This is a genomic window from Anaerococcus porci (assembly GCF_034090325.1).
GTDB lineage: Bacteria > Bacillota > Clostridia > Tissierellales > Peptoniphilaceae > Anaerococcus > Anaerococcus porci.
Genome location: NZ_JAXDSU010000003.1, coordinates 1 through 48,891, shown reverse-complemented (window position 1 = coordinate 48,891; position 48,891 = coordinate 1). Strand labels below are relative to the sequence as shown.

Sequence of the window (48,891 nt, the reverse complement as noted above, 5' to 3'; positions counted from 1 at the left end):
GTAGATAAAATAAACACAATCAAAAACCGGGAAGTAGAATATTCTACCTCCCGGTTTTTGATTTCTTAAAACTAAATTCATAATTACAAAAACTCTAATCCTAAAATTGACAAAAGATCTAAAACCAAAAGCAATACGCTTAATAGTCTTAATAAAATTTTTAATTACTTCAATAGCATTATCAGAATATTCATAAATAAAAAATTCTCAATAAAATCTAAAGCATTGATAAGACACTTGCATCTTAAAAAATATTTTCTTTAAATATAAATAATTAAATATATCTTATTTTTTTCGTTAATAAATTGTATTAGTAAAATTATCATTTACTTTAACCAACACGATTTATTATAGAGCTAACAAAAAAATGGATATAGCTATCTTTTTTAATTTATATAGTTTACAAAAAAGTAACAAAAATATACAATATGCTCAAATATCTTTGAAAAATGCCGACTTTATGGCTTGACTAAATTAATAAATATATATAATTATAATAATAGTAATATAAGGAGAAGTAAATGAGACAAAATAAGAACAAAAATATTACAAAGATAACAAGTGGTGCCTTAGTATTATTATTAGCTAGTGGTGGATTAGTATTTAATTCTCAAGCGAGTGGTGAGAATGTAATCGCTGAAGGTGACAATATTATAGTTGATAATAGAGAAACGGAAAGCACAAAAGTTGAAGATATTAATAGTGTATTAGATAATACCGGAAATATAGATAAAATTAAAACAGAAGAAAAAAAAGATAATAGTAAAGTTAATGATTTATTAAAAAATTTTAATAGTAAAATTTCGGAAGTTAAAGCTATTACTGATCCAGAAGCTGGATTTAACGAAGAGTTTAAAAATAGAGCGAGAGCATTATTAAATAAATATGAAAGTTCCATTGGTACAAACTCTAGTGAAAGCGAAATAAATGCTGCAATTGATGAACTTCAACTTACTATAAGTGAAGAAGGAAGCAATTTTATAAGTATTCAAGATACTAAAGAAAAAGTAGTTGACGAGGAAGAAAATAATAGTCAAGTTGTTAATGAAAAAGATAATACTGGAACAAACGACGAAAAAACTAACGAGTCATTAACTGAAGATAAAAAGGCTGAGTTAAAAGAAGAAAAAACTGAAAAAAATGAACAAGTAGAAAGTAAGAAAGAAGAAAAGGTTGAAGATAAAAAAGAAAATACCGAAAATAAACTTCCTTACTCTAATAAAACAGAATTTATTGACTTTTTATCTAAATTAAATATTCAGATAAGGCCAAGAATAAAAATATCTTCCCTAGCGTAATGATAGGTCAAGCTATACTTGAGTCAGCAAATGGTACTTCAAAACTAGCTACTGAAGACTATAATATTTTCGGGATAAAATCCACAGATAAGACTGAAGGTAAAAGCTATAAAACAGAAGAATTTAAAGATGGAAAACTAATAAAAACTACTGATAAGTTTAAACAGTATGATTCTTTTGAAGATGCAATAAATTATTACCTAGATCTTCTAAATAGGGGAACTTATGCTAAACATAAAGTAGCTGAAGCAAAAACTGCTAAAGAACAATTGGAACGCATAAAGGTAGCAGGTTATGCTACTGATCCAAATTATGTAACAAAAGTTTTGAATAGAATTAAAGAAGAAAATCTAGAAAAATTTGATATTGGGTTTAAAGAAAATCTTGATGATAAAAAGGCTGAAACTGAAAAAACAGAAAAGCCTAATAAATTTCAAGAAATTATAGATAAAAACGATGATTTAAAAAATAATCAAACAAAGTTAGAAAAAACTGAAACTTTTAAAGAAGAACCTGAGAGAGATGATAAAAACACTAAAACAGATCAAGAAGAGAAAAACTTAGTAAATAAAGATAAATTAGCTGATGAAATTAATAAAATTAAAATTTTATTAAAAGATGGATCTTGGACAAAAGAATCAGGTCAAAATGCAGAAAAAATTATTAAAGAAGTTGAAGAAGCTTTATTAAAAGAAAATTTAACATCTAAAGAATATGATAAGCTTAAGGATGAATTAAATAATATTCAAATTAATATTTTGAAAAAAGCCAATGATGCTGATGATAGATATATGGCTAAAGACAATAAAAAAGTTAATAAGATACTTATTAAAGTAGATAATAAAGCATCTGAAAAGACAGAAATTAAAAAAGAATCTACAAATGTAAAAACTGGAGTAGGTTCATTAAGTTCGATATTATTAACTCTTATTACAACCGGAAGTGTTTTATTTGCTAGTAAAAAAAGAAAATAATTTTGATCTAGCTAATAATATAATTATATATAGTTATCTATTTTTTGATAAGGAGAATTATGAAAAAACAAAATAAATTAATATTATCTACTTTTATAGTGTTCTCTTCCGTGATTGCTTTAAATTCAACTTCTTTGGCAGATGATGACATTGAATATAAAAATCAAATTTCATCAGTAAATGAAGAATACAAGGAAAGCTTAGTAGAAAATCCTTTAAAAGAGGATAATAAGATAAATTATAATTTAGCTAATGATGATAAAACTGAAGAAATCAACAAAAAAGATAGTATTGATAATTCAAAAAAATATAACGAAGAGTTAGAAAAAACAAATACTAATTATGCTAATTGTAATATAGTTGAAAAAATACCAGGAGATAAACTTAAAGAAAAAGATTTAGACAATTTGACTAATGATAAATATAATCTAGAAAATAAGAACCATGAAGAGCTAAAAAATAATAATGATAAAGAAAATCTAACCTCAGATCATATAGAAGTAAAATCTTATAATAATAAGACTGTAGAAGATTTAAATTTAAAGGGAAAAGAAAGCCAAAATACAGATAAGTCTTCCAAATTTACTTTTTATAGTGCTAATTCAAATTCTAGATTTTTTCACTATTCTAATTCAGATAATTCTTATATAATTGAGAAAGATTTAGCTTATAGATATGATAATCGTGGTAGAAAAATTACTGTAAGTAACTCTTGGTTTAATATTGGAAAAGATAAATACTTTGCTAATTCAAAAGGTGAAATTGTCAAGGGGATTCAAAGAATTGGTTTTGATAGATTTTATTTTGCTAATAATGGTGTAGTTAAAACTAATACTAAGGTTATTACAAATATAGGTGCATATATAATTGGTGAATCAGGAATTATGAACCCTCTTGAAAATAAATGGCTTGAGGTGAATTCTAATAAATATCATACAGGATATGATGGAAAACTAGATAAAGGATTCAATCTTATAGAAAATAATCTATATTCTTTCGATGATAATGGGAAACTCGAAAAAAATAAATTGTTCTTATATAATAAGTCAATTATTGCAATAGATAATAATGGTATAGTAGATAAAAAACGCGATACAAAAATAGTTATTGATAATTTAGAGTATACTAGTGATAAAAATGGAAACGTAGTTTCTATTAAAGACTTAAGTAAGAAACCTGAAGTAGTTACCTATTATATGCAAGGAAACAAGGCTTATAAAAAATATAATAATAACAAGACAGAGCTTGCAAAAAATGAATGGTTAAAAATAGGCGGGAAAGATTATAGAGCTAATTCAAATGGAAACCTTATGTTTGGTGTTCATAAAATTGGCAACTACTATTATAACCTTACTGAAAATGGTTTAGCTAAAGATTATAAAACATTTTTTGCTCACAACGGATATGATGGAGCTGGTAGGCTGTATAGTTTCGATAAATCTGGAAAGGGTGAACTTATTTCGAATAGTTATATACCTAAAAAAGATTTAGATGTGACAATTGGCTGGATGCTACAAGGAATGAACTTTAATTATGAATATGATATGAGTTATCCTAATAGAGACAAGATTGGATATGCAGACTGTTCGTCAGCTGTTTATAGAGCTATGAAACATGGCGGCTTCATTTCGAAAAATACTCCTAACGGAAATACAGAAACTTTGTTTGAGTTAGGAAGACGCGGGCAAGTTTTAAGACAAATTTCAGAAAATCAAATAAGGTATGGTGATATATTTGTTGCGGGTGTACCAGGAAGATCACTAGGTGCTGGCGGACATACAGGATTTATCTTAGATAAGAATACAATAATTCACTGTAACTGGGCTGACAGAGGTATATCTATAACTCCTAGAAAAGGAAGAATGGGAGATAATAAGTATCCTGTTAGATACTATAGATTAGTAGGTGGAAAATCTACAAAGTATAATATATAAACTTAAACTCAACCATAATTTTGTTTGGTTGAGTTGTTTTTTTAAAAAAATAAAGGCGTATAATTAGTATGGATTAAAATATAAAATCGCTTAAAACGCAAAATAGAGCTTCGAAAATCAGCTGATTTATAAGTTGAGTAATAATAATAATTAGAAAATACAAAACAGTAAGAAAAAATAAAGTAGAATTTATAATCAAAATATAAAGATCATATATAAATAAGTTAAAAATATTTGAAAAGGGGATAGATTTATAGATGAAATTTATTGCACAAAATAATAATTTTGCGCAATAAATTGAAAAATGCTTAATTTTATGTTATAATTACTATTATAATAGAATAAAATCAAGAACGGAGTTTTAAAATGAAAATAAATTCACCCCTTATACTTACGGATTATTTAAACTATTTAAAATCAATAAGAGGTTTATCAAATAAAACTATAAGTGAATATAATTATGATCTTATCAACTTTATTTCATTTGTGATTTTAAGAAAAAGCTATTTTGGAAATAAAGAAAAATTTGAAAAAGATTTATCAAATAATAAAGTTGATTCTAATAAGATATTTACAGCGGAATTTATAAGTTCTATAACAGTTCAAGATATGTATTCTTATATTAGCTTTCTTGACAACATACTCGATGACAATGCTTCAACAAGATCGAGAAAGATTTCTGCTCTCAGGTCATTCTATAAATATTTAAGTCAAGAAATCGAAATTATTGACAATAATATAACAGAAAAACTCAGAAACCCAAAGATTCAAAAAAGGCAGCCCGTTTACCTCACTTTAAACGAAACAGAGAAGTTGCTTGAAGTTGTAGGCAAAGAAAAAAATGAATTTCTCAAAAATAGAGATTTGGCAATTGTTTTTACTTTTCTAACAACTGGTATGCGTCTATCAGAACTTGTTAGTATTAATTTAAGTGATATAAAAGATGATCATTTTAATATAGTTGGGAAAGGAAATAAAGAAAGAACAATATATTTAACAAATAATTGTATAGATTTAATAGAAAATTATATAATGATACGTAACAATTATTTGAAAAATATTAAGACTGATGCCTTGTTCATATCAACACGAAAAAAAAGAATATCCAATAGAGCTGTCCAATCTACAATAGATAAATATCTTAAAAAAGCTGGTTTTGATACTAATATTTATTCTACACATAAATTAAGGCATACTGCTGCAACCTTAATGTATAAATATGGTAATGTTGATATACGAGCTTTAAAAGACATTCTAGGACATGAAAGTGTATCAACTACACAAATATATACCCACCTTGATGATGAAGACTTAAAAAAAGCTGTTAATAAAAATCCCTTGTCGAATCTTGAGATATAAAATTCTAATACTCTTTATATATTTTACATAAAGAAGTTTTAGAGTATTAGTAAATAGAATAAATTTCTCAATTTAATCTACTTTTAATAGCTAACAATCCTATCCTAATATATAATTTTATCTAGTTTAGCATATTTTAAATTATTAATACTCTGAAATATCTTTATAAACTTATTTCTTTTTTATTTAATAAATTATTTTTAAGAAATTTATCTAGTACATTCATCAAGGCTAATTTACCATGATATTTATTAAGCCCACCTTGTAAGTAAACTATATATGGTTCTCTTAAAGGCCCATCACAAGATAGCTCTGATGTGGCTCCTTCTATAAATCCTCCTGACGACATTATTACAGGATCTTCGTATCCAGGCATATCATCTGGTATTGGAGTTAAATTAGCATCAACGCTGCATGATTCTTGAATTGCTTTTGCAAATAACTTTAGTTTATCACTATCATTGAGTATTATAGACTGAACAATATCGCTTCTCGGGTCATTTACCTTTGGTATAACTTCATAAGAAAGGTTTGTGAAAGATTTGGCAAATAATAAATTTACTTTTATTGACTCTATTGTTGTATGAGGAGAAAAGTATAAACCTTGTAATACACTTCTAGTAGTTCCAAAACTCAATCCTTCATCTTTTCCTATCCCAGGTGCTGTAAGAGTATTTGAGCAATATTCAATCAAGTTTTTTTTGCCTGATATGTATCCTCCAGTTAAAGCTATACCACCCCCTATATTCTTAATAAGAGAACCTGCAATTATATCAGCTCCTACTTCTATTGGTTCCTTAATTTCTGTAAATTCTCCATAACAGTTATCTATAAATATAATTACATTATTATTTACTTCACGTATTATACTTATAGCTTTCTTAATTTCACCTATTGTGAAAGCTCTTCTATTCGTATATCCTGTAGATCTTTGAATCATGACTATTTTTGTATCATAATCTAGCTTATCTTTTATCTTCTCATATTGAATACTTGTTCCATTTTTTAAATCTATTTTGTCATATTTAATTCCTTTAGATAAGAGATTTCCCTTTTTATTTCCCTTTATTCCAATAACTTGTTGTAAAGTATCATAAGGGTCACCAGTAATAGACAATAATTTATCATTATAGTTTAAAAGTGCATATAAAACTATAGATATAGCATGAGTGCCTGAAACTATATTTGGTCTTACCAATGAATCTTCTGCTTTAAATATTGTAGAAAAGATATCCTCACATTTCTCTCTTCCTATGTCTGCATATCCATAACCTGTAGCAGAATTAAAATCCATAGTAGATAAGTTATTTTCTTTAAAAGAATTTAAGACTTTAATTTGATTGAATTCACTAATTTTATTCAAATCATCAAACTTCCCATTGAGAGATTTATCTATATTATCTACATATTTTACTATAAAATTATCTATATTATAAAAATCACTATAAATCATATTTCTCCTTAATATATTCATATATTTTTCCAATGTTTAAATTTTCCTTATAAATCAAATCAGAAAAATCATAATTTAAATATTTTTTCATCCAAGTTATTTGCCTTTTCGCGTAATGTCTAGTATTCTTTTGTATTTCATCTATTAGCCTATTTTTATCTATTTCTTTACTTAAATAAGGAAAGAATTCCTTATATCCGATAGCTTGTAGTGATTTTGAATTCCTATTAAGGTTATAATATTTTAAAATCCTCATAAATTCATCTTCTAGACCTTCATCAAACATTTTTAAAACTCTAGCATTTATTTTTTTATAAAGAACATTTCTATCTTTATAGTTTAAAAAAATCAATAGAGGATCTATATCTTCATTTAGTTTTCTAGATCCTTTCCTAATTTGACTAGGTTTTTTTCCAGATAATTTATATGTTTCTAGAGCCCTTATTATTCTATTTTTCTCATTTGGATGATATTTTATAGATTCATTAGGATCTATTTCTTTTAATTTTTCATAAATATAATTATTTCCTTTTTCTTCAGCTAATTTGTTATAATATTTCCTTATACTTTCATCTTTTTTTGCAATTCCATAGTTCATATTAAATAATATTGAGTCAATATAAAATCCTGTTCCTCCAACAACTATGGGTATCTTATTTTCTTTATTAATTTTTCTTATTAACTTTCTTGCACTTTCTTTGAATTCATTTACGGAATATTCTTCATTAGGTTCTCTAATATCCAAAAAATAATGGTTAATACTATCCATATCATGTTTATTAATTTTATTAGTACCAATATTCATTTTCTTATATATTTGTTGACTATCTGCCGATATTATTTCGCCATTAAATTTTTTTGCAATCTTTATAGCTAAATCACTTTTCCCACTCGCTGTAGGTCCAGTAATTATGATTACCTTATCTTTCAAAATATTTCTCCATTTCACTTTCAGATATACTGATTAATATAGTCTTACCATCAAATGTTTTATAAGGATTATCAAGCTTATTTAAACCATTAATGAGTTCATTAGCCTCATCTTCATTAATCCTATCACCTTTCTTAAAACTTATATTATTTATTATTTTTGATATTTTATCATAAAATAAATCTTCATCATTAAAGTTTAAATCTAAAAGTTCATAGAAAAAGTTGATTTTTTCAGGTATATCAAAAATCAGAGGTAAAGATCTTATAATAAGCTTATCTGATGAAAATTCCTCAATATCAAAACCTAATTTTTTAAATAAATCTTTATTTTCTATATATTTACTATAATCATTTATATTTATTTTCATAATAATAGGATCTAATAACTGTTGAGAAACTATTTCTTGATTTTTAAAATCTTTTATATATTTTTCAAATTTTAGCCTTTGCTCAGCACGCCTATGATTTAATAATAAGAGTTTATCATTATATTCAAATAAAGAATATTTTCCAAATAATGAAGATTTATAGATTATTTTACTTATATCAAAAATATTTTGTTTTACTAATTTGCTTTCTTCGTGACTATTAATACTTTCTTGGATATAATTATCTTCCATATTAGTAATATTATTTTCTGATTCTACATCCTTTTTATTAAAGAAATTATAAAAATCTTGACTGTTATAATTATCTTCTTTAACTATACTAGAATCATTGATTTTATTATAAGCATTTAAGATGTCACTATAATCTTCATAGAAATTTAGTTCTTTAGATTTTTCATTTTTAATTTTTATTTCTTTACTTGATACATTTTCTATGACTTTTTTTCCTATATTTTCTTTTATTAGAGAAAGAAGCTCATCTTCGTATGAAAGTTTTATTTCTCTTTTATTAGGATGAATATTGACATCTACATTATTAGAGTTTGTATTTATAAAGATAAAAAATGCTGGATATCTTGAATTTGGTATAAGTCCACTGTAGGTATCTTCAATAGAATTGCTTATTTTTTTGTATTCAACCAATCTATTATTAATAAAGATATATTGTAATGATCTATTTCCCCTATAGTAATTAATGCTTGAAGTGTATCCACTTATCTCATATAAGTTATTTTTTATTTCTAAATGAATTAACTCATCTTTTAGATTTTCATCAATTAAATTATAGATTTTACTTATTAAATTTTGATTTTCTAATGTATGAAAGATAAATCTATCATCTTTTATAAATTTAAAAGAAATACCGTCATAACCCAAAGCAAAAGCATGGATAAGCCTACTTATCCTATTTGACTCTCTTATATCACTTGCTAAAAATTTTCTCCTTACAGGAATATTCTTAAATAAATTATATACTTCTATACTGGTGCCTATATTGGTTGCTATAGATGATTTATGAATAAGCTTATTATTTTTATAGACTACTTTTTTACCAACCTTGCTATTTTTTGTACATGATATTAAAGTAAGATCAGCACAAGCTAAAATAGAAGAAAGAGCCTCACCCCTAAATCCTAAAGTAAATATATTATATAAATCATCAAATGTATTTATTTTTGACGTAGCATGCCTTTTAAATGCAAGTTCTAATTCATATTCTTCAATACCTGTGCCATCATCGGTGACTCTGATATAAGATTTACCACCATTCTTAATTTCAACAACTATATTCTTTGCCTTGGCATCAATTGAGTTTTCAACCAATTCTTTTACAATTGATAGTGGAGATTCAATTACTTCTCCTGCTGCAATTTTTTCGATTGTATTTTTATCAAGTTGAACTATTGCCATTATAGCTCCCTAACCTTTATAATTAATTTATTTAAAATATTTATAGCCTCTAGTGGGGTTAAATCATTTATATTAATATTTTTGCAAAAAGATTTGATATCATTAATTTTCTTATTGTTTATATTACTTAAAGTTTCTTTTATATTTTCTTTTGAACTTTTACTTATGTTAGAAATAGACTTATTATCATCAATTTTTGCCATAAATATTTTAGCATTTTCTATTACTTCTTCTGGTAGACCCGACATTTTAGCCACTTCAATACCATAAGACCTATCTGACTTGCCTCTTGAAATCTTTCTTAAAAAAACTAGGGAATTATTCTCTTCAAGGATATCAATTTTAAGATTAACTACATTTCTAAGCTCGTTTTCTAGAATTGTCAATTCATGAAAATGAGTCGCAAATACTGTCTTTATTCTTTTTTTCTTACTTAAGTACTCTACAAGACTCATTGCAATTGATAAACCATCATCAGAACTTGTTCCCCTTCCTACTTCATCTAAAATAATAAATGAGCTCTCAGTTGCATTTTTTAATATATTACTTACCTCATTCATTTCTAACATAAAGGTAGATTCACCTTTAGAGATATTGTCACTTGCCCCAATTCTTGTAAATACTTTATCACATATAGATATCTCAGCTTTGTCACATGGTACAAAGGAACCTATTTGAGCAAGTATAATAATTATAGCCATCTGCCTCATATAGGTAGATTTACCTGCCATATTAGGTCCTGTTATAATTTGGATTAAGTTATCTTCTTCTCCTATATCTGTATCATTTGCAATAAATTCATTTTCTTTAAGATTTTTTTCTATGACTGGATGGCGACCATTTATAATCTTAATGATATTATCATTTCTCATTATAGGCTTAGTGTAATTATTTTCCCTTGCAAGCTTACTCAAAGAGTTTAATGCGTCTATAATTGCTATTAACTTAGACAAGTATTGGAGTTTTTTCGTATTTTCTAAAATAAAATCTCTAAGTTCATTAAAAATTTCATATTCAAGCTCATTTATCATATCGCTTGAGCCTAATATCAAATTAGATAATTCTTCTAATCTTTCAGTTGTATATCTTTCTTGATTTTTTAGGGTTTGTTTTCTTATATAGCTTTTTGGAACCATATTTATAAAAGACTTAGTTACTTCAATAGAATAACCACTATTTTTATTGTAGTTAATTTTTAATTTTTTAATACCCGTTTTTTCTCTTTCACTTACCTCATATTCAAGGAGATCTTTTTCAGCAGATTCTGATTCAAGCTTTAACTTATCTAGCTTATCATTAAAATTATCCTTTATGATGCCTCCGTCAGTTATAGATATAGGAGGATTATTAACTACAGCTTTTTCTAAAATTTCATAAATATTTCCAATATCTGGTATTATATTAGCTAAGTCCTTATATGCCTTATTATTTAGATTAGATAAATATATTTTAAATTCCGGTATATTCCTTAATGACGATTTTAATGAAATCATATCTCTAGCATTTGCTCTTTGATAGGAAATTTTTCCCACAATTCTTTCTAAATCATATATATCATCTAAAAAATAAGTGATTTTTTCTGAAACATCTCTATTTGAGAAAAGATATTCAACCATATCAAGCCTTTTTTCAATCTTTTCTTTTTCAATTAATGGTCTTTCAAGCCATTCATTTAAAAGTCTTGAACCCATTACTGTATCCGCCTTGTCAATAAGCTTTATTATAGAGTTTTCCTTGCCTTTTTTATCTATATTATTGTGAAGTTCTAAGTTACGTCTAGTATTTGCATCAAGCTCCATATATGAATCAATTTCAAGAAGCTCTATTTCATTTAAGTGAGCTAGATTTTCATTATGAAATTTGTAAATATAGCTTAAAAGATTTGAACAAGCTACAAGTGCGATTCTTAAGTTATTAATTTTACTATAATTAATATCACCAAGATGTTCTCTTACATTTTGGATAAAATCTTCAAAGTTATTATTATCATCTATTTTATTTATTAGAATACTAGGATTTAAATCCAAATATTCTCTGAATTTTTTGTTTTTAAAATTTGAATTTATAAGTATTTCTGAAGGAGAAATTTTTTCGACTTCATCTATAAGCTTGTTTCCAGTAATATCAATTTTATTTCTTATTTCAAAGCATACTAATTTTCCTGTTGATATATCAGAAAAGCATGCTCCAATACCAAATTTATTTTCATATAACGAAAGAAGATAGTTATTTTCTTTTTTATTAAGAGAGTCTAGATCAACTATAGTACCGGGACTAATAACTCTTGTTATAGCCCTTTTTACTAACCCTTTTGCTTTTTTGGGATCTTCAACTTGATCACATAAGGCCACTTTATGTCCTTTTTTTACTAATTTATTTACATAAGTATCAATTACATGATGGGGTACTCCACACATTGGTGCTCTTTTATCATGACCACATTCTTTTCCTGTTAGTGCTAATTGAAGTACTTTACTAATAGTAATGGCATCATCAAAAAAAGCTTCGTAGAAATCACCAACCCTATATAATAGGACTGAATCATTAAAGTTTTTTTTGACATCTACATAGTGTTTGAGCATAGGAGTTAGTTTTTCGTATTTAAACTCATTATTCATATTATCACATCCTTAATCAATTATATCATATTGATCTATCTTCTAAAATAAATAACCCATGACTAGTCATGAGTTATTTTATATTAATTATTTTTACATTTTTAATCCATTTATTGGCATCTTTTTGCTGTTTATCTACTACATAGAATACACCTAATTTTTTATCAAAATCTATATTAGCTTTATTAATAGTTTTATAAACAAGATAAACTCTATCAACTTCAAGTGCACTTTCTAGAGCTATACTAGTTTTGTTTCCCTTACCATCTATAAATTCAATAATATTATTTAAATTAGGATCTATATCTACTTTGTTTATTAGTCTATCAAGTGACAGCCCTTCAATATCTATAACTACATCACTATGTTGATTTATTTTTGAATTTTGACCACCCATTTTTCTTATATCTCTAAGGCTAAGTGAAGTGATTTCATTATCTTTATTTTTTATTACTATCATTTCATTGTCATATTTGGATAAGTTTTTATTAGAAATATTATCTATAATCTTTGCTAGAAGAAAAACTGCAAATATTATGGCAATTATAATTAAGATAATGTTATACTTATTTTTATTAAAATTTTTTTTGATTGAATTTTTCTTCTTTCTCATTATTTCCCTGTTGAGCCTATTCCTCTTTCTCCCCTACTTGTTTCACTTAATTGGTCAACCTTATTTATTCTAACTCTTTCATAAGGTTGAATTATTAATTGAGCAAGCCTTTCTCCCTTTTTTATAACTTGAGTTTCTTTGCCAAAGTTATAGAAAAATAACTTAATCTCTCCTCTATAATCACTATCTATTATACCAGTAGAATTTGCAAGCATTAAGTTTCTTTTTACACCAGTTGAAGATCTTGGATATATCGCTGCAAAATATCCCTCAGGTATTTCTATCTTTAGACCTGTATCTATACATTTTGTTTCACCGCTTTTAATGATTACATCCTCATCATTAAATCCATATATATCCATACCAGCTGAGGATGCTGTTTTATATTCTGGTAATTTATTTTCAGTTTTAATATTCAAATCTTTCATTTAATCAACCCCTATAATCATTATCTATAATTAATTTTACCATAAATCCCAATTTTTAAAAAATAAGAAAAATCAAGAATTTTCAAGTTATAAAGCATTTAGAAACTGCTTTTATCAAATTATAAATTAGTAGTATAATTAGTATTGAAAGGAGTTAATATGACAGATATTTGTAATAGGTTTTTAAAATATATAGCTATTGATACTAAGAGCAATCCGGAAAAAGCTTCAGAGATTAAACCTACAAGTGAGGGTCAACTTGAATTAGCAAAAGTTTTAAAAGATGAATTAAGAGATTTGGGACTTGAATCTACTATAAATGAGGAGGGGTTTCTTTTTTCGACTTTAAAAGCTAATATTGATAAAGACTTACCAAAAGTTGGATTCATTGCCCATATGGACACTTCACCAGAAATGGATGGGAAAATTGTAGATCCGCAAATTATCAAATATAAAGGTGGAGATATTAAACTAAATGATAATATTTACCTAAAGACTAGTGAATTTCCTGTATTAGATAATTTAGTAGGTAAAACCTTAATAACAACTAGAGGTAAATCGCTCCTAGGTGCTGATGATAAAGCTGGTATAGCTGCAATTATGAACGCATTAGAATTTTTAGTAAATAATCCAGAGATTAAGCATGGAGATATAAAAATTGCCTTTACACCCGATGAAGAGATTGGAACAGGTTGTGATAGCTTTGATGTATGTAGTTTTGGAGCTGATTTTGCTTATACTATAGACGGAGGTAGATTGGGTGAATTGGAATATGAATCGTTTAATGCTGCCGATGCAAAAATTTATATTAAAGGTAAGTCAGTTCATCCTGGTACTGCAAAAAACACTATGATAAATTCTATTAGCCTTGCGAAAGAATTAGATGATATGTTAGGTCAAGTACAAAGACCTGAGCATACAGAAGGATATGAAGGATTTTATCATATGGTCTCTATAAAAGGTAGTGTAGAAGATACTCAATTAAACTATATAATAAGAGATTTTAATAAAGACGAATTTCAAATTAAGAAAGCTTTTTTATCAGATTGTATAGAATTTTTAAACAAAAAATATGACAATAATATAAAACTTGATTTAAGTGATACTTATTATAATATGGGAGATATTTTAAAAGACAAACAAGAAATAATAGATTATGCAAGAAAAGCTATGGAAAATCTTGGAATGGAAGTTATTTGTCAACCTATAAGGGGTGGTACTGATGGCTCAAAATTATCTTTTATGGGTCTACCATGTCCTAATATTTTTACTGGAGGATATAATTTTCATGGTATATATGAATTTATTCCAATAGAAGATATGGAGATGGCAAGTAAAGTTATTATAGAAATTATAAAAGAAATTAGTAAAAATAATAAAGTGATATAAATCTCACCTTAATGGGTATAAATATAATATTGAAGATTCTAATTAATATTTATAAAGGAGATTTTTATGACAGATAAAAAAGTAACAAATGCCAATCAATATAAAGGTGATGAAGAACTTGATAAAAAAGTTAGAGAAGAAAATAAAGAACAAGGTGGAGAATCATTAGATAAAAAACATAATGCAGACCAAGAAAATCTTAGAACTATATCAGATGAAGCTGATGAAAACTCTAACGTTGGAGTAGAAGCTAGAAGAACAAGATCAGATTTTTCTGAAAATCCATCTAAAGACAAAGAATAAGCATTAAATAAGCAACAATTCTTTAAAAATGCCTTGTTGCAAAGACGCTAAAATTAAAGGTAATGAAAACAGAATAGATATTGAAGTGTACCCATAAAACTGGACGTAATATTTAATTAATTAGTTGTAGTGGATGCGGATCTGTAAATAGTTTTGTGTATCAACCTAAATCCTGAAATGATATGTACCCTCTTTACCGGACAAACCAGTAAGGATGGTACATATCATATTCTATTCTGTTTTCACTACTTTTTTTATTTTATTTCTCGTCTAACAATATCACCTTTTTGGAGTTCATGGTCTATTTTAATATATACTATTTGTTTTGCCTTATTTGCAGTATCAATATCATTTCCGTTAGAATCTTTCATATTATTTATTTTAAATTCTATATATTCAGAATTATTTCCGAATATTTCAACCTTGTCGCCTAATATAAATTTATTTCTTTCCTCAAGTTTTGCTATTTTTTGATTTTTATCATAATCTAGAACTACGGCAATAAAATCATAATTTCTAATATATGATGAATTTTCATAAATTTGTGCATCTTTGCCAGGTCTTCCATAGAAAAATCCCTTAGTAAAATGTCTATGACTAGCTTTTTTTATTTCATCAAAATATTTTTGTGCAATTTTTTCATTAAATGTACCCTTATAATATGCATTAATTGCTTGCCTATAGCTCCTTATTACAGTTGCTACATAAAATACCGTCTTCATTCTTCCTTCTATTTTAAAAGAATCTATTCCTGCTTCAATTAACTTATCAATTTCATCTATTAAACATAGGTCTTTAGAATTCATAATAAAAGTTCCGTGTTCATCTTCTTCTATAGGATAGTATTCACCTGGTCTTTTTTCTTCTTGAATACTATATTTCCACCTGCAAGCGTGAGCGCAATCTCCCCTATTAGAATCTCTCCCTGTCATATAATTGCTCAATAAGCAACGTCCAGAGTATGAAATACACATAGCACCATGAATAAAACATTCTATTTCTAAATCTTTAGGCACATTTTTTCTAATTTCAATAATCTCATCTAAAGACAGTTCACGTGCAAGTATTACTCTTTTTGCTCCTAAATTATACCAAAAATTAATAGTATGAGAATTCGTAACAGAAGCTTGAGTAGAAATATGTAAATCTATATTTGAGTTTTCTTTAGCTATCATGAAAATACCAGGATCTGATATTATTAATGCATCAACTCCAATTTTATCTAAAAACTTTATATAGTCAACAATACCATCTAAATCATTATCATGTGGTACAATATTCATAGTAATATGACATCTTACATTATGATTATGTGCATAGTCAACAGCTGCTTTTAATTCTTCAGAATCAAAGTTCTTTGAATTTTTTCTTAATCCAAAACTATTTCCAGCCATATAAACCGCATTTGCTCCAAATTTTATTGCTGCTTTTAATTTTTCAAAATCTCCTGCAGGTGCTAATAATTCAACTTCTTTATTCATTAAGCCTCCTTGTGCTTATACTTATTCCATCTCCTATAGGAATTATACTTGTATCAAATTCTTCTAAATTAGTTATATATGATAAAAATTTTCTTAATTTTTTTACTATGGTAATACTTCTTCTTATTATAAGATCATCATTGGATACTTCGCCTCTAAATAAAATATTATCACATACAATAATGCCATCTTTATTTAACAATTTAGAAGCCTTATCAAAATAATATTTGTATTTTGCTTTGTTTGCATCTATGAAAACAAAATCAAAGCCTTGATTTATTTCATTCAAGGCTTTTTTTGCATCCATGTTTATAATATTAATTTGTTTGTTGTATTTAGAAAAGTTTTTTTTAGCTATTTTTGCCATTTCTTCTGATTTTTCAATAGTAGTTATTCTTGCTCTACTATATTTAGAAAAAATTAAAGAAGAGTAGCCTATAGCTGTACCTATTTCAAGAATAGATTTAGGTTTTTTTATATATATTAAGCTTTTAATAAACTCTTTAGTTTCTAACTTCATAATAGGTATATTATTTTCCAAGGCATATTTTCTTTCAAAAATATAATCATCATCTAAATATATATCTTTTAAATATTCGCTTATATAATCATAATTAATATTCATTTTCACTTACTTCTGTTAGTACTGGCAAAATCATAGGATCTCTTCCAGTTTGGTTATATATATATGACTTTAGAGCTTCTCTTATTTGATATTTTATCTGACTAATAGCGTGTATATCCTTATTTTGACACTTATTCATAGTTCTTAAAACTACATCTTTTGAATTTTCAATTAAATCTTGATTTTCTTTAACATAAATAAAGCCTCTTGACACAATTTCAGGATTTGATAAAACTTTTTGAGTATGTTTCTCTATAGTTAAGGATACTACAAGTAGACCATCTTCAGATAAGTGCTTTCTGTCTTTTAATACAATATTACCTACATCCCCTATTCCAGATCCATCCACTAATACATTCCCCGCTTGAACTTTACCATTGATTCGTGCAGATTTTTTAGTAAATTCAAAAATATCTCCATTTTCACCTACTAGTATATTAGAGCTATTCATACCCATATCCATAGCAATTTCTTTATGTTTTTTTAGTTGTCTTGGCTCTCCATGGGCAGGAATAAAGTACTTTGGCGTAGTTAGTTGATGCATTAATTTTATTTCTTCTTGACAAGCATGGCCAGAAGCATGAACTTTAGCTAAAGAATCATATATAATATCACATCCTATTTTAGTCAAGTTATTAATGGTATTATTAATTGACATCTCATTACCTGGGATAGCAGAAGATGATAATATAACTGTATCAGACTCATTTAAATGTATTTGTCTATGCTCATTATTTGCCATTCTTGTCAAAGCAGATAAAGGTTCACCTTGTGTACCTGTAGATAAAATTACGATTTGATCATCTGAATATTGTTTTATATTTTTTATATCAATTAGAGTATTACTCCTAACCTTTAAATATCCTAAATTACCAGCTATTTTTACATTATTTAACATTGAACGTCCAGATAAAACCACTTTTTTATTATACTTTTCAGCAGCATATATTACTTGTTGAACTCTATGAAGATTTGAAGCAAAAGTTGCTACTATAATTCTACCCTTAGTTTGACCAAAAATATTTATAAAGGTTTGTCCAACCTCACTTTCACTCATAGAACTTCCTTCTATTTCTACATTAGTCGAATCAGAAAATAGGCATAAAATACCTTTTTTGCCAAGTTCTGCTAATTTTTGAATATCAGTTGGTTCTCCGTCTATTGGTGTGAAATCCATTTTAAAGTCACCTGTAAATAAAACTGTTCCTATTAGAGTTCTAACAGCTATAGCACATGAGTCCGGTATAGAATGACTTACTCTAATAAATTCACAACTAAGATTTCCTAATTTAACTGTATTATTAACATTAACCATCTTAATCTTATTTGGGTTAAGACCATGTTCTTTAAATTTATTTTCTAATAGACCTTTAGTTAACTTGGAGCAGTATACATTTGTATCTATATTTTTTAATAGGTAAGTTATTCCACCAATATGGTCTTCATGTCCATGAGTGATAAATATACCCTTAAGTTTTTCTTTGTTTTCTTCAATATAAGTAAAATCTGGAATAACTATATCTACTCCTAACATATCTTCATCTGGAAATGTTAATCCACAATCAATAAGAATCATTTCATTTTTATATTCTACTACAGTACAGTTTTTCCCAATTTCACCCAATCCCCCAAGGGGGATAACTTTCAATTTATTTTGCGTTCTCATTTTTACTCCTTATTTCATTTTGACAATCGGAGCAAATCCCATAAATTCTTAAGGAATAATAGTCTAAATCAAAATCATATTTATCTCTAAGTATTTCTGCTAGTTCATCATTTTCTAATATTTTTTCTTCAACTATTTTCCCGCAATTAGTGCAAATTAGATGATCATGATGCTCATCATTTTGCCCAATAAGCTCATAAGTATTAACAGAATCTGTAAATTCTTGTTTGTTTACTATACCTAATTCTTCGAAAATATTTAAAGTTCTATAAACTGTGGCTATTCCAACTTGTTTATTTTCTTGATGAACTATTGAAAAAAGTTCCTCAGGTGTCAAATGTTTTGAATTAGCATTATTTAGAGCATTGAAAATTATTTGTCTTTGCTTAGTGAATTTATGGCCATTTTTTTCAAAAATCTTTTTCAATTGTTCGTTATTCATACTAATCTTCTTTCATATCTTCATATATATTAATAATCTCGTCTAATTCCTTATCATTTTCAATAAACTTAAAACTTACGGAATCTTTTTCTTCAATAACTTCAAAAATAACAATAAAATCCTCATCTAAAGGTTCTAATGCCGCATAAGTTTTTTCATCCACTCCGAATGTGTCGATTATATTAAATTCGACTTCTTTATTATCTTTGTCTTTTAAAACAATTTTATCCATTAGATCTCCTATCTAAATAGGTTTGTAAAATAAAGGTTGCTGCAATCTGATCTATGTATTTTTTTCTATTTTCTCGTCTTACAGACATATCCATTAATACTTTGTTAGATTGCAAGCTTGTCATTCTTTCATCTTGATATTTAATTTCAATATCAGTCGTGCTTTTTAATAAGCTTACAAAAGAAATCACCTTCATAGCCTGTGGGCCTAAGGTGTCATTCATATTTTTAGGAAGTCCAATTACTATTAAATCAACTTCTTTTTCTTCTATTATTTCTAATAGTTTTTCTATATCCAAGCTAGCTTTTTGTCTTTTTATTGTAATATAAGCTTGTGCAGTAATAAATAAAGGATCGCTAAGTGCGACCCCTATAGTTTTATCGCCCAAGTCTAGTCCCATTATCCTACTCATTTATATAATAATTAATAATTTCTTCCAATATTGTATCTCTATCAACTTGCCTTATAAGCTTTCTAGCATTATTATGGCCTGTTATATAAGTAGGATCTCCACTCATTAGATAACCTATTATTTGATTTGTTGGTTTATAACCCTTATCTTCTAAAGCCTTATAAACTTCAGTAAGAATTTCCCTTATATTTACTTCTTTTTCTTCTTGTGGTTTAAAACGCATAGTTTCATTGAAATTATTATCTGACATTTTTACTCCTTATATTAATTGATAAACTGCATTTAAAGCCTCATCTAGCTTTGAAATATCTTTACCACCAGCTTGAGCAAAGTTTCTTTTGCCGCCCCCATTTCCACCTGTTATTTTACTTATAATTCTAACAATTTGTCCTGCATTGTATCTATCCACTAAAGAGTCAGAAATTGAAGCAGTGAAAATAATTTTCCCATTATTTACAGTTGCAAAAACAATAATCAAATCTTTATAATTATTTTTCATCCTATCTTCAAAGTTTCTTAAAGTTTCCATATCTATGTTGTCAAACTTATGAACTAAAAGATTTATTCCATTAATATTTTCTACGCGATTAGCTATATCATTAAATACATCTTCATCATTAAGTCTTTTTAATTTTTGGACTTTTTCCTTTAGCGATTTTACTTCATTTTCCAACGAATCAATTCTATCTAAAATATTTTTAGGATTAGTTTTTAATTTATTAGCTATTTTTTCAATCTTATCAATATTAGAATTAGTCAATTCATATACTTTTTTCCCAGTATAGGCTTCAATCCTTCTAATACCTGCTGCTGCAGAAGATTCTTGAATTATTTTAAATATTAAAACTTCTGATGAATTATTTACATGACATCCACCACATAGCTCTTTCGAATAATCACCAATGGAGACAACTCTTACCATGTCCTTATATTTATCTTCAAATAATCCAATAGCTCCTATTTTTTCTGACTCTTCATATGGCATTATCTGTTTTTTTACAGGTAGTTGTTCTCTTATTTTTTTATTAACTTCATCTTCTATTTTTCTTATCTCTTCCTTTGTAAGAGCTTTAGAATAAGTAAAATCAAATCTTAGCTTATCTGCATCTACTAATGAGCCTGCTTGATTGACATCTTCCTTTAATACATTTCTTAAAGCTTGATCTAGCAAGTGAGTAGCTGAGTGATTTCTTGTTATGTCTAGTCTTCTATCCTTATCAACTATAAATTTAGCTGAAGTTTTAGATAAATTCCCTTCTATAACTTCTATATAGTGAACAATTACATCTTTTTTCTTTTGTACATCATATACTCTAGCTTTTGTATCTTCTGTTACTATAAAACCTGAATCTGCAACTTGTCCACCACCTTCGGCATAAAAAGAAGTCTTATCACTTATTACTATACCCTTTTTACCCTCTTTTATAAAGTTTAAATCCTTGTTTTGATCAAATAAACCTATAATATTAGCTTCTACACTGAGCTTATCATATCCAACGAAATCTGTTTTATCGAAACTATCGATGTTTATTGATTCAAGCGACCAACCAGAATCTGACTTTCTGGCACTTCTTGCAAGTTCTTTTTGTTTTTCCATAAGCTTATTAAATTCGTTGATATCTACACTTAAATTATTTTCTTCTAAAATTTCTCTAGTTAAATCAAGTGGAAATCCATAAGTATCATATAATTTGAAAGCATCAGCACCATTTAATACGCTTTCGTTATGATCTTTTAAATTTTTTATATATGAGTTTAATATATCAAGGCCACTATCAATTGTTTTTTGGAAGTTCTCTTCTTCCTTACTTACTATTGAAAGAATTCTATCCTTGTTTTCTATTAATTCATTATATTCAATTTTATAAGTATCTATTATCTTTTCAATTACAGATTTCAAAAACTCATTCTTTATACCTAGTAATTTACCATGTCTATAGGCTCTTCTTATAAGTCTTCTTAAAACATAACCTCTCTTTTCATTAGAAGGTAATATTCCATCACTGACCATAAAGGTAATGGCTTTTGCATGATCGGCAATAACTCTAATAGAAATATCATCTTTTTCATCTTCCTTATATTTTTTATTTGAAAGATTCTCTATTTCTTTAATAATACTTTGATTTACATCAACCTCAAATATATTATCTTTACCTTGAAGGACCATGGCTATTCTTTCAAGTCCCATACCTGTATCTATATTAGGATGAGATAGGGGAATATACTCTTTGTTTGCATTTTTATTAAATTGGGTGAAAACCAAATTCCAAACTTCCATAAATCTATCAGAATCATCATTTCCAGGCTTATTATCATTTTCATCAATCGCCTTATCTATTCCTCTATCAACAAAAATTTCTGAATCAGGTCCACAAGGTCCTACTTCAAGCTCCCAAAAGTTATCTTCTTTTCCAAATTTTAATATTCTTTCGCTATCTAAACCTATTTCATCATGCCATATATCATAGGCTTCATCATCATCTTCAAATACTGACACCCAAAGGAGATTTTTATCTATTTCAAGATTCACAGTTAAGAATTCATATGCCCAATGTATAGCCTCTCTTTTAAAATAATCACCGAAGGAAAAATTTCCAAGCATTTCAAAAAAAGTTCCATGCCTTTCAGTCATTCCTACCCTATCTATATCTCCTGTTCTTATACATCTTTGAGATGAAGTGGCTCTATTATTTTTCATTTTTTTCTCACCAGTAAAATATTTTTTCAACGGTGCCATACCAGCATTTATTAATAATAAGGATTCATCATCTTCTGGGATAAGTGGAAAAGATTTTAAAACTGTATGATTTTTTTTCTTTCCAAAAAAATCTAAGTATTCTCTTCTAACTTCATTCATTCCTAATTTCTTCATCTATTGTATCTCCTAATTAATCAAATTTTTCATTCACCATATCTTGTATGGTTATTGAGTTAACAGCATTATTAATTGCTTTATCTATTTTTGTAAATACGTAATAGGCTTCACATTCTTCATTATCGCAATTTGTCCTATTAGCAACACACTGACTTGAAGTCATCTCACCTTCTAAAACTCTTAATACATCTCCAACAGTTATTTCACTAGAGTTTCTTGATAATTTGTATCCACCTCTAGCTCCTCTTGCTGAAACTACTATATTATTATTTTTTAAAATTCTTATTAATTGTTCTAAATAATTATCAGGTAATTTTAAGGCATTTGAAATATCAGAAACTGAAATATAACCTTTATCCTCGTTCTCTGCCAAGTAATGAACAGCTCTTAACCCATATCTTCCTCTTGTTGATAATTTCATAAACAACCTCAATCTACAACTATCATATCTTTCATTGCTTCAAAATATTTATCACCAATACCAGAAACATTTTTAATATCTTCTATTTTATTAAACTTATTACCTTCTCTATATTCAATTATTGCTAAGGCTCTTTTCTCACCTATATTAGGTAATGTCATTAATGTAGCTTTATCGGCAGTGTTTATATTTACCTTATGCTTATTTTTATTTGCATCAGTTACAAGAACATCAGCCTGATTTATTTGTTCTTGATCACTTTTTTTGTCATTTATATTTGGAATAATGATTCTCATTTGATCTTCTAGCCTTAAGGCTAAGTTAATCCTATTGATATCAGCATCATCAGATAAACCACCTGCATTTTTGACTAAGTTGTCTAACCTATCATTTTTATTTACCGTATATACACCAGGGTTTTTTATCTCACCACTAATATGTACTTTTATTGAAGAGTCATCATTACTTTTGCTATTCGTAGTAAAAGTATCTTTATTATCATTGCTTTTATAATTAGTTAAAGAAGAAATAGAATCCTTATTTCTATTTATGACAAGTTCTTCATTATCTTTTCTATTAACAAAATTATAAGATAAGGTTAATACTATTAAAATAGCTAAGGCAATAATTATCTTATCTTTTTTATCATTATCCATTTTTAACCTCTACATTAATTAAGACTCCCACAGATCTTCAATATTATAAAAGCTTCTTTGAGATGAAGTGAATATATGGACTACTACATCTCCACAATCAATTAATATCCAGTTTCCATCTCTAAGTCCCTCTACTGAAAGTATATCATAGTTTTCCTTTTTTAAATTCTCTTCAATATATTCTAAAAGTGCTTTATTTTGATTTATTGAATTACCAGTAGCTATAATAAAATAATCAGCTATTGATGATTTGTTCTCTAAATCAATTACTTTTATATTACTTGCTTGCTTATTTTCTAACGTTTTAATTATTATATCTAATTTACCCATTTTTCTCCTTTAATAAGTAATTCCTAGCCAAAATTGTTAATGGAAAAATAATTAATCCCCTATCAATTAAAGATTTAATATTACCATCTAGGGTTTTTAATACAGCTTTATCTAAATCTTTGAAGGCTAAATTTCTTATTTCTTCTACTCCTTGATAATTTCTTTTTTCCTCACATGCATCAGCTAAAAAAATGATTTTTTCAAGCTCCGTCATATTAACTCTTCCCGTTGTATGATATTTTATTGCATTTAGAATTTCTTCATCATTAATATTATACTCTTTCTCAGCAATAATTTTTCCTAAAAACGCATGAATAACAGCCTTGTTTTCTAAGATTTCTTTATCAAAATTACAATAATTTTTGTATTTATCTAGGTAATACTTTTCATTATACTTGGCACAGTCATGTAAAATAGCGGCAGTTTCTATTTTATAATTATCTAGTCTTTTGTTTAATTTTAAAGCAAAGTCTCTAACCCTAAGGCAATGATTAAATCTTTTTATACCAATATTATCTATAAGCTTATCTTTATATTCATCTAAATTAAACATATAAATCCTTCTTTTTTATAATAAGTTCCACATCATCTGTTACTAGGTATTTTATACTTTTTTTATTCATTACAAGTTTTCTAATAAGACTTGATGAAATATCAACGACCAAGTTGTCTATTATAAAAATATTATCTCTAAATTTACTATAATGATTGAGTTTATTTTTAATTTTTTTACCATCATCAGAATATCTCTTGAATACTATAATATTATTTTCTAAAATTCTTTTATAGTTTTTCCATGTTTCAATTTCTAAAAAAGAATCTTCACCCATAATAAAAAATATTTCATCTTCATTATAGGCATTAACAAAGTATTCTATGGTTTGAAATGTATAATGAATATTATTATCTTTATAATCATAATCATTAATTTCTATTCTAGGATTATCTTTTATAGCCTCTTTAACCATTTTTACCCTAATTTCAGTAGAACTTTTATGATTTTTAAGTTTATGAGGAGGATTAGAATTAGGTAGAATAAAAATTTTATCCAGTCCCATTAGATTTATACAATTTTCCATAACAATCAAATGGCCTACATGTATAGGATCAAATGTCCCCCCAAATAATCCGATTTTCATTATAAGCTAATTTTATTATTATTTTTACTTTTTCTATAAATAGTAAAAATATTACCTAAATGAGAAACAAATTCACAATTTAGCTTTTCAATAGCTTCATCAATTATTTCATTATTATCATCTAAGTTATTATTTAAAATTTTAATCTTTATTAGTTCTCTTTTTTCCAAAGCTTCATCTATAGCATCAATAACTTCTACGCTTAGTGAATTTTTGCCTATATTAATAATAGGCTTTAAATCATGTGCTAAGCTTTTTAGCTGTGACCTTTGTTTTCCTGTTAGCATAAATTCTCCTTACTCATAATAATCAAATACTATATCACCTATAGCAACAGAGTCTCCTTCTTCTATACCCATTTCCAAAAATTTATCGAAAACACCCATATCTCTAAGTTTTTTTTCAAAATACATTCTACTATCATAATCATCTAAATTAACTCTTTCTAAAAGCTTATCTATCCTATATCCAGTACAAACGTAAATTCCTTCTTCCTTATAGAATTCGAGATTTCCATTTTCCATATTTTTATTATAGTAGTTTTGTAAATAACTTTCATTTATTTCTTCATCTAGAGTATATTTTTCTTCATCAATTTTAGAAAGAACTTTAGTTACTTCATCAATTAGTTCTTTAATTCCTTGAGTGGTTGCTGCTGATATTTTAAATATTTTATACTTATCTTTAAATTCATTTTCAAATTTTTTATAATTTTCATTATAATCAAGATCTGACTTATTTAGAGCCACTATTTGATATTTGTCAGAAAGTTTCTCATCATAAAGTTTCAATTCTTTATTTATTAATTTAAAATCTTCAATTGGATTTCTTCCTTCTAAACCAGATATATCCACTAAATGAATTAGTATTTTACACCTTTGAATGTGTTTTAAAAAGTCATGTCCAAGCCCTTGTCCTTCATTAGCACCTTCTATTAATCCAGGTATATCCGCAACTATAAAGGATCTTTCTTTATCCACTTTTACTACACCTAAATTTGGGTCAAGTGTTGTAAAATGATAATTAGCAATTTTAGGTTTAGCTTTTGTAATTACTGAAATAAGAGTAGATTTCCCAACATTTGGTAGACCTACTAACCCAACATCGGCTAAAATTTTAAGTTCTAAACTTACTTCTATACTTTGTCCTTTTCTTCCTTTTTGGGCAAATCTTGGTGCCTGTCTGGTTGAAGTTTTGTAATGAACATTACCTTTTCCACCTCGACCACCCTTTGCTATTAGAAATTGCTCACCATTTTTCTTTAAATCTCTAATTATTGTATTACTTGATACTTCTCTAATTATTGTTCCAACTGGTACATATAAAACAAGGTCTTCACCTTTTTTTCCGAACCTCTTTTTACCCATACCATTTTCGCCATTTTCTGCCCTATATTTACTTTTATATCTATATTCTTCAAGAGTTGATAGTGAATTGGTTGCCTTTATGTAAATATTAGCCCCATCTCCTCCATCTCCCCCAGCAGGTCCTCCTGTAGGTTCATATTTTTCTCTTCTAAAAGCTACAGCTCCATCCCCACCATTTCCTGCATGAAGTTCTATTTTAGCATAATCTATCATAGCTATTTTTCCTCTTTATAAAAAAAGCTTGCCATATGGCAAGCTAGTTCTCTATTAAGCAATGTCTTGCTTTGGGTATACAGAAACTTGTTTTCTATTTTTACCTTTTCTTTCAAATTTTACAACACCTTCAATAGATGCAAAAAGAGTATCATCTCCACCAATTTTGACATTTTTACCTGGATGGATTTTTGTTCCTCTTTGTCTAACAATTATTGTTCCTGCATTTACAGTTTGACCATCTGCCCTTTTAACACCTAATCTTTTAGCATTGGAATCTCTACCATTTTTTGAAGAAGAAACCCCTTTTTTACTAGAAAATCTTTGCAAATTAATGTTTAAAAACATCCTAAACCTCCTCATAGTTTAATTTAATATATTCGCTATAATTTGTAAGCAGTGTTTTTATACCTATCTCAAAAGTTTGTAAAATAACATTACTTTGACTACTAGCTTTTTTTACAACTACACACATTATATCATTATCATCATGAAATTCTAGATTATAATTATAAAAATCAAGACTATTAATGCATGTATAAGCTAGCGTTGATACTGCTGCACAAACTATATCAAATCCATGCTCATCGAAATTTGCATGACCTTGGATTTTAAATCCAATTTTTTTTTTATTTTTTAATAATAAAGTAACATCAATCATTAGCAAGAAATTTTGTTAATTTCCACTAAAGTATATGGTTGTCTATGACCTTTTTTAGTCTTAGATGCTTTTTTAGGTCTGTATTTAAATACAACAATTTTTTTGTCTTTTGCTTGGTCTTTTACAGTAGCTTCAACCTTAGCATTTTCTAGTATTGGAGTACCAACTTTTAGGTCCCCCTCATTTTCAACTAAAAGAACTTCTTCAAAGTTGACATTTTCTCCTATTTCAGCATTAAGTTTTTCAATTCTAACTAAATCGCCTTCTGATACTTTATATTGCTTTCCACCTGTCTTAATTATAGCGTACATAGTACACCTCCTGTTTACATTCTCGCCAGTCAAGGTGATCAGAACCCATACTGAGCGGTTTACTTATATATATTACCAATATTTGTATTTTTTGTCAAATTAAATGTCAAATATTTCCATATTCTCAATAGCTTCAGACTCTAATTTCTCTATAGATAATTTTTTTTCACTATCTTTTATATAATTTAATTTAGGTTTTGTTATTGGGTTCGATGGCGCAAATATTGAACAGCAATCGTCATAAGGCTCTATGGATTTCTCATAAGATCCCATATGTATAGCTCTATTAATTATTTCTATCTTATCTAAGGCAACAAGAGGCTTAAATATCTGATAATTTGTAGCATCTCCAATTACGCTCATTGATTCTAATGTTTGACTTGCTACCTGCCCTAAGCTTTCTCCCGTAATTATGGCATCATAATTATTTTTTTGACATATTTTTTCCGATATTCTCATCATAAATCTTCTAGATAAAATAGTAGTTTGATTTCTGTTGCAATTTTTATTTATTGCTTTATATATTTCAGCCATGTTTATTGAAAATACTTTCATTTCACCAGTATACTGAGATAGGATTTTTGCAAGGTCTAGTGCCTTATTTAAAGCTCTTTTTGATGTAAATGGATATGAATGGAAATGAATACAATTGATTTTCATTCCTCTTTTAGCCATCATATACCCTGCAACAGGAGAATCTATGCCTCCTGATAAAAGTAGAAGACCATTACCACTAGAGCCTACAGGAAGACCACCATTTCCCTCTATTCTATCTGCATAAATATAAGCATATTTTTTTATATCAATGAAAACTTTAAAATCAGGATTATGAACATTGACACTAAGGTTATTTTTACTAGCATATTTCTTTAATATATAAGCACCAATTATTCTAGATAGTTCTGGAGATTGTATATCAAAAGACTTATCAACTCTGTTAGTTTCTACTTTAAATGTTTTATCTTTTAAATCCATATTATCTAAAATTTCTGATGTGGCTTCTTCTATCTTGTTTATATCCTTATCACATTTTTTTATTTTTGATATATAAATTATTCCAAATACTTTTTTTATTTCTATAATTAAGCTATCAAATTTCTCCTTATCAGCACTTATGTAAAGTTTTGAACTTTCAAGATACATATCATCATAACCTATATCTTTAATATTTCTTTTTATATTATTGATAGCAGATTTAAAAAATTTATTTCGATTCTTACCCTTTAAAAATAATTCACCAAAACTTACTGATAATAAATCATTCATTAAAATACCATCCTTATTTCTTCTACATGTTTCTTTAAACTTCTTACTACTTTATCTAAATCTTCAAAACTTATATCACTTGAAAATGAAAATCTTATAGAACCATCTTTATATTTATCATCTAATCCTATTGCATCAAGTATTCTATTATCCTTACCCTTGGAACATGCAGAGCCACTTGATATATAAATTTTATCTTCTTCTAGCATATGAAGTAAAATTTCAGATTTGATTTTTTCAAAACTAATATTTAATATATATGGGCTTGAATTCTCTATGCTGGAATTAACATGGATATTTTCAATATTATCCATAACTTTATTTCTTAGGTATAAATTAAGTTTTTTTACATAATCTATATCCTCTTTTTCTTTTGACAAACTAAGTGCTTTATAAAATGCATATATAGCAGGTGCATTAAGTGTGCCTGATGAAACAAGTTCTTGTCTTCCACCAAATAAATAAGTTTTAATTTTACCTAATTTTTTCTTATTTATATATAGCCCACCTATTCCTTTAGGGCCATGTATTTTATGAGACGAGAAGCTTAGGGCATCAACACCTAAATTTTTCACATTACAATCAATTTTACCTAAAGCTTGAGTAGCATCTAAGTGAATGAATACATTCTTATTTTTATTTCTTATCACTTCATTTATTTTTTTAACATTTTGAATTGTGCCTATCTCGTTTTGAACATATATAAGAGAAATAAGATTGGTTTTATCATCAACTAAATTTTCCAAATTTTTTATATCAATAAAACCAAAATTATCATTATCTACTAATTTAACTTCCTTAAATTGGGTATTATTAAATGTATCAATTACAGATGCATGTTCAAGTTTTGATGTTATTGCAGTATTTTCAGAAGATTTAAAGGAATTTATAATAATATTGTTAGACTCTGTAGCTCCTTTAGTAAAAAATATTTCATTCTCGTCTGAACCAATATAGTCTGCAATAAATTTTCTACTTTCCTTAACTTTTTCTTCAACTTCCATTCCAAAACTATGTAAAGCAGATGGATTAGCAAAATAATTTCTTTCAAATTCTTTTTCAATATCTATTACTTCATCATACATTCTTGTTGTTGCTGCATTATCTAAATAAATCATATTATCACTCCTTTTAACTAGTTTATTATATAATTACAAGCATATAAAATCAAATATTGGTATAATGATTTTATGCTTAATGTTAGATATAGATATAAAAAGAAGAATATAGATAAAGATGAATTGATTTTAGATATAGAAACTACTGGACTTAATGCCCAATTCGAAAATTTGGTTGTCTTAGGTCTTATATATTTTGATAATAAAAGAAATGATTTTTATATAGATCAATATTTTGCAAAAACAGATAAGGAAGAGATTAAATTATTAAAAATTTATCTTAAAAAAGTAAAAAATAAAAAAGTGATAACTTATAATGGTGATATATTTGATATTCCCTTTCTAAATATAAGGCTTGAATACCATAATTTAAATCCTATATGGCCTAATTGCTTAGATCTATATAAACTAATTAAATCAAAACGTAAATTTCTTTCCTTGGATTCAATGAAGCTTATGGATATGGAAAAAAGAATTGGAATTTTTAGAAATGATCCATCTAGGTATAAGGTTATAAGTAAATTAAATAATGATCTAAAATCAAGGAATAAACCTTGGCCTATTTTAATCCATAATAAGAATGATCTGATCGCTACAGAATCTCTAGCTAATATTGGTGAGATAATAAATAAAAAACTTTCAATTAATATAAATGATTATATTATATATATAGATAATGCTAATATTGACAATAATGTGGCTAAAATCATTTTGAGATCTAATAAAACTTTTCTCAATTCCTATTTTTCATCAAGTAATTATATTTTAAAAACCAATTATAAAAAAATAGAATTAGATTTATTGGTTTTATATGGAAATATTTCAAAAAATGCACAAGGCTTTGTAACTATAAATAATTTTAATATAGAAAATAAAAATAGCTATAAAATAGATAAAAATCTTATTACTATAATGGAAGATGGTGTATATAACATAGCTAATATCTTAAATATAGTTAAATCGCTAATTATAGAGAACCTAGAATTATAATTCTAGGTTCTCTATTTGCCAATCAATTGGTTTTAAATTGTTTTCTTCTAAAAATTTATTTGTTCTTGAAAATGGTTTTGAACCAAAAAATCCTCTGTGTGCTGAAAAAGGTGATGGGTGAGGACTTTTTATTATTAAATGCATTGGATTTGTTAAATATACTTCTTTTGATTGAGCAAATTTACCCCATAAGATAAAAACCAATGGTTCATTTTTTTCATTTAATTTTTTTATTATATTATCAGTTAGTATAGACCATCCCAAATCCTTATGTGAATTAGCAAAACCAGCCCTAACAGTTAATACTGAATTTAATAATAAAACTCCTTGATCAGCCCACTTCTCTAAGTTTCCATGATTTGGTATATAAAGAGAAAGATCATCTGCTAACTCTTTATATATATTTAAAAGAGATGGTGGTATAGCTATACCTTTCCTAACAGAAAAAGAAAAACCATGAGCTTGACCTTTTCCATGATATGGGTCTTGACCTATTATAACAACTTTGCTATCCTCATATGATACCTTTTTTAAGGCATTAAATATATCATACATATTGGGATAAATGGTATAATTTTTGTATTCTTTTATAAGATTTTTTCTCAAATTTAAATAGTAATCCTTAGTCCATTCATCTTTCAATATTTCATCCCAATCATTTCCTAATACTACTGACATTTTTTTCACCATCCATTTCTCCAAAAATAATAAATACAATTAAAAGAAATGATCCCATTGTAACTAAAATATCAGCGATGTTAAATATTGGAAAATTAATAAATGAAAATTCAATAAAATCTACTACATATGAGTGTATCAATCTATCATAAAAATTTCCTATAGCTCCTGATATTATAAGTGATAAGGCAATATTTAATAATTTTGGATTTGTTTTTACATTTTTAATAAAATAATAAAGTAGATAAGTAACTACAACTAAGGTAAGAATTATAAAAAACATCCTCTTGTTTTGTAAAATACCAAAGGCAGCACCCTTATTTTCTAAATATATTAAATTTATAAGCTTAGTATAGACAGGATTTTCTATAAAAATATTTTTAGCATATACTTTAGTAATTCTGTCTAATAAAATTCCTAGTATTATAATTATTGTGTAAATCATTTGTACTTCCTATACTTTATTCGATAATTTCCCTTTTTACTTAATCCTTTAATTTCATCAAAGATAAATCTTCCATAAGACCTAATAGATATAAGACTACCCTCTTGAACTTCCTTTGATGGATTATCTATAGTTTGATAATCAATTTTAACTAACCTTCTGCTAATTATATTCTTAGCTTTAGCTCTTGAAAGATTAATTAGTTCGGAGATTATATTATCAAGTCTAAGCGAAGAAACAAATCCCATAAATTCATTATATTCAATATCTAAGTTTTGCATAGTATTATCTTCTTTAAATTTAAGATTTATACTTTCATCTTTTATTTTACTAAGATTAAATTTAACAAAATTTTTCTCTTTATTTAAAATTACAAATTCACAAATACCATATTCTATGAATATATCTCCTATATCATTTCTTTCAAGACCTAAATTCATAAGTGATCCTAAAACATCTGGATGTCTTATATCTTTGTGAGTAAATTCTAAGACACTGAAATAGTCCTTACTATTAAGATTTGAAGAGTAAGGATTTGCTATAAATATCTTTCTTTCACTTTTTATATTAGGAGAAAGAAATACTATATCAATACTATTTAATCGTGCTATATCTTTAATAATCTTAATTTCAAATGGATTCAAAAAAAAGCTAGAAACTTCTTTGTGTGTATAGAAAGATTTTTCTAAAACTGATATAGCTTTTTTTAAATTAGATTTAATATACTTATCTTCAACAAAATCTATATTATATTTTAATTTCATAATAAAAATTAAAGACCGACTTTAGCCGATCTATAATTGATTATAATTTCCTGTAGAAATTTGATCTTCAACATAATTATCTATATCAATCCCCTTAGGACATATTACAAATATACCTTTTGATACTTTTTCTACTTTACCATCTAGTGCATATACAGCCCCAGATACAAAGTCTAATATTTGTCTTTTTTTATCAACTTCTAGCATTTCTAAGTTAAGTACTACTACTTTTTTATCTAGTATATCATCAACTATTTTAGGACCATCTTCATCATAAGAAATTGGTTCTTGAATTGAAATTCTAAACCTAGAAGATGAACTTTGACTAAAGTTTTTATTAGAATCGTTCATACTAAGTATGTTATCTCCTCCCCTAGTTTTTCTTTGTTGATTATTTGAAGAGTAATTATTTGAATAAGAAGAATATACACTACTAGTATCACTTAGATTAGTACTTGTCTTATAGTCATATGTAGAACTAGGTGTATAAGTATTATCTATATTTTCTTCTTTTTTTTCTTCTTCTCTCATTTCATTATCATCTTCATAGTCATCGTATTCTTCATTAATACCTATAAAATCCTTAAATTTTTCAAACATTATTGTACATCCTTTTACCAAAAATTTTTGACCCTATTCTTACGATATTTGAACCTTCTTCAAGGGCTATCTTATAATCGTTAGTCATTCCCATTGAAAGATATATCATATCAATATTATTATAACTTAAATTGGATAATTTATCGAATATTTTTTTAAGCTGTCTAAAACAGCTTCTAATTAGCTCTTTATTTTCTGTATCTGGAGCAATTGTCATTAAACCTTTTATATGAATAAAATCTAAATTTTTAGCCTCATTTATAAAGTTTTCAATTTCTTCTATATAAATACCAAACTTTGTCGCTTCTCTTGAAACATTTACTTGTATAAGGCAATCTTGGACTATGCCAAGATTTTTTGCTCTAGAATTAACCTTATCTAAAATTTTTAGTGAATCTATTGAGTGAATTAATTTAACCTTACCTACGATTTTATTTACTTTATTTGATTGTAGGTGACCGATTAAATGCCAATTTATATCCTTATTTAAAAGCTCTATTTTTCCAATAAGCTCTTGGACTTTATTTTCACCAAAATCTCTTAGACCACAGTCATAAGCTTCTTTGATTTTCTCTATGCCATGAGTTTTACTAACTGCTAAAAGCATAGCATCGTAATTTTTCAAATCATTTTCTATTGATTTTATATTATCCTTAATTGTCATAATACCACCTAATATTCACTTTTTTTATCCCTATTCATCAGATTTTTTACTGATATGCTAGGATCTTGACCTTCGTACAAAACTCTATAAATCTCAGTAGTTATTGGTAGATCCAAACCTTCCTTGTTTGATAGTTCATAAAGTGCCCTGGTAGTAGGTATTCCTTCTACAACCGTCTTTACTTCATTCATCGCTTCATCTAAGCTATAGCCTTTTCCGACTAAAATTCCACACCTATTATTTCTTGAATGATTACTTGTAGCAGTTACAATTAAATCACCAATACCACATAATCCATTAATAGTCTTACTAGAAGCTCCATGACTTATAGCGAATTTATTCATCTCAAAAATTCCTCTAGTCATTATAGCAGCCTTTGTATTATCGCCAAATTTTAATCCTGTTGCCATACCTATTCCAAAGGCTAAAACATTCTTAATAGCTCCACCAATTTCTACTCCTATCACATCATCCGAAGTATATACTCTTAAATAATCACAGGTAAATAAATCTTGTACATTTAAAGCGATTTTTTGATTTTTTGATGCACAAACCAAAGCTGTTGGCATTTTATCAATAACCTCTTCTGCATGAGATGGTCCACTTAATACCGCATACTGACACTTGCTATTTAATTCTTCAATAATTTCAGAAATTCTCTTATATGTTTTAATCTCTATCCCTTTAGAAAGATTTATTAATATTTTATTGCTTAGCTTTTCTTTAACCCCTTCTAAAACCTCTCTGATTGCTTGAGTTGGAATAGCATTAATTAAAATTTTATTTCTAAAAAGATCTTCAATATTATCAGTTGCCCTAATATTTTTGTTTAATAGTTTATTAGGAAAATATTTTTTATTAATATGCTTATTGTTTATATTGTTAACATCTTTTTCATTTCTAGCATACATTAAAACTTTGTTATTTTCAGCTAAAACACAAGCTATGGCACTAGCCCATGATCCTGCTCCTATTATTGAAATTTCCATATTTTTCCTCAAAACATTTTCTTTTCTTCATTATTTTTAATTCTTATTATATTACTCCTATGTTCTACTATTACAAATACTGCGACTATAAATATAACTATAGTAAAAGCGTGCATAGAATAGAAATAATAAGCTATAAAAGGTGCCAAAAATGCAGCTGTAAGAGATGCTTTTGATACTGTTCTTGTTATAAGAAAAACTACTACAAAAGCAAATAAAAGTATAAAAAATACTCTTAAATCATAAGCAAACAAAGCTCCTGCAGATGTTGCAACACCTTTTCCACCCTTAAATTTTAAAAATATTGAAAAAATATGACCAATTATAACAAATACTAGAGCAAGTAAAGCAAAACTATTCCCATAAAAGAACAAAGGAATGTACACAGCAACCAATCCCTTTGCTATATCTAAAAATAAGGTAAAGCATCCAGCCAAAGGACCAAAATTTCTAAATACATTTGTTGTTCCAGGATTTCCACTACCTAAGCTTCTTATATCTTTTTTAAAAAATATTTTTCCAATTATATATGAAAAAGGAATAGAGCCTATAAGATATGAAATTATAGCTATCAATATATATATCATTTTTCTTTCCTTTCTCTTACATCAAATATAAATGAAACTCCTTTTAGGCTATAATTTTGTCTAATTTGATTTTCCATATACCTAAGGTAAGAAAAATGCATAAGTTGCCTATCGTTAACATAAAGTAAGAATTTTGGTGGTGCCGTTTGAACTTGAGAGATGTAAAATATTTTCAACCTTTTTCCCTTATCTTGTGGTGTAGGATTCATCATAATTGCATCTTGTAATATTGTATTAAGTATTCCTGTTTTTATTCTTGTATGATAGTTATTGTCAACAATTTCAATCAAATTTAAAAGATCAGTGATCCTTTGTCCCTTTAATACCGATATAAATATTATAGGTGCATATAAAGCAAAAGATAATTTATTTCTTATATCCATTTCCATATTTTTCATGGTGTTAGTATCTTTTTTAACTATATCCCATTTATTTACAGCTATAATAATTGCCTTATTCCTATTGTGAGCATATCCCGCTATTTTAGCATCTTGTTCTGTAACACCTACTGTAGCATCTATCAAAAATAAACAAATTTCAGAACTATCAACAGCATCAAATGTTCTTTGGTTAGCATAATACTCTATATTATCGATTACCTTATTTTTCCTTCTAAGACCTGCGGTATCTATAAGGACATAATTTTTATTATTATATTGCCAATATGAATCAATAGCATCCCTAGTAGTTCCTGCAATATTTGTTACAATCATCCTGTCTTCATTAAGCAAATAGTTTACTAAAGATGATTTACCAGCATTAGGTTTACCTATAATAGCAATTCTTGTTGCGTCAAGATCTGTATCAAACTTTGAAAAATCTATAAAAGAAATTATCTTATCTAAAAGATCCCCTAAGTTTTTAGAACCTTCTGCAGAAATAGCTATAAGATCATCAAATCCAAATTTATAAAAATCATATAAGTGATCTGGAATTTTACCGCGATCTATTTTATTCGCAACAATTATTACCTTTTTATTATATTTTCTAATTTCATTTGCTATATCTGAATCATGAGGATTAATTCCTTCTCTTCCATCAACAACAAAAAGAATCAAATCTGATTCGAACAGAGCTTTTTCAACTTGTGATTTAACTTCTTGATTCATAATATCTTTATTTGATATATCAAGCCCACCTGTATCTGCAAGTATAAATTCATGACCAGTCCATTCTACTTTATCGTAGACCCTATCTCTTGTTACTCCGTTTACATCTTCAGTAATGGCCTTCCTTTTTCCAACTAATTTATTAAAAAGGGTAGATTTACCAACATTTGTTCTACCCACTAAGGTTACTATTGGTGCATTCATATTATCTCCATTTTATATCTAATTATATTTTTCTAATTTTAATTAAATTCTTATTCTTGTATCTTTTATCATAAACTCTTAAAATAATTAATGAAATTAGTAAGAATCCAACTATAAATAACAATGTTAGTAGATTTTCATCAAATCCTTTATTAGAAAATACAGTATTGGCTAAAATAGCTCCTATAGTCATCATTGAAACTGGAAACAAGTAAGTTAAATAACTTACTTTGTTTACAGTTTTTACATCACTATCAAGAAATACAAAATCTCCAGGATTTAGGTCATCATTAGTAAAAGTTGTGTAGTATGAAGGTTTAACTTCACAACCTCCACATGTCGAGCATGATCCACATCCTGAATCTCTTTGAATCATAACTTTAACATTACCATTATTATTTTCAACAACTATTCCTTTTTTACTAATAATTTCCATATAACCTCTTTCATTTTTTTATTTCTATATTTAATTCATTTAAGCTTTTATCATCTACAATACTTGGAGCATGTGTTAAAGGACATGTAGCAGACTGAGTTTTTGGAAATGCTATTATATCTTTAATATTATCTGTTTTTGCAAATAACATAACCATTCTATCAAGCCCATAAGCAAGTCCTGCATGTGGAGGTGTGCCATATTGTAGAGCTTCTATAAAAAATCCAAATTTTTCTTTAATGTCTTCATCTGACAACTTTAAAGCCTTAAATACTTTTTCTTGTAATTCTTGATTATTGATTCTAACAGAACCTCCACCCATTTCATCTCCATTAATTACTATATCATAAGCTTGGGTTCTTACTCTTTCAGGTTCTGTTAATAATAAATCTATATCTTCTTCATTAGGCATTGTAAAAGGATGATGTTGAGAAACATACCTATCTTCCTCTTCACTATATTCAAACATAGGAAAGTTTACTACCCAACAAAATGCATACTCTTTTTCGTATAAATTATTATCCTTTGCAACTTTTCTTCTTAAAGCACCGAGACCTTCAAGTACGTTTTTGTCTTTATCTGCAGCTATTAAAATTAAATCTCCATCTTTTATATCTAATTTCTCCTTCAGCTTTTTAACTATATCATTCGTTAAAAATTTCTTTATAGATGAATTAATATTATCGTCACTATTAAATTTAATATAACTTAATCCTTTTAGACCATAGTCTTTTACAAAGTCTGTTAGTTTATCTAGTTGTTTTCTAGAATAAGAATCAGATAAAGATGTAAAATTGATAGCTCTAACTGAATATCCTTCTTTTATATTATCTTTAAATACATTAAAATCGCTATCTTTAAATACTTCTGAAATATCATTAATTTTATAACCATATCTTAAATCAGGTTTATCTGAGCCATAAGAGTTCATCGCTTCACTATAATCCATTCTAGGAATAGGTAGCTGTAAGTTATAATCAGTAAATTGATCAAATAGTTTTTTGAGCAAGCCTTCATTTACACTTATTACATCATCTTGTGATGCAAAACTCATCTCTAAATCTAATTGTGTAAACTCTGGTTGCCTATTTGCTCTTAAATCTTCATCTCTAAAACATTTAACTATTTGGAAATATTTATCTAAAGAACCAATCATGAGCAATTGTTTCATTAATTGTGGAGATTGAGGCAGTGCATAAAATTTACCTTGATTAACTCTTGATGGTACTAAATAATCTCTTGCACCTTCTGGAGTAGGTTTAGTTAAAAATGGAGTTTCTACTTCTGTAAATCCCATATCATACATATATTCCCTCATACTTCTTACAATATCAGATCTTAGCTTAAGATTTCTTTGTACTGAAGGCTTTCTCATATCAAGATATCTATATTTTAATTTAAGATTCTCTGAAACATCATCATCATCTTTAATATAAATTGGAGGTGTTTTAGCCTTATCTAATATGTTTATTTTTTCTGCTACAATTTCTATATTTCCTGTTGGAATATCTGGATTTTTAGATTCTCTTTCACGAACTTTACCCTTAACTTCAAGGACATATTCTTGTGAAACATCTTTTAGAATTTGGTAATTATACTTATCTTCATCTCTAGTAACTATTTGTGTAATACCTGTCTTATCTCTAAGATCTATAAATACTAAAGAGCCAAGATTTCTTTTTTTGGCTACCCAACCCATTAAAACAACTTTTTCTCCAACATTTTCTATTCTTAATTGACCACACATATGGCTTCTTTTAAATTCCATATTACCTCCTAATTTAAAAATGGATTATTTCTTTTTTCATATCCGATTTTACTTTCTTCACCATGACCAGGATATATAATAACATCGTCATCATATATAAATAATTTATTAATAATAGATGAAATAAGATTATTGTAAGATCCACCTGGAAAATCACTTCTTCCTATTGATTGTTTAAAAAGAGTGTCTCCAGTGAAAATATTATTACCTAATTTATAAGACATGGAATCCAAGCTATGACCGGGTGTTTTTATTGCTCTAATATTATACTTTGAAAAAATCTCTCCGTCTTTAAGAAATCTATTTATTTCTATATCTAGGTCTCTAAATCCTCTTGACAGATTATAATCAGGGTCTTTAGCTATATCTTTACTATCCTCACTGGCATATACATCAACATTATACTTATTTTTGAAATATTTAAGACCTAATAAATGATCAAAATGAGTATGGGTTAATAAAATAAAGTCTATTTTTATATTATTAACTTCTATAAATTTTTCGATTTTACCTTTAGGGTATACTGGATCTATTAAAAAACCATTCTTCGACTCATCATATACAATATAGCAATTAGCCATCATTGGACCATCTTCAATTTTTTTGATATACATAAAATACCTTTCGCTAATATATTTTTTCACTATCTAATTGTATAGTTACGGGACCATCATTTATCAATGATACTTCCATATGTGATTGAAATCTACCAGTTTCAACCTTAAATCCGTCTATTTTTAATTCTTCTATTAGTATTTCATAATATTCTTTTGCCTTATCAGCACTAGACGAATTTATGAAAGAAGGTCTATTACCCTTACGAACATCTCCATATAATGTAAATTGACTAACTATTAAAATATCACCACCTACATCTTTAACAGATAGATTCATCTTACCTTCTTCATCTTCAAAAATCCTAAGTTTTTCTATTTTCTTTTTTATATAGTCTATGTCTTCTTTATTATCTCTATCAGTAACCGCAACAAAAACTAAAAAACCCTTGCTGATTTTTCCTACAAGTTCACCCGCTACTTCAACTTTTGCTTTTTTTACTTTCTGTACTATCGCTCTCATTAACTTTTCAACCTATAAATACTTTCTATTGTTTTAATTGTTTTAAGTTTCATAATCAATTCATTTAGTTTATCAGTGTTTGGAACTAAAACTGTTAGGTCAATTATTCCTTCATGTTTTTCATTACTTCTTACATTCATAGCTTCTATACTAACATTTTCAGTAGATATTAATTTTGTAATTTCAAAAATTATTCCAGTACCATCAATAGTAGTTATTTGGATCTTAACAGGAAATTCATCATCCTTTTTATTTTGCCAGTATACATCAATCAATCTCTCTGGAGTCTTAATATTTGTAATATTAGGACAAGTTCTTACATGCACACTTATGCCATTTCCTTTTGTTATAAAGCCAACTATCTTATCTCCTGGAACCGGATTGCAACATTTAGCAAACTTCACCTCAACTTCTTCATCTAAATCACTAACCCTAACTTCATTTGAAAAAGATTTTTTTGAAGAAGTCCTCTTAATATCTATTTTTGACTCGGTTTTAGGTATTTCATCTTTATGCTTTTTAATAAGTTTTTGTATTACTTGTTCAGTATTTGTCCTACCAAAGCCAATTGATGCATACATTTCGTCAGGAGTTGGAAAGCCTAAATCATTCGCAACTTCTTCAAGCCAAAAATCTTTGATATCTCTTTTGTAAATTTCGTTATTTTTTCTAAGCTCTCTAAATAAATTATCTTTACCTATTTCAATATTTTCTTCTTTACGATGTCTTTTAAAAAACTGTTTTATCTTACTTTTTGCTTGATTAGATTGGACTATGTTTAACCAGTCTCTAGAAGGTCCTTGAGAATTCTTACTAGTTAAAATCTCAACAACATCTCCAGTATTTAGTTTATGCGAAAAAGGAACAATTTTTCCATTAACTTTGGCTCCCACACACATATTTCCAACTTCTGTATGGATTCTATAAGCAAAATCAATAGCACAAGAGTTGACTGGTAATGAATAAATTTCTCCTTTTGGAGAGTAAATGTAGATTTCTTTCGAAAAAAAATCTCCCTTTAATGTATCTAAAAACTCCTTACTATCAACATCTTTACCACCTTCTTTTTGCCATTCCATAATTTGCCTTATGAATGTAAGCTTTTTATCAAATTCAGTTGATTTAGACTTATTTTCCTTATATTTCCAATGTGCAGCTATACCATACTCACATTCATAATGCATTTGTCTAGTTCTTATTTGAACTTCAAAAGGTTTCGAATCCTCACCAAAAACAGTTGTATGCAAAGACCTATAACCATTTGGCTTAGGTTGTCCTATATAATCTTTAATCCTATTTGGTATTGGACGCCAAATAGAGTGAACTTTTCCTAAAACTTCATAACATTCAGCAACAGTATCTACTAAGACTCTTACGGCAGTTAAATCATATATTTCATTAAATTCTATTTTATTACGAGTCATCTTTTTATATATAGAATAAAGTCCCTTGGGTCTTCCTGAAATTTCAAAATTTATATTTGATCCATCTAAAGATTTATCTAATGTCTGAATTATTTCATTAATATATTGTTCTCTCTCTCTTCTTTTAGTATGGACCATTTGAGCAAGCTCATAATATTCTTCTGGATTTTGATATCTAAAACATAAATCCTCAAGCTCCCATTTCATTGTATATATACCAAGCCTATGGGCCAGTGGAACATAAATTTCTAAAGTTTCCCTTGCAGTTTGTTTTTGCTTTTTCTCAGTCTTATATTCTAGTGTTCTCATATTATGTAGTCTATCAGCAAGTTTTATAAGGATAACCCTTATATCATTACTCATAGCTAGAACCATCTTTCTGATATTTTCTGCTTGTGTTTCTTCCTTAGTTTTATAGCTTAGATTTTTGAGCTTGGTTACTCCATCTACTAAAAATGTAATTTCTTCGCCAAACTTTTCTTTCATTTCATCTTCAGTTACTGTAGTATCTTCTAATACATCATGCATTAGTCCTGCACAAATAGTTTGATCATCAAGTTGCATATTTGAAATTGTTGTGGCAACAGCTATTGGATGGATAAAATAATCTTCTCCTGAATTTCTTTTTTGGCCCCTATGATAATATTCGGCAAAATCATATGCTCTTTTAATTAAATTTATATCTGCCTTTTTATTGTTTTTTAAAATAATCTCTTTAAATTTTATAAATTCTTTTTGAAAATCTTTTGCCATAGGTACCTACCTTATATCAATAAGCCTTAGTTGTAAGCTTTTTTTATTTCTAAATTCATTTATCTCTGGATAAAATACAGCGTCAATCTTTGAGCCAACTATATTTGAGCCAAATTTATCTACAAGATATTTATAATCTTCTACTGCACTAAATTTTATAGCATTTATATCTCTACCATTTTTACTTAGAATAAGCTTCAATATATCTTTATTTTTGCCAATTATATCTATTGATTTAATAGCTAAATCTTTGTCCGCAAATTTTGCTTTTGGATTATCTTTTCCATATGGTTCAAAATTATTTAAACTTTGGGCAAGCTCCAATGATATTTTCTCTATAGGAATTCTAGCATCTATATTGATTATAGTTTCAAAATCGCATTCTTTTAATGGCGATTTATTATTAAGTTTTAACCTAAAATCATTTATTAAATCTTTCTTAATAGAAAGTCCACAAGCCATTGGATGACCTCCAAATGACTCTAACATACTACTTAAAACATATACTTGCTTATAAATATTATAAGCTTCAATACTTCTACCTGATCCCTTTAAAATTGACCTATCTTTACTTTCTGTAAAAACTATGGAAGGCTTGTTGTATTTTTCCTTAATCCTTCCAGCAATTATACCACAAATACTTTCTTCAATATTTGGAGTATGAACTATTATAATATCATCATTATATAATTTATAATCATTAATTATATCTAAAGTCTTTAGAAGACCTTCTTGTGTTAAATCTTTCCTCTCATTATTTAAGCTTACAAGTTTTCTAGCATATGTAATAATCTTTTCTGAATCTTGTTCTAACATTAAATCTACAGCAAGCTTTGCTGTAGAAAGTCTTCCACTTGCATTCATACATGGACCTATTACAAAACCTAGAGTATATGCAGTAACCTCTTTATTCCAAGAGTTTTCATCTAAAAGTGCTTTTATTGCTAATTTATCAGTATTATTAATCCTTTTTAAACCTTCTATAACAAAAATCCTATTTTCGTCTGTCAATGAAACTATATCACAAACTGTACCCATAGCTACATATTCCAACAAATCATATAGGTAATTTTCATCTGCATCAAGTCTCTTATATAGAGCCTGCATCAACTTAAAACTTATACCAGCCCCACATAAGTCATCAAAAGGATAAGTACTATCTAATCTTTTTGGATTAATTACTGCATTAGCGTCTGGCAAGATTTGTCTTAACCACTCACTATCACCTTCTTTTTTTACTTGATGATGGTCAGTTACAATAACATTTATGCCATTTTCTCTGAGTTTTTTTACTTGTTCTATTGCAGTAATACCATTATCGCAAGTAATAATTAGACTTACCCTTTCATCTATAGCCTCATCTATCATCCTGTCACTTATGCCATAACCATCCATTACCCTATCTGGTATATCATAGCTAATATCATCATAAAAATATAATAAACCATCTAGGAGGGTCATAACCGAACTAATTCCATCTTGATCATAATCACCAAATATTCTGATAGATTCACCCTTTTCCATAGTATCAACTATTAAATCAATTGCTTCTTTCATATCAGGTAATAAATAAGGGTCATGAAGTTTATCTAGGCTTGGATTTATAAAAGAATCCACAACTTTCGGATCTAAAATATCTCTATTGGCTAATATCAAAGCTTGAAGTTTACTTATATTTTTATTTTTTAGATTTTCTTTGTAATTGTTTTTTTTATTAAATATATACCACTTATTCATTATTACCTCTCTTGTTATTAAATTATACCATTTTTATAGTTAATATAAAGAAAGAGGCATTAAGCCTCAATTAAAGATTCTATGGAATTAAAATCTATAAGAATATATGAAATTTTATCGTCTTTTCCTGTTACTATCAAACACTCTGTGTTATCATATTCTATGACCTCACCAATAATCTTAGACTCTGTAATAACTCTTGAACCTATTTTTATATTTTTTTTGATAAACTTTTTATTTTCTTTACGCTTTTGATCTTCTCTAATGGTCGTGAAGTAAAATATCAAAGCTAAAATAATAAGTACTATATATTCTAATTTAGGAATCATAGCCGTATTTTGTATAAAACTCTTTTTTATATTCTAAGAACCTATCTTCCATAATTGCTTTCCTAATGTTTTCACACATTTTTAATAAAAAATATAGATTATGATAGGTTAGTAATCTTGCACCTAAAATTTCGTTTACATTAACTAAATGTCTAATATAAGCTCTTGAGTAATTCTTACATACATAACAATCACATTCATGGTCTAAAGGAGAAAAATCCTCTTTATATAATGCATTTCTTACAACAAGTCTTCCATGAGATGTTATAGCGGTTCCATTTCTTGCAATTCTAGTAGGTAGAACACAATCTGCCATATCTATACCGGTTTCAAATGACTCAAATAAAAAGTCTGGACTTCCAACACCCATATTATATCTAGGTTTATCTTCTGGTAAAAGTGGTGTAGTGTATCTAAGAAGTCTAATCATTTCTTCTTTTGGTTCTCCTACTGAAAGACCACCTATTGAATATCCATCAAAATCCATAGCACAGGTTTCTTCTACAGATATCTTTCTTAAATCTTCATACATACCACCTTGTATAATACCAAACAGAGACTGATCTTTGTGTGAATTAGCCTTATGATAGTCTAAACCTCTTTTTGCCCACCTTATAGTTCTATATACAGATCTTTCTACATAATCATGATCGACTGGATATGGAATGCACTCATCAAAACTCATCATAATATCAGAATGAATATCATTTTGAATTTCTATTGATTTTTCTGGTGTAAATAAATGCTTAGATCCATCTATGTGAGACCTAAAAACAACTCCATCTTCAGATATATCTCTCATTTCTGATAAAGAAAAGACTTGAAATCCACCACTATCAGTAAGAATTGGACGATTCCAATTCATGAATTTATGAAGTCCACCAGCTTTTTTCATAATATCCATTCCTGGCTTTAGATAAAGATGGTATGTATTTCCTAAAATAATTTTAGCATCAATTTCCTTTAGTTCCTCTACAGTCATTGCCTTAACGCTTGCTTTGGTACCTACAGGCATAAAAATCGGCGTTGGAATATCTCCGTGTTCTGTGTGAATAATTCCTGTCCTTGCATTAGAGTACTTATCTTTTTTTATTAATTCATATTTTATCGGCATTTTTTCTCCTACTTTAAAAACATCGCATCTCCGAAACTGAAAAACCTATATTTTTTAGCTACAGCATCATTGTAAGCATCCAGTATTATATCTCTGCTTGCAAAAGCTGAAACTAGCATAATTAAAGTCGACTTAGGTAAATGAAAATTTGTTATCTGACAATCAATAACTTTAAAATCAAAACCTGGATAAATAAAAATATCTGTAAAATCAGAGTCTTCTTTTATACAATTGTTCTTTTTATATACTGATTCAAGTGTTCTTGTAGTTGTAGTTCCTGTTGATATTATCCTTTTATTGTTTTTTTTAGTTTTGTTAATCAAACAAGCTGTTTCTTTACTAATACTGTAATGTTCTGAATGCATTTTATGATTTTTTACATCATCTACTTTTACTGGCCTAAAAGTTCCAAGACCAACATTTAGGGTAATAAAGGCAATGTTAACACCCTTGTTTTTTATTTTTTCCAACAAATCTTTAGTAAAATGGAGTCCAGCTGTAGGAGCTGCTACAGAACCTGGTATTTTTGAATATACTGTTTGATATCTTTCTTTATCCTTTAATTTCTCTTTTATATATGGTGGTAAAGGCATATTTCCCAAACCATCTAGAATTTCTCTAAATATTCCACAATAATAAAATTCTACAATTCTATTACCGTCTTCTTTTATATCAATAACCTTTAATCTTAGTTTATCAGAGAAGATACACTCTGTTCCTATTTGCATTTTTTTACCAGGTCTTACTAAAACTTCCCAAAAATCATCTTTTATATTTTCTAGTAGAAAAACTTCAATCTTTTCTTCCTTATAAGGCCTATGCCCAAATAACCTTGCAGGAATAACTCTAGTATCATTCATTACAAGAAGGTCACCTTCATTTAGGTAATCTATAATATCATAAAAATGTTTATCTTCTCTTTTTCCTGTTTTTCTATCAACTACCATTAGTTTTGAATAATCTCTTTTTTCAGTTGGATGTTGAGCTATTAGTTCTTCAGGTAAATTGTAATCAAAATCATCTGTTTTCATTCTTATCCTCATATTTCAAATTATAGTGTCTATAAGCCTTTTTAGTAAGCATTCTACCCCTAGGAGTTCTTGTTAAAAATCCTATTTGAAGAAGATAAGGTTCATAAACATCTTCTATAGTGACATTTTCTATTCCTGTTGAAGCAGCTATTGTATCAATACCCACAGGTCCTCCAGAAAAATTTTCATACATTGTAAGTATAATTTTTTTATCCATACTATCAAGACCCATATTGTCAACTTCTAATAGCTCTAATCCTTCACAGGATGTCTCATAATCGATTATTTCATCTTTCTTGACTATTGCATAGTCTCTTACTCTTCTTAATAGTCTGTTGGCAATTCTAGGAGTTCCCCTACTCCTTCTTGCTATTTCATATGCTCCACTATCTTCTATAGATATATCTAATATACCAGCAGATCTTTTTACAATTCGAGTCAAATCTTCATTATTGTATAGATTTAACGATAAAAGAACACCAAACCTATCTCTTAAAGGCGCAGAAAGCATTCCTGCTCTTGTTGTCGCACCAACTAAAGTAAATTTCTCTAGATCAATCCTTATAGATTGGGCATTTGGTCCCTTACCTACTATAATATCCAAAGCAAAATCTTCCATAGCTGGATAAAGTATTTCTTCTACTGATCTATTTATCCTATGTATTTCATCAATAAATAAAACATCTCCCTTATCTAAATTTGTAAGAATACTTGCAAGATCCGATGGTCTTTCTATAGCAGGACCACTTGTAATTCTAATGTTTACACCTAATTCATTAGCTATTATATTAGAAAGAGTAGTTTTACCAAGTCCTGGGGGACCTTGTAACAAAACATGATCTAAAGATTCTCCTCTTTTCAGAGACGATTCTATAAATATTTTAAGTTTTTCCTTTGCTTTATCTTGTCCTATATAGTCTTTTAACCATTTAGGTCTAATAGATAGCTCCTTGTATGAATCATTCAACTGTTCATTACTGCCTACTATCCTATCATTATTATCATACATTAAATCACCCTAAATCATCTTTTTTAAGCTTTCCTTTATTATTTCTTCTAATGTAAGATCAGTATCCTTTAAGTCAAATAATACCTTATCTATACTATTTCTTTCATACCCAAGATTTAATAAAGCCTCTCTTGCTACATTAATCTCACTATTGGTTTTTGTAGTATTTATTTCATAATCATCAATATTGTTTATTGGCATCTTCTTAACCTTATCAACAAGCTCGAGTATAATTCTTGATGCTGTTTTTTTACCTATACCTTTAGCCTTAATTAGTGTATCTATATCGTTATTAATTATGGCAAATTTAATCTTATCTACATTTAAAGATGATAAAACTGCTATAGCATTTTTAGGTCCAATGGTTGATACACTAGTTAAAAGTTCAAACATTTCAAGCTCTTCTTTAGAAGAGAATCCAAATAAAGATATATCATCTTCTCTTACATTCATTTTAGTAAATATCTTATATTCACTGTTAATTTCAAGCTTACTAATAGTGTTTAATGAAGAATTTATCAAAAATCCAAGATTTTTATTTTCAATAATAAAACTATCTTCATTAATGTATTTTACCTCTCCAATTATATAACTTATCATTAATTCATCCTAAATTGTTCTTTAAATCTTTGACTAAATACTTGTGTTAGAGCAATTGCTAAAGCATCTGCAGCGTCATCTGGCTTTGGTATCTGACTCAAATTTAGCAAAGTAGTAACTGTCTTTTGCATCTGGGTTTTAGATGCTCTTCCAAATCCTGTAATAGCCTGTTTTATTTGAAGAGGAGTATATTCATAAATAGGCAAATTATAATTTTGTGCACATAAAATTTGAACTCCCCTAGCATGTCCAACAGTTATAGCAGTT

54 protein-coding genes are annotated in these 48,891 nt (G+C 27.4%); 7 read left to right on the top strand and 47 right to left on the bottom strand.

Translation table 11 applies throughout. The features are described from left to right. The coding region (locus SOR60_RS10475; protein WP_407654212.1) for a transposase at positions 1–198 on the bottom strand (198 nt) is incomplete at its 3' end. Between the two features lie 323 nt (positions 199–521). Between SOR60_RS10475 and SOR60_RS00585 the strand changes: the two genes are divergently transcribed. From SOR60_RS00585 to SOR60_RS00570, 4 genes are all read left to right on the top strand, one after another. After that, positions 522–1,298, top strand: coding sequence for a hypothetical protein (locus SOR60_RS00585; protein ID WP_320594945.1), 777 nt, complete (start codon positions 522–524; stop codon positions 1,296–1,298). Next, positions 1,298–2,272 carry a glucosaminidase domain-containing protein gene (locus SOR60_RS00580; protein ID WP_154538776.1) on the top strand — a complete coding sequence of 325 codons (975 nt, stop codon included), beginning with the start codon at positions 1,298–1,300 and terminating at the stop codon, positions 2,270–2,272. Before SOR60_RS00585 ends, SOR60_RS00580 begins: the two co-directional genes overlap by 1 nt. 59 nt (positions 2,273–2,331) lie before the next feature. Further along, a complete protein-coding gene (locus SOR60_RS00575) occupies positions 2,332–4,206 on the top strand; it encodes a peptidoglycan amidohydrolase family protein (protein WP_320594944.1) in 1,875 nt (624 codons plus the stop codon). A gap of 366 nt (positions 4,207–4,572) precedes the next feature. Continuing rightward, a complete protein-coding gene (locus SOR60_RS00570; protein WP_154538773.1) occupies positions 4,573–5,565 on the top strand; it encodes a tyrosine recombinase XerC in 993 nt (330 codons plus the stop codon). A gap of 163 nt (positions 5,566–5,728) precedes the next feature. On the opposite strand, the gene SOR60_RS00565 is transcribed toward SOR60_RS00570, so the two are convergent. The 6 genes from SOR60_RS00565 to dut all read right to left on the bottom strand — a co-directional run bounded on the left by SOR60_RS00565 (position 5,729) and on the right by dut (position 13,409). Then, a complete protein-coding gene (locus SOR60_RS00565) occupies positions 5,729–7,018 on the bottom strand; it encodes a methionine gamma-lyase family protein (protein WP_320594943.1) in 1,290 nt (429 codons plus the stop codon). Beyond that, on the bottom strand, positions 7,008–7,949 hold the full coding sequence (gene miaA / locus SOR60_RS00560) for a tRNA (adenosine(37)-N6)-dimethylallyltransferase MiaA (RefSeq protein WP_154538771.1): 942 nt from the start codon (positions 7,947–7,949) through the stop codon (positions 7,008–7,010). Before miaA ends, SOR60_RS00565 begins: the two co-directional genes overlap by 11 nt. Beyond that, a complete protein-coding gene (gene mutL, locus SOR60_RS00555; RefSeq protein WP_320594942.1) occupies positions 7,939–9,750 on the bottom strand; it encodes a DNA mismatch repair endonuclease MutL in 1,812 nt (603 codons plus the stop codon). The genes miaA and mutL overlap by 11 nt, the downstream gene beginning before the upstream one ends. Beyond that, positions 9,750–12,368, bottom strand: a complete 2,619-nt coding sequence (gene mutS, locus SOR60_RS00550) for a DNA mismatch repair protein MutS (RefSeq protein WP_320594941.1) — start codon at positions 12,366–12,368, stop codon at positions 9,750–9,752. The genes mutL and mutS overlap by 1 nt, the downstream gene beginning before the upstream one ends. 73 nt (positions 12,369–12,441) lie before the next feature. Beyond that, positions 12,442–12,981, bottom strand: coding sequence for an oxidoreductase (locus SOR60_RS00545; protein ID WP_320594940.1), 540 nt, complete (start codon positions 12,979–12,981; stop codon positions 12,442–12,444). Then, on the bottom strand, positions 12,981–13,409 hold the full coding sequence (gene dut / locus SOR60_RS00540; protein WP_154538767.1) for a dUTP diphosphatase: 429 nt from the start codon (positions 13,407–13,409) through the stop codon (positions 12,981–12,983). Before dut ends, SOR60_RS00545 begins: the two co-directional genes overlap by 1 nt. A 159-nt stretch (positions 13,410–13,568) precedes the next feature. On the opposite strand from dut, the gene pepT reads away from it, so the two are divergent. Both pepT and SOR60_RS00530 read left to right on the top strand, forming a co-directional pair. Continuing rightward, positions 13,569–14,798: a peptidase T gene (gene pepT, locus SOR60_RS00535; protein WP_320594939.1), complete on the top strand. Its 1,230-nt coding sequence runs from the start codon at positions 13,569–13,571 to the stop codon at positions 14,796–14,798. A 66-nt stretch (positions 14,799–14,864) separates the two neighbouring features. Next, on the top strand, positions 14,865–15,101 hold the full coding sequence (locus tag SOR60_RS00530) for an elastin-binding protein EbpS (protein WP_154538765.1): 237 nt from the start codon (positions 14,865–14,867) through the stop codon (positions 15,099–15,101). Positions 15,102–15,355: 254 nt separating this feature from the next. Here SOR60_RS00530 and SOR60_RS00525 read toward each other — a convergent pair whose 3' ends face one another. The 20 genes from SOR60_RS00525 to SOR60_RS00430 form a co-directional block, all read right to left on the bottom strand. After that, the gene (locus SOR60_RS00525) at positions 15,356–16,582 is read right to left on the bottom strand and encodes a peptidase U32 family protein (RefSeq protein ID WP_320594938.1); all 1,227 of its coding nucleotides are present in this window, start codon (positions 16,580–16,582) and stop codon (positions 15,356–15,358) included. Further along, positions 16,575–17,207, bottom strand: a complete 633-nt coding sequence (locus SOR60_RS00520; protein ID WP_154538763.1) for an O-methyltransferase — start codon at positions 17,205–17,207, stop codon at positions 16,575–16,577. Before SOR60_RS00520 ends, SOR60_RS00525 begins: the two co-directional genes overlap by 8 nt. Then, complete coding sequence (locus tag SOR60_RS00515) at positions 17,197–18,873, bottom strand: ribonuclease J (protein WP_320594937.1); 1,677 nt, start codon at positions 18,871–18,873, stop codon at positions 17,197–17,199. The genes SOR60_RS00520 and SOR60_RS00515 overlap by 11 nt, the downstream gene beginning before the upstream one ends. Further along, positions 18,857–19,315, bottom strand: coding sequence for a Fur family transcriptional regulator (locus tag SOR60_RS00510; RefSeq protein ID WP_154538761.1), 459 nt, complete (start codon positions 19,313–19,315; stop codon positions 18,857–18,859). The genes SOR60_RS00515 and SOR60_RS00510 overlap by 17 nt, the downstream gene beginning before the upstream one ends. Position 19,316: 1 nt before the next feature. After that, the gene (locus SOR60_RS00505) at positions 19,317–19,547 is read right to left on the bottom strand and encodes a DUF1292 domain-containing protein (protein WP_176269327.1); all 231 of its coding nucleotides are present in this window, start codon (positions 19,545–19,547) and stop codon (positions 19,317–19,319) included. After that, positions 19,540–19,959, bottom strand: coding sequence for a Holliday junction resolvase RuvX (gene ruvX / locus SOR60_RS00500; protein WP_176269328.1), 420 nt, complete (start codon positions 19,957–19,959; stop codon positions 19,540–19,542). Before ruvX ends, SOR60_RS00505 begins: the two co-directional genes overlap by 8 nt. Beyond that, positions 19,952–20,209, bottom strand: a complete 258-nt coding sequence (locus SOR60_RS00495; protein WP_154538760.1) for an IreB family regulatory phosphoprotein — start codon at positions 20,207–20,209, stop codon at positions 19,952–19,954. The genes ruvX and SOR60_RS00495 overlap by 8 nt, the downstream gene beginning before the upstream one ends. A 9-nt stretch (positions 20,210–20,218) precedes the next feature. After that, positions 20,219–22,831: an alanine--tRNA ligase gene (alaS, locus tag SOR60_RS00490; RefSeq protein ID WP_154538759.1), complete on the bottom strand. Its 2,613-nt coding sequence runs from the start codon at positions 22,829–22,831 to the stop codon at positions 20,219–20,221. A gap of 16 nt (positions 22,832–22,847) precedes the next feature. Continuing rightward, a complete protein-coding gene (locus SOR60_RS00485) occupies positions 22,848–23,255 on the bottom strand; it encodes an RrF2 family transcriptional regulator (protein WP_154538758.1) in 408 nt (135 codons plus the stop codon). Positions 23,256–23,263: 8 nt separating this feature from the next. Next, positions 23,264–23,911, bottom strand: coding sequence for a helix-hairpin-helix domain-containing protein (locus SOR60_RS00480; RefSeq protein ID WP_154538757.1), 648 nt, complete (start codon positions 23,909–23,911; stop codon positions 23,264–23,266). Positions 23,912–23,929: 18 nt separating this feature from the next. Next, the gene (gene rsfS, locus SOR60_RS00475; RefSeq protein WP_154538756.1) at positions 23,930–24,241 is read right to left on the bottom strand and encodes a ribosome silencing factor; all 312 of its coding nucleotides are present in this window, start codon (positions 24,239–24,241) and stop codon (positions 23,930–23,932) included. Then, positions 24,234–24,794, bottom strand: a complete 561-nt coding sequence (yqeK, locus tag SOR60_RS00470; protein WP_154538755.1) for a bis(5'-nucleosyl)-tetraphosphatase (symmetrical) YqeK — start codon at positions 24,792–24,794, stop codon at positions 24,234–24,236. Before yqeK ends, rsfS begins: the two co-directional genes overlap by 8 nt. Further along, positions 24,787–25,380, bottom strand: a complete 594-nt coding sequence (gene nadD, locus SOR60_RS00465; protein WP_154538754.1) for a nicotinate (nicotinamide) nucleotide adenylyltransferase — start codon at positions 25,378–25,380, stop codon at positions 24,787–24,789. Before nadD ends, yqeK begins: the two co-directional genes overlap by 8 nt. Continuing rightward, positions 25,380–25,667 carry a ribosome assembly RNA-binding protein YhbY gene (gene yhbY / locus SOR60_RS00460; RefSeq protein WP_154538753.1) on the bottom strand — a complete coding sequence of 96 codons (288 nt, stop codon included), beginning with the start codon at positions 25,665–25,667 and terminating at the stop codon, positions 25,380–25,382. The genes nadD and yhbY overlap by 1 nt, the downstream gene beginning before the upstream one ends. A 9-nt stretch (positions 25,668–25,676) precedes the next feature. After that, entirely contained in the window at positions 25,677–26,960 is a 1,284-nt protein-coding gene (gene obgE, locus SOR60_RS00455; protein WP_320594936.1) for a GTPase ObgE, read from the bottom strand. Positions 26,961–27,014: 54 nt separating this feature from the next. Beyond that, positions 27,015–27,308: a 50S ribosomal protein L27 gene (gene rpmA, locus SOR60_RS00450; protein ID WP_154538751.1), complete on the bottom strand. Its 294-nt coding sequence runs from the start codon at positions 27,306–27,308 to the stop codon at positions 27,015–27,017. 1 nt (position 27,309) lies between these two features. Then, positions 27,310–27,621 (bottom strand): ribosomal-processing cysteine protease Prp, encoded by a 312-nt coding sequence (locus SOR60_RS00445; protein WP_154538750.1) that lies wholly within the window; start codon positions 27,619–27,621, stop codon positions 27,310–27,312. Beyond that, positions 27,621–27,932 carry a 50S ribosomal protein L21 gene (rplU, locus tag SOR60_RS00440; protein ID WP_176269330.1) on the bottom strand — a complete coding sequence of 104 codons (312 nt, stop codon included), beginning with the start codon at positions 27,930–27,932 and terminating at the stop codon, positions 27,621–27,623. Before rplU ends, SOR60_RS00445 begins: the two co-directional genes overlap by 1 nt. Positions 27,933–28,031: 99 nt before the next feature. Continuing rightward, a complete protein-coding gene (gene thiI / locus SOR60_RS00435; RefSeq protein WP_154538748.1) occupies positions 28,032–29,198 on the bottom strand; it encodes a tRNA uracil 4-sulfurtransferase ThiI in 1,167 nt (388 codons plus the stop codon). After that, positions 29,198–30,316, bottom strand: coding sequence for a cysteine desulfurase family protein (locus SOR60_RS00430; protein WP_154538747.1), 1,119 nt, complete (start codon positions 30,314–30,316; stop codon positions 29,198–29,200). Before SOR60_RS00430 ends, thiI begins: the two co-directional genes overlap by 1 nt. Before the next feature lie 72 nt (positions 30,317–30,388). Between SOR60_RS00430 and SOR60_RS00425 the strand changes: the two genes are divergently transcribed. Further along, the gene (locus tag SOR60_RS00425) at positions 30,389–31,306 is read left to right on the top strand and encodes a ribonuclease H-like domain-containing protein (RefSeq protein WP_154538746.1); all 918 of its coding nucleotides are present in this window, start codon (positions 30,389–30,391) and stop codon (positions 31,304–31,306) included. On the opposite strand, the gene SOR60_RS00420 is transcribed toward SOR60_RS00425, so the two are convergent. The 20 genes from SOR60_RS00420 to SOR60_RS00325 form a co-directional block, all read right to left on the bottom strand. Next, complete coding sequence (locus SOR60_RS00420; RefSeq protein ID WP_154538965.1) at positions 31,301–31,984, bottom strand: uracil-DNA glycosylase; 684 nt, start codon at positions 31,982–31,984, stop codon at positions 31,301–31,303. The genes SOR60_RS00425 and SOR60_RS00420 overlap by 6 nt on opposite strands. Then, the gene (gene lspA, locus SOR60_RS00415) at positions 31,962–32,429 is read right to left on the bottom strand and encodes a signal peptidase II (protein ID WP_154538745.1); all 468 of its coding nucleotides are present in this window, start codon (positions 32,427–32,429) and stop codon (positions 31,962–31,964) included. Before lspA ends, SOR60_RS00420 begins: the two co-directional genes overlap by 23 nt. Continuing rightward, the gene (locus SOR60_RS00410) at positions 32,426–33,193 is read right to left on the bottom strand and encodes a YlmH/Sll1252 family protein (RefSeq protein ID WP_154538744.1); all 768 of its coding nucleotides are present in this window, start codon (positions 33,191–33,193) and stop codon (positions 32,426–32,428) included. Before SOR60_RS00410 ends, lspA begins: the two co-directional genes overlap by 4 nt. A gap of 30 nt (positions 33,194–33,223) precedes the next feature. Continuing rightward, complete coding sequence (locus SOR60_RS00405) at positions 33,224–33,793, bottom strand: cell division protein SepF (RefSeq protein WP_154538743.1); 570 nt, start codon at positions 33,791–33,793, stop codon at positions 33,224–33,226. Then, the gene (locus SOR60_RS00400) at positions 33,786–34,457 is read right to left on the bottom strand and encodes a YggS family pyridoxal phosphate-dependent enzyme (protein WP_320594935.1); all 672 of its coding nucleotides are present in this window, start codon (positions 34,455–34,457) and stop codon (positions 33,786–33,788) included. The genes SOR60_RS00405 and SOR60_RS00400 overlap by 8 nt, the downstream gene beginning before the upstream one ends. Positions 34,458–34,465: 8 nt before the next feature. After that, entirely contained in the window at positions 34,466–35,446 is a 981-nt protein-coding gene (locus SOR60_RS00395; RefSeq protein ID WP_154538741.1) for an NAD(P)H-dependent glycerol-3-phosphate dehydrogenase, read from the bottom strand. An 8-nt stretch (positions 35,447–35,454) separates the two neighbouring features. Next, positions 35,455–36,033 (bottom strand): glycerol-3-phosphate 1-O-acyltransferase PlsY, encoded by a 579-nt coding sequence (gene plsY, locus SOR60_RS00390; RefSeq protein ID WP_154538740.1) that lies wholly within the window; start codon positions 36,031–36,033, stop codon positions 35,455–35,457. Further along, positions 36,030–37,346, bottom strand: coding sequence for a ribosome biogenesis GTPase Der (gene der / locus SOR60_RS00385; RefSeq protein WP_154538739.1), 1,317 nt, complete (start codon positions 37,344–37,346; stop codon positions 36,030–36,032). Before der ends, plsY begins: the two co-directional genes overlap by 4 nt. 22 nt (positions 37,347–37,368) lie before the next feature. Beyond that, the gene (locus SOR60_RS00380) at positions 37,369–37,782 is read right to left on the bottom strand and encodes a SoxR reducing system RseC family protein (RefSeq protein WP_154538738.1); all 414 of its coding nucleotides are present in this window, start codon (positions 37,780–37,782) and stop codon (positions 37,369–37,371) included. Positions 37,783–37,792: 10 nt separating this feature from the next. After that, positions 37,793–39,550, bottom strand: coding sequence for an aspartate--tRNA ligase (gene aspS, locus SOR60_RS00375; RefSeq protein WP_154538737.1), 1,758 nt, complete (start codon positions 39,548–39,550; stop codon positions 37,793–37,795). Between the two features lie 8 nt (positions 39,551–39,558). Further along, complete coding sequence (locus SOR60_RS00370) at positions 39,559–40,164, bottom strand: MBL fold metallo-hydrolase (RefSeq protein WP_154538736.1); 606 nt, start codon at positions 40,162–40,164, stop codon at positions 39,559–39,561. 13 nt (positions 40,165–40,177) lie between these two features. Then, complete coding sequence (gene dtd / locus SOR60_RS00365) at positions 40,178–40,627, bottom strand: D-aminoacyl-tRNA deacylase (RefSeq protein WP_154538735.1); 450 nt, start codon at positions 40,625–40,627, stop codon at positions 40,178–40,180. Next, a complete protein-coding gene (locus tag SOR60_RS00360; protein ID WP_176269331.1) occupies positions 40,627–42,804 on the bottom strand; it encodes a RelA/SpoT family protein in 2,178 nt (725 codons plus the stop codon). Before SOR60_RS00360 ends, dtd begins: the two co-directional genes overlap by 1 nt. Before the next feature lie 6 nt (positions 42,805–42,810). Next, positions 42,811–44,541 (bottom strand): single-stranded-DNA-specific exonuclease RecJ, encoded by a 1,731-nt coding sequence (gene recJ / locus SOR60_RS00355; protein ID WP_320594934.1) that lies wholly within the window; start codon positions 44,539–44,541, stop codon positions 42,811–42,813. 59 nt (positions 44,542–44,600) lie between these two features. After that, the gene (gene yajC, locus SOR60_RS00350) at positions 44,601–44,870 is read right to left on the bottom strand and encodes a preprotein translocase subunit YajC (protein WP_154538732.1); all 270 of its coding nucleotides are present in this window, start codon (positions 44,868–44,870) and stop codon (positions 44,601–44,603) included. Continuing rightward, entirely contained in the window at positions 44,860–45,984 is a 1,125-nt protein-coding gene (gene tgt / locus SOR60_RS00345; protein WP_320594933.1) for a tRNA guanosine(34) transglycosylase Tgt, read from the bottom strand. The genes yajC and tgt overlap by 11 nt, the downstream gene beginning before the upstream one ends. 8 nt (positions 45,985–45,992) lie before the next feature. Further along, complete coding sequence (gene queA / locus SOR60_RS00340) at positions 45,993–47,015, bottom strand: tRNA preQ1(34) S-adenosylmethionine ribosyltransferase-isomerase QueA (protein ID WP_320594932.1); 1,023 nt, start codon at positions 47,013–47,015, stop codon at positions 45,993–45,995. Next, a complete protein-coding gene (gene ruvB / locus SOR60_RS00335) occupies positions 47,002–48,024 on the bottom strand; it encodes a Holliday junction branch migration DNA helicase RuvB (RefSeq protein ID WP_154538729.1) in 1,023 nt (340 codons plus the stop codon). The genes queA and ruvB overlap by 14 nt, the downstream gene beginning before the upstream one ends. A gap of 9 nt (positions 48,025–48,033) precedes the next feature. Next, positions 48,034–48,624 carry a Holliday junction branch migration protein RuvA gene (ruvA, locus tag SOR60_RS00330; protein WP_154538728.1) on the bottom strand — a complete coding sequence of 197 codons (591 nt, stop codon included), beginning with the start codon at positions 48,622–48,624 and terminating at the stop codon, positions 48,034–48,036. Beyond that, on the bottom strand, positions 48,624–48,891 hold a 268-nt coding region (locus tag SOR60_RS00325; protein ID WP_320594931.1), incomplete at its 5' end, for a crossover junction endodeoxyribonuclease RuvC. The genes SOR60_RS00325 and ruvA, both read right to left, overlap by 1 nt.

Bases quoted from the DNA above. Each gene is read 5' to 3' on its own strand.
- aspS (WP_154538737.1), bottom strand. From the start codon at position 39,550: ATGGAATTTAAAAGAAGCCATATGTGTGGTCAATTAAGAATAGAAAAT.
- SOR60_RS00410 (WP_154538744.1), bottom strand. From the start codon at position 33,193: ATGAAATTAAAATATAATATAGATTTTGTTGAAGATAAGTATATTAAA.
- pepT (WP_320594939.1), top strand. From the start codon at position 13,569: ATGACAGATATTTGTAATAGGTTTTTAAAATATATAGCTATTGATACT.
- mutS (WP_320594941.1), bottom strand. From the start codon at position 12,368: ATGAATAATGAGTTTAAATACGAAAAACTAACTCCTATGCTCAAACAC.
- SOR60_RS00400 (WP_320594935.1), bottom strand. From the start codon at position 34,457: ATGACAATTAAGGATAATATAAAATCAATAGAAAATGATTTGAAAAAT.
- queA (WP_320594932.1), bottom strand. From the start codon at position 47,015: ATGAAAACAGATGATTTTGATTACAATTTACCTGAAGAACTAATAGCT.
- SOR60_RS00395 (WP_154538741.1), bottom strand. From the start codon at position 35,446: ATGGAAATTTCAATAATAGGAGCAGGATCATGGGCTAGTGCCATAGCT.
- dtd (WP_154538735.1), bottom strand. From the start codon at position 40,627: ATGAGAGCGATAGTACAGAAAGTAAAAAAAGCAAAAGTTGAAGTAGCG.
- yajC (WP_154538732.1), bottom strand. From the start codon at position 44,870: ATGATTCCTAAATTAGAATATATAGTACTTATTATTTTAGCTTTGATA.
- SOR60_RS00585 (WP_320594945.1), top strand. From the start codon at position 522: ATGAGACAAAATAAGAACAAAAATATTACAAAGATAACAAGTGGTGCC.
- SOR60_RS00485 (WP_154538758.1), bottom strand. From the start codon at position 23,255: ATGAAATTATCAACAAGAGGAAGATATGGGTTAAGAGCTGTTCATTAC.
- SOR60_RS00430 (WP_154538747.1), bottom strand. From the start codon at position 30,316: ATGATTTATTTAGATAATGCAGCAACAACAAGAATGTATGATGAAGTA.
- rpmA (WP_154538751.1), bottom strand. From the start codon at position 27,308: ATGTTTTTAAACATTAATTTGCAAAGATTTTCTAGTAAAAAAGGGGTT.
- ruvX (WP_176269328.1), bottom strand. From the start codon at position 19,959: ATGAGTAGGATAATGGGACTAGACTTGGGCGATAAAACTATAGGGGTC.
- rplU (WP_176269330.1), bottom strand. From the start codon at position 27,932: ATGTACGCTATAATTAAGACAGGTGGAAAGCAATATAAAGTATCAGAA.
- lspA (WP_154538745.1), bottom strand. From the start codon at position 32,429: ATGATTTACACAATAATTATAATACTAGGAATTTTATTAGACAGAATT.
- der (WP_154538739.1), bottom strand. From the start codon at position 37,346: ATGAATGCACCAATAGTAACCTTAGTGGGTAGAACAAATGTTGGTAAA.
- SOR60_RS00405 (WP_154538743.1), bottom strand. From the start codon at position 33,793: ATGTTTGAAAAATTTAAGGATTTTATAGGTATTAATGAAGAATACGAT.
- recJ (WP_320594934.1), bottom strand. From the start codon at position 44,541: ATGAATAAGTGGTATATATTTAATAAAAAAAACAATTACAAAGAAAAT.
- SOR60_RS00580 (WP_154538776.1), top strand. From the start codon at position 1,298: ATGATAGGTCAAGCTATACTTGAGTCAGCAAATGGTACTTCAAAACTA.
- SOR60_RS00565 (WP_320594943.1), bottom strand. From the start codon at position 7,018: ATGATTTATAGTGATTTTTATAATATAGATAATTTTATAGTAAAATAT.
- thiI (WP_154538748.1), bottom strand. From the start codon at position 29,198: ATGAATGATTTATTATCAGTAAGTTTTGGTGAATTATTTTTAAAGGGT.
- SOR60_RS00520 (WP_154538763.1), bottom strand. From the start codon at position 17,207: ATGAATATTAATTATGATTATATAAGCGAATATTTAAAAGATATATAT.
- nadD (WP_154538754.1), bottom strand. From the start codon at position 25,380: ATGAAAATCGGATTATTTGGGGGGACATTTGATCCTATACATGTAGGC.
- yqeK (WP_154538755.1), bottom strand. From the start codon at position 24,794: ATGTTTAATTTAGATGAATATAAAGATAAGCTTATAGATAATATTGGT.
- SOR60_RS00380 (WP_154538738.1), bottom strand. From the start codon at position 37,782: ATGGAAATTATTAGTAAAAAAGGAATAGTTGTTGAAAATAATAATGGT.
- ruvB (WP_154538729.1), bottom strand. From the start codon at position 48,024: ATGTATGATAATAATGATAGGATAGTAGGCAGTAATGAACAGTTGAAT.
- SOR60_RS00370 (WP_154538736.1), bottom strand. From the start codon at position 40,164: ATGTATATCAAAAAAATTGAAGATGGTCCAATGATGGCTAATTGCTAT.
- SOR60_RS00510 (WP_154538761.1), bottom strand. From the start codon at position 19,315: ATGAATAACGAACAATTGAAAAAGATTTTTGAAAAAAATGGCCATAAA.
- plsY (WP_154538740.1), bottom strand. From the start codon at position 36,033: ATGATATATATATTGATAGCTATAATTTCATATCTTATAGGCTCTATT.
- dut (WP_154538767.1), bottom strand. From the start codon at position 13,409: ATGAAAGATTTGAATATTAAAACTGAAAATAAATTACCAGAATATAAA.
- SOR60_RS00545 (WP_320594940.1), bottom strand. From the start codon at position 12,981: ATGAGAAAGAAGAAAAATTCAATCAAAAAAAATTTTAATAAAAATAAG.
- SOR60_RS00420 (WP_154538965.1), bottom strand. From the start codon at position 31,984: ATGTCAGTAGTATTAGGAAATGATTGGGATGAAATATTGAAAGATGAA.
- obgE (WP_320594936.1), bottom strand. From the start codon at position 26,960: ATGATAGATTATGCTAAAATAGAACTTCATGCAGGAAATGGTGGGGAT.
- alaS (WP_154538759.1), bottom strand. From the start codon at position 22,831: ATGAAGAAATTAGGAATGAATGAAGTTAGAAGAGAATACTTAGATTTT.
- SOR60_RS00480 (WP_154538757.1), bottom strand. From the start codon at position 23,911: ATGGATAATGATAAAAAAGATAAGATAATTATTGCCTTAGCTATTTTA.
- SOR60_RS00575 (WP_320594944.1), top strand. From the start codon at position 2,332: ATGAAAAAACAAAATAAATTAATATTATCTACTTTTATAGTGTTCTCT.
- SOR60_RS00530 (WP_154538765.1), top strand. From the start codon at position 14,865: ATGACAGATAAAAAAGTAACAAATGCCAATCAATATAAAGGTGATGAA.
- SOR60_RS00425 (WP_154538746.1), top strand. From the start codon at position 30,389: ATGCTTAATGTTAGATATAGATATAAAAAGAAGAATATAGATAAAGAT.
- rsfS (WP_154538756.1), bottom strand. From the start codon at position 24,241: ATGGGTAAATTAGATATAATAATTAAAACGTTAGAAAATAAGCAAGCA.
- tgt (WP_320594933.1), bottom strand. From the start codon at position 45,984: ATGCCGATAAAATATGAATTAATAAAAAAAGATAAGTACTCTAATGCA.
- ruvA (WP_154538728.1), bottom strand. From the start codon at position 48,624: ATGATAAGTTATATAATTGGAGAGGTAAAATACATTAATGAAGATAGT.
- SOR60_RS00570 (WP_154538773.1), top strand. From the start codon at position 4,573: ATGAAAATAAATTCACCCCTTATACTTACGGATTATTTAAACTATTTA.
- SOR60_RS00360 (WP_176269331.1), bottom strand. From the start codon at position 42,804: ATGGCAAAAGATTTTCAAAAAGAATTTATAAAATTTAAAGAGATTATT.
- mutL (WP_320594942.1), bottom strand. From the start codon at position 9,750: ATGGCAATAGTTCAACTTGATAAAAATACAATCGAAAAAATTGCAGCA.
- SOR60_RS00495 (WP_154538760.1), bottom strand. From the start codon at position 20,209: ATGTCAGATAATAATTTCAATGAAACTATGCGTTTTAAACCACAAGAA.
- SOR60_RS00505 (WP_176269327.1), bottom strand. From the start codon at position 19,547: ATGGATAAAATTGTTTTAAAAGACAAAGATAATAAAGAAGTCGAATTT.
- SOR60_RS00525 (WP_320594938.1), bottom strand. From the start codon at position 16,582: ATGAATAAAGAAGTTGAATTATTAGCACCTGCAGGAGATTTTGAAAAA.
- SOR60_RS00445 (WP_154538750.1), bottom strand. From the start codon at position 27,621: ATGATTGATGTTACTTTATTATTAAAAAATAAAAAAAAAATTGGATTT.
- yhbY (WP_154538753.1), bottom strand. From the start codon at position 25,667: ATGCTAACAGGAAAACAAAGGTCACAGCTAAAAAGCTTAGCACATGAT.
- SOR60_RS00515 (WP_320594937.1), bottom strand. From the start codon at position 18,873: ATGAGAACGCAAAATAAATTGAAAGTTATCCCCCTTGGGGGATTGGGT.